Raw genomic sequence first — 57671 nt, 5'->3', positions numbered from 1 at the left:
ATAGCGGGTCGAGCATTTTTTTGGTTGCGATAGTACCCGTTACTGGCGCTTTGAATACTTCAGAGTCAATCTTACCAAATTTATTCCACTCAATTTGATTGGTTTCTAAATTGACCAGATGAATCGAGTAATCTTTGCCAGGCGCTCTATTGATCATCGCACCTGCTAGTGGCGATGTAGAGGCCGCAGCAAGTTTTAGACCAAATGACTGTTTGTTAGCCGCGGCTAAAACGACGAATACTTTGTTTGTACCTTCAGTTTTGCGGATAGCATTTAAGCTGGCGGCGTCTAGATTAAGCGGTGTATATGAACCTGTTTTCATATTGCTTGCGCCGGCTTTACTAGCATTAACTAGCGCCATATATAGGTTTAAATACGCTTGATTGGTGACACCATCAAAGGTATTACTGGAGCTGAGTACAGGGTAACTAGTATTCAATACATCTTTGGCATCTTCACTAGCCAAAATGTCCATTTGTGCCAACTCTTTCTGTGTCAAAGCGCCACAAATAAAAGGGGAGGAGATATTTTTTACAGTCACTCCTTTGTCAGTGAGTCTCTCCTTTAGCGTATTGGCAATAGCAACAGAGAGGGCGTCAGAGTTTTGATACATAATATCGTCTTTACCGACCTCAACTCGCAGTACACAACCGTCACTGATAATACCAACTGACTGAGACTTTAGGTTTTGCTGGGTTTTGTCATAAGCTGAGCGTGCTTCTGGATTTGTCGTCGTTGCACAGCCACTAAATACCGTGATAGCGGCAAGGGCTAAGGGTAGGGTAAGCGCTTTGGCTGAGGGGAGAGTGAACCGTGTGACCATGAATATCCTTGTAAACAGCATAAAAGTTAGAGGCGAAAGGAAGCAAAGCGAAGATCAATAATAAGGAGCAGGTTACGCAGCACAATAGTCTAGTAACTGGCGAATTATGCATGAGTTTTTAAGATTCTCCTACTATTATTTACGCAAAAAACTATTTATTTTTGGGCGCCTATTACTTCCTCTAAGATGATGTTAATGCTCGGGATATAACATAAAGCTATAAAAATAATCTTGTGCTCTGGTAGGCTTTATTGCATGCTGATTAGCTTCTATAGATCGCTGTAATTTTTTATCTAGTGGCTTACTCTCTATCACCCAACGACGTCATCTTATGAGCGAAAAAAAAGCCTTTTATCATCGCCCGCGTACCAATCAGTCTGCGAGTCCTGCTATGCGTTGGACTTTTTTGACGCTGGGCTGGGTGTTTTTTGTGTTGGGGATTATTGGTATAGTACTGCCGGTCATGCCGACTGCGCCTTTTATACTACTTGCCGCAGGGTGCTGGGCGCGTAGTTCACGGCGCTTTCATTTTTGGCTGATCAATCACAAATACTTTGGTAAGTTTGTGCGCGATTGGGAGCGTAATCATGCCGTACCGCGTTACGCTAAGTGGCTTGGGACTATCATGATGGCGCTATCGACGACGATGCTGTTTTTTAACCTGCCAGAGGATATGGTTTGGGTAGCTTGGGTCGTTGCGGCGATGTGTACGGGCGTTGCTATCTATTTATTTCGCTTGCCAAATGCTCAATAAGGGGGTCATCGTCCAACAAATCAAGCACTCAGTCCCAGTTACACAAAATACGAGATAAGGCTTGCGCTAGTATCTAGAGGGTCTTATAATACGCCCAAGCTTAAAAGCAGTTCTGCACCAAATCATTACCTCGTAGTATTAGTTATAATCCTTCGTTTTAATATTTATCGTACAGTAGCTATTTGCAAGCGTTACCGGTCATTTAGACCATTAATAAATTAAAAAGTAGGTTATTACTATGTCAGATACTCAAAAAGGTACAGTTAAGTGGTTCAACGAAGCTAAAGGCTTTGGTTTTATCGCTCCAGAAAACGGCGCAGACGTTTTTGCTCATTACAGCGAAATCACTGGTTCTGGTTTCAAAACTTTAGCTGAAGGTCAAGAAGTTGAGTTCACTGTAACTCAAGGTCAAAAAGGCCCACAAGCTCATAACATCGTTGCTATCTAATTTATCTTTTTATAGATAAATCATAGAGAACACTATGTTTAAAAAGCGAACCTTCGGGTTCGTTTTTTTTGGTCTAACATTTAAGGTTTAAGAGGTTGCGGTTGTCTTTGTAGAGTGTAGTTAGCGACGTAACCTGCCAATTAGTATAAATAAAGACGCCCTCTACCTTATAGCTAACAATAGAGTAGAGGATTTACTCTGTAAGTATCAAAGAAAGCTAACCCCAATATTGATCAGCCCGCCGCCTAATATCAGCCAAGCAAACATTATCGCGCCTAGTAGCAACGGCTGGATACCTGCTTGTTTGATAGCGCCTAGATGCGTCGTCAGTCCTAGCGCAAACATCGCCATCGTCAGTAGCAGATCATCTACTCGCACTATCGTCCGCTCAAAGCTATCGGGCATAGGCACCCAAGTGTGCAAAATTACGATAAGAATAAAAACAAAGGCAAACCAAGGCACTTTGACTTGCCGTGTACGCTGTATCAGCGTGAGCTTATCGCCGCTTGCTTGATTGCCTTTGGTCAAAGCGAAAGAGAGTATCAGTAAAAAAGGCGCGAGCATCATGACTCGTATCATCTTAGTCACGACTGCCGTGTCTCCGACATCGCTATTGATAGCATTGCCCGCGACGACGACTTGCGCGACCTCGTGAACAGTTGAACCCGTATAAATACCGTATTGCTGCGCATTAAGCCACGGGGCAAGCCAGCCTAAATGATACAAAAACGGATAGAGCAGCATAGCAACTGTGCCAAAGACGACTACGGTTGCGACAGCGATAGTAACTTTGTGCGCGTCAGCTTTAATCACAGGCTGGGCTGCAATAACAGCGGCCGCCCCGCAAATGCTCGTCCCTGAGCCAATCAGCATTGTCGTTTGCTTATCGACTTTAAGCCATCTTGTACCGAGCCAATAGGTTAATAGAAATGTTGAAGTAAGTACTACAGCATCGCTGATGATGGCAGGCATGCCGACAGAGGCTACTTGCGTGAGGGTGAGCTTGAAGCCATAGAGCATAATCGCTAGACGCAAAATCTCACCTTTTGAGAAGTTTACGCCCGCGCTCAAGCTATCGGCAACACGCGGATAGATGGTATTGCCGAGTACGATACCGATTAAGATCGCGAGGGTGAGGGGCGAGAGGCCAACTATAGCGCCCTCTGACCAGATGGTGATACGACTATCAAGCCATAAACTAAATAGGCTACCAAGCAACACGACAACCAGTCCTAACCCTTGAGGTTTGCTGGGGACATAACTGCCAAGGGTCTGACTCATCGCCTTCATAATTTGCCTTACTTAGTATTTACTTGATCTAGTATTTACTTAACCTAGTATTTACCTTGCTTACTGTTGATTAAGCTGATATGACTATTAGCTTAATGGTAGCTTTTATAAGTCAACAGTATAGATAAAGGCTATATATAATAAAAACAGATTGATAAGATAGAACCTATTTGTTTTTTGGGTTAATATGCTAGTAGCTCTTGTAAACTGTAGGGTATAGAGACAAGTTGTGGGGTATAGAGACGATGAAAAAAGCGCCGCAGACCGTACCGAAGATTACGTTAAAGCAGCTAGCTGTGTTTGTGAGTATTTATCAGACAGGCAGCACCAGTTGTGCGGGTAAAGAGCTGCATCTATCACAATCAGCGGTCAGTAGTGCGCTCAGTACCTTGGAGACGCGCTTGCAGATGCCGCTGTTTGAGCGCGTAGGACGTAGGCTCACCCCTCATGCCAACGCTCAGCCTATCTATGTTCAAGCGCAAGCGTTACTTGGACAAGCCTTGACGCTTGAGCATTATCATAAGCATCAAGCAGGGCAGATGCATATTGGCGCGAGTACCACTATTGGCAATTATGTGTTGCCAAGCCTCTTGGCCCAGATGTATAAGACGCTGCCAGAAGCTAACATCGAGACCTATATCGCTAACACGCAAGAAGTCGTTAGCGAGATTGAGCAGCTTAATATCGATATTGCACTGGTGGAGGGTATGCCAAGGCCAAGCGATAGTAAAGTGATTGAGCAGCGCGCTTGGCGTACCGACAAGCTCATCATATTTGCTAAGCATGATAGTAAATGGCTGACAGATATTGCTAAGAGTGATGATGATAGTTATACGCTTACCCTTGGGCAATTAGCGACGCGGCCGTTGTTGGTACGAGAGGCGGGATCTGGCACGCGGCAAATAATCGATGAGCAGTTATTGCAGTATCTGCCAAATGCTGAGGTGATTCGCGCGGTAAGTCAGTCTGAGGCCATCAAAAATATGGTCAGCGCTGATATTGGACTAGGCTGTCTATCGCAGCATATCATTGAGACAGAACTTGCTACAAAGTCGCTGGTACAAGTTAAAGTTGCCAGTATCGATCTATCACGCACATGGTGGCTGGTATGGCATAAGGCTCGGCACCAAAGCCCTATCTGGCAAACCTTTATCGATATTATTGAGCAGCAGTGATTGCACTAGGATCAAAAAAAGCGCGACATCATTGATGATATCGCGCTTTTACTTTATCTATTAAAGCTAAATACTTATATCAAGTCATTACCTTGTCACAGGCTTATCAAGCCGAACCACGAAGCTGTCGCAAGGCACGTTTGGCAAGATATTATCAGCAGTCGCCCCGCTTATCCAAGCAGCAATCCCTGAGCGTTTATGACGACCGATAACCAGTAGATCGACGTCGTTTTTGTGACAGTAGCTCACAATACCTTCGCTACTTGAGATGGCAGTAGTCACTTGAGAGGTTTCTGCATTTAATTGATTACGCTCCAAAAACTGCGCTAATTTCGCTCGTGCTTCTTGACAGCGTTCATCATCGATCTCATCGTATAGGCTGGAGGCGGGTACTAGCTCGTAGCCAAAACCGACCATCGTGTCTTTGACGATATGGAGTACCGATAGCTTAGAGCCTGGGCGATTATCGACGATACGTTTGGCCTTTTGCGCGACGATATCGGCATCAGAGAGCAGGTCGGTAACTAGTAAAATATGCTCATATTTCATTATGTTGTCCTCATGGCAGATAGTATCTACTATAGCACCACTGCTAGCCGCTGTTAAGTAGAGCTCGTCTATCTTAGCTTCTACTTTAAGCTATTTATAATGGTCTAACTATTTAGGTACTGGCTGATCAAGCTTGACGACTAAGCTATCGCACGGCGCGTTGGGTAAGATGTTATCGGCGGTGGCACCTACTAGCCAAGCGGCGATACCGCGGCGCTCATGACGCCCAATGATGAGCAGATCAACCTCTTTTTCGTGGCAGTATTTGACAATCCCTTTGTCGTTAGAGATAGCGGCGGTGACCTCAGAGTTGACCGCCTCTAATTGATTACGCTCCAAAAACTGTGCCAATTTGGCTCGGGCGGCTTGCCAATGCGCGCCATCTTTTTCTCCTGATAAGCTCGACGCTGGAATGAGCTCATAACCGAAGCGTATCATGTCATCTTCGACGATATGCAGTACCGATAACCTAGTATCAGGCGAGCCTGCGATAATGCGTTTGGCGCGCTCGGCGACGATATCGGCATCTGATAATAAATCGGTAACCAGTAAAATATGCTGATAACTCATAACATGCTCCTTATTATTTATAAAATGGCTACCTTGATAGTAACAGCACCACTAAGCATTGTTAAGGATTAAATCCATAATTTAATTAGGGTTATAAAAGACGGCATTTTTACTTTTTTAAAGAGTGAAGAGAGGCGGCGAATATAACAATTGAGAGCTAAGGTCTGACTTGACTTATCACCGCGCAAGCCCCATCTCACAGCGACGATATTTATAAATGTATTTTGCCAATAAAAGCACAACGATAAACAATAAGGATAACTATGAGCGACACGATCACTGATATACATGCCCAAACACAAGCTGATATCGACTTGACCTTGCACCCAGCATTCGAGCTGATCGAGCATCGTCATATTGAGGCGCTCTCGATAGACGTTCTCATCAGCCAGCATGTCAAGACGGGCGCGATGCATTATCATTTGGCGCATCCTAGTGACGAAAATGCGTTTTTGGTCGGGTTTCGGACTCAGCCAATGGATTCAAAAGGCGAGGCGCATATCCTTGAGCACGTCGCATTATGCGGCTCCAAAAAGTTCCCCGTACGTGATCCGTTCTTTTCGATGATCAAGCGCTCTTTGAATACCTTTATGAATGCGATGACGGCGGCGGATTGGACAGCGTATCCCTATGCCACGCAAAACAAAAACGACTATTTTAACTTGTTAGATGTCTACCTGGATGCCGCCTTCTTTCCCAATATTCATCCGCTTGATTTTGCGCAAGAAGGTATTCGTGTTGAATTAAACGAAGAGGATAAGCCGCAATTTAAGGGTATTGTCTTCAATGAGATGAAAGGGGCGATGAGCGGCGAGATTGACCAGCTCTATCATACGGTCGCCCATCATCTGTTCCCAACGACCACCTACCATTACAACTCAGGCGGCGATCCTGCAGACATTCCTGATTTGACCCATACAGAGCTTGTTGAGTTTCACAAAAGTCACTATCATCCGTCAAACAGCGTGATTATGAGCTTTGGTAATATTCCAGTGCGTGAGACGCAAGCGAAAATACACCAAGACGCGTTGGCTGAATTTGAGACCGGTCAAAAGCATGTGTCGCGCCCAGAAGTGCGCTTGCCTGCGCCGATTAGTGCAACCGACACGTATACTGCTGACGAGGCAGGGCCCAATCAGACTCATCATGTGGTGGCTTGGTTGCTACCGTCGATTACTGATCCTAAGCAGCGCCTTGCACTGCGCCTATTAGAGGGCGTATTGATTGAGCATGCTGGCTCGCCACTGCGCGCCTATTTGGACAGTCATGCGCTAGGCCGCGCGCCAAGTCCGCTATTGGGACTCGATGATAGTCATTATGAGATGGTTTTTTATACTGGTCTTCGCGGCTCTGAGCCCGAGCACGCAGAAGCGGTCGAGCAGGGGATTATCGACCTGTTAACCGATGTGGCAAGCCGACCTGTTGATGATGAAACGATTGAAACCATCTTGCATCAGATTGAGATCGATCAGCGTCATATTGGCGGCGATAGCATGCCTTATGGTCTAAATTTATTGTTAGAAGGCTTTAGCACCGCCATTCATGACGGCAACCCTATCGATGTATGGGAAGTCGATGAGCACCTATTATGGCTGCGCGAGCAAGTCAAGGATAAGCAGTGGTTGCCAAACTTAATCAAGACCCATCTGCTGGATAACCCGCACCGCGTCCGTATCACTATGGCGCCTGATAGCGAGAAGTCGGCGCGCCTGATCGCAGCGGAGCAAGTACGCCTTGATACGATAGCGATGGATTTGAGTGCTGATGATAAGGATATTTTAAAAAAACAAGCACTGGATTTAGCCGCGCGTCAGGCTGCCCCTGATGATGTGAGCTTACTTCCCAAGGTTGGCTTAGAAGATGTACCAACCGATATCAGCTTTAAAGAAGGCACACAAAAACAGGTCACGCTAAGCGGACAACAGAGCACGCTGTTTGAATACGAAGCGGGCACCAATGGCTTGTACTATTATCAAGTCGTTGTGCCGCTCACGGATGCGATCAACGCAGCCAACGTGGATAATTTGCCTGCTAACGATGTCATCAATCATCCGCTACTACCGATTTATTTAAGCTTGCTATCAGAGCTGGGTACGGACTCGCTAGATGCTTATGAGATGCAAGCCAAACAAGCGGCGCATTCATCAGGCGTGACCGCACGTATTAGCCAGCGTACTAGCATCGATGATAGCCAAACGATTAGCAGCTACTTTGTGGTCGCAACGCGCGCGCTTAATCGTAAGCCTGAGGCGATCGATCTGCTCAAAGAAGTCATGGAACATAGTGTCTTTAGTGAGCACGACCGTATCAAAGAGATCTTGCAGCAGCGCGCGGCCAGTTGGCAGTCAAGACTTGCTGGCGCAGGTCACGCCTATGCGCTGCAAACGGCCAGTCGCGGCATGAGCCGTCAAGCGCAGCTTGAATACGTTCGTAGCGGCTTACCAGCATTAAACGCACTCAAGGACTTTTTGGGTCATGCCAGCGATGACGCGGCGCAATGGGACAAGCTTGCAATGAGTTTGATGGACTTACATCAGCGTCTAATCAGTCTACCTAAGCACGCCATTATCGTTTGTGAAGCTGAGCAAACTGAGCGTTTAAGTCAGCTTATCGTTGATAGTTGGAAGGACAGTGCGGCATCAAGTGTGAAGCCTGCGTTAACGGATGCTGATATTCCAAGTGAATTTAGTGCTTTGACTCTAGATGCTACGCTTAATGGCGAGGTGGACGCGGCGCATAGGCTTGAGCATAATCCTATCGTAGAGGATATTGCTTGGCTTGTCGCCACCAATGTCTATCATAACGCTAGCGCCTACACTGTCCCTGCCGCCGACCATCCAGATACTGCAGCTTTAATGGTATTAGCGCCTTATCTACGTAATGGCTATTTGCATAGCGCTATTCGTGAGCGCGGCGGCGCTTATGGCGGCGGGGCGGGTTATGATGCCAATGCCTGCGCCTTTAAATTCTTTAGTTACCGTGATCCGCATTGTGAGCAGACTTTCGCGCACTTTGATGCCAGCATCGAGTGGCTAATTAATGAGCCGCAAACGGATGAGCAGTTAGAGGAGGCGATACTAGGGATCATCTCTGGTATGGATAAGCCAGGCTCACCTGCAGGCGAGGCGATCAAAGCCTGTTTCACTAATCTACATCACCGCGGTCCTGAGTGGCAACGCAAAATGCGCGCGGCGATACTAGCGGTCACGACTCAAGACTTACAGCGCGTCGCTGGGCAGTATCTACAAGGCCAACAGCACGTGCGCTCAGTGCTTGCACCCTTTGATAAAGAAGAAGATGTAAAGGCGCTAGGCTTTAAAGTATGTAAAATTAAGAGCTAAAAGGTGGGTTTAGTCATAGATACGAGAAAACCGCCGTCTTTATTAGGATGGCGGTTTTTTAATTAGATAGAATCGCTTATTGTGTGCTCACCATAAACATTTTTAGTAACGCTTGATGCTCTTGTCTTTACCGACATAATCTTGATGAATAGGGAACTGCTTAACCTCATCAAACTGTTTGCGATCAGCAAAATAGCTGGTCAAAGTCCGGCGTACCGCTTCAAAAGCGATCTCATCCCAAGGAATATCTTCTTCTTTGAATAAAGCCGTATCGAGACTCTCAGAGCCAATGCCATAAGCGCCGTCTTTTAGATCACATAAGTAAATGACATATATTTGACCAATATCAGGGATATCATATAGACAATATAACTGAGGGTTGATGACGACGGCATCTGCCTCCTCAAAGCTCTCGCGAGCAGCGCCCTCCGCCATCGTCTCGCCATTTTCCATAAAGCCTGCTGGTATCGTCCACAGCCCATATTGCGGCTCAATCGCTCGGCGACACAGCAATACTCTATCCTCATGGATAACTAAAGAGCCGCAAATCACTTTTGGGTTCTCGTAGTGGATGTAGTGACAGTTGGGGCAAACCAAGCGCGGCATATTGTCAGTGGCAGGTATCTTGCGCTCAGCTTCATGGCCACAATTGAGACAAAATTGCATAGTTACAGCCTTTTTTGGTAAATTTTAGAGGTTGCGCTTTTATTAATCTAAGATAGCACAAATTGGCAGCAAACTGAGCGCTGCTAACAGGAATACACCATTTGTCATCTGCACTTAAACGGCGGTTGTAACACAAAAACTAAATTACCTTAAACCCAATATGGGGCAGAGCTACTAGTATAATTTAAGGCCTCTTAAGTGCAAAGCGCCAAGTCAGCAAGGAGAATTCATACCAGTAGCATGTATGTATCAGTATATTGATCTATTATATCGCTTGAGCCTTGATGTTATACGCAGCAAGCTTTTAAAAAAAGAGTAAGCAATGCGTAGTCACACAAAGCACATGCAGCAAGTGTCAAAGTCAGCTAGTCTGTACTGATGTGGTCTTTTAAATGCAGTTTTGAAGTTGTGAACCCTTACCAATATCTTGGATAGTGGCGGCCTCTACCAATATTATTATAAATTAGGGCGACTATCACTAAAGCGATTGCTCCTATCAACGTTGGCGTAATCAAAAAGTGCCATTTGACTCCGCCGAGCATCACGATTAATGGGTTTGAACCTGCTGGTGGGTGCGGTACTCGAAACAATAGCATAAGCGCGATAGCCGTACCGACAGCGAGAGCCAGGCTCCACCATTCAATACCAAACAAGGTCATAAAGGTTAAGCCAGTCAAGGTCGTAATAAAATGACCGCCGACGATATTTCTAGGCTGAGCAAAAGGGCTCTCTGGGTAAGCAAAGATAAGCAAGCAGCTGGCACCAAAAGATCCCAAAATCATAGCCACGTTTTGCCAGTCGCCTATTAGTGCAAGTGCTGCTGTAGCAAGCGTACCTCCAAGCCAAGCGAGTACGATAATAAATAGTGGCAATCTTTGAGGGCAGTCATCGAGCTTGCCTTGCATCTTGCTCAATGAAAAAATCTTATTCACAGGGGTATCCTAAATCGTCTAACAACAAATATCAAAGCGCGGCTATTCTACTACGCGCAGATATTTTATACATCAAGGATAGAGTCTTTTGATTCTCGTTGATAATAACGTTATGACATTTAGTACTCATTTTAAACTTATAGGGCAATAATAATGACCATACCGCAGCAGCTTATCCTCCCTGATGACTTGTCAGTGGCGCTGCCCGACTATATCCATCAGCCCGTGCTCAGGCAATTGGCCGAACGTATGCAATACGATATGCTTGGTCACATGACGCAAGCTTTGCGCCATGATACCGATCACGCTTCTCAAAGCGCGCGTATTTTAGAGCGTCTGTATCAGACGCCTATTGCAGATGCATCAATATTGGTCGCCATCACTAACGAGGCGCGTCCTAGACTACTCTTAACCCGCCGCGCCGCGCACATGAATAGCCACGCAGGTGAGGTGTCTTGCGCTGGCGGTAAGCATGAGCATTATGACGGCAACAATGTAATAACCGCGCTGCGTGAGGCTTGCGAGGAGACCGCGCTACCACCGAATAAGGTGCAACTGCTAGGTCAATTGCCCATCCAAACCTCAAAGAGTGGCATGAGCGTACGCCCAATTGTGGCTTTGATTGAGCCAAATTTAGAGTTAGTGCCTGAGATTGGGGAGATTTCACGGATATTTTGGGCAGACTTTGAGCGCTTAATAACTCAGCCGACTATCGAGTATGCCATCGAGTATACGATGATGGAGCAGACCGCGACTATCGTAACGCCCAGCTGGCAGATTGAAGGCGAGACTGTTTGGGGGCTTACTGGTAAAGTATTGGCAAGCTTACTTGAGACCGGCTTTGATAGGCAACTGGAATGGTACTACCGCATGCAAGAGTCTGGCCTAGATATTGGTCGTTAAATGCGACCCACCCTTATGCAGCTATTTATAATAGTTGTCATTCTTTTTGAGCCACCAGTTCATATTATCCTGACGCTTAGCGCGAAACGCTTCAAGCTTACGCGCGGCGGCAGCATTGTGCTGGCGCGCGGTATCTAAGGCAAACAAAATCGGCACAGAGGATAGCACGCCAAAGCGAATTTTTGATTTGGGCAGATCTAAACCATCGCCAATATCGTCACCAACGAGGGTACGCGTGACACTGGCATTGACCATCTCGACAAAGCGTCCGCGGCGATTGTCCTCGCCCATCAGCTGACGCGGCAAATCATGCAGCGCCTTAGCCAAAGGCTGTCCCATTTTAAAATCAAGCTGCTGAATAGACAGATAAGTATAGAGCCACTCCCAGCAGGCCGCCTCATCTTTTGGCAAGCGCTCCAAATCCACCCCCATCCAATAACTGGCAAGATTCCATAAGTGCAAAATGCCCTCGGCCTCCTCGTTACTCATGCGTGCACCAAGCAATCTAAGACCGCGCATAATCAGCAGTGAAAACTGCAAATGAGTGGCAATCATATCAGTCTGATTGATCGGAATGCCCCAATAATCGCTATTCCAACTCCCATCTGCATTATGGTGCTGAGCCTTGTGTGCGATCACATCATCTGATAGTTTAAGCTTGCCTTTAAGCAGGCTCTGACGTACCAAGGTATGTACTTGACGCACCTTGATGGACTGGCGCCAACCCTCCGAGCCAACAGCGAGCACATGTTCTATATTACGCGTGTCATCTGACAACTGCGGATGCTCAGATACGGCGAGGATATAAGCATACGTGCGCATCAGACGCGGCAGCGCATCATGCATCAGCGCGCCAGTTTGCAATAGCGGTAGTGATAGCGCTGGGATACTATAGCCTGCCATGAGTGCCACGTTACGCAGTAGCCAGATCAGCATTAAAGGATAGCGCCGATAAGCAATAGCGCCTATCTCAGCAAGTTTAGGATCAAACCAAGAGGGCTGCGCGCTGAACTGCTCAGTTAGTGCGACAAAAGAGGGGTGGTTGGCTGTACGGGTATCGGGTGTAGAGTTGCCCAAAATGGATTGCTCTAATGGCTTGGCAAACCGTATACCGTCACCTGCCAAGCTATCAGCAATAGGGTCGCCAATATCGTAGCCTGCGACGATCTCATCGAGCAGGCGCTGCGAGATGACAAAGTCTTTGGGCAATAAATAGCGCTTGATACGGCGCAGCACTTGTAAATCGCTATGGTCATCGATAGACGTTGTGCGTCCATGACGCCGATAATTGGCGCTAGTCGTCTTGGTGCTAGTAGTCTTGGACATTATAGTAGAGTCGTAGGAGTCATTGGGGTCTTTTGCAGTCATAATAGTAATGTACCATTATGCGTGACTTTAATAGTAAGCGTGTGTCATAAATTGGTAGCGTATTACCAGTTTTGCGTTGATTTCTGGACTGGTAATACGCCTGTTGTTTAGCGAAAAATCAATGGCGAGTCAAATCAACAGAAGTATTGCTAACCTCTTCTTTTAGCGTGTACTTGAGCATCAGATACCCTGCAACCCCCGAGACGATTGAACCCATAATGATACCTAAGCGCTCATCGAACATAGGCGTACCGCCGCCAAAAGCCAAACCACCGATAAACAAACTCATCGTAAAGCCTACGCCGCAAAGCAAGGCTGCGCCGTAGATTTGCTTAAAGTTCATCGCCTTTGGCATGGTTGAGAGACCCAGTTTGAATATCAACCAACACATCGCCATAACACCAACTTGCTTACCGATAAACAAGCCTGCGGCGATACCGAGCGGAACCGAGTGAAACAGCTCAGCGACGCCTGCGCCTTTAAGGGAGATACCTGAGTTGGCAAAAGCAAACAGCGGTAAAATAGCAAAGGCAACGGTGTTGTGTAGATCATGCTCAAGCTCCTCTAAGGGCGAGTGCTCAGGATCAGTGCGATCAAACATTGGGATAAACAAAGCCAAAACAACCCCTGCCAAAGTCGCATGGACGCCAGATTTGAGCACAGCAATCCACATAATAATGCCAAAGAAAATATAAGGCGTAATATTGGTCACGTTGCGGCGATTAAGGATGTATAAGAACGGCAAACAAGCGCCTGCAACCGCTAAAGAGAACAAAGATAGATCATTGGTATAAAATAGCGCAATGATTAAGATGGCGCCAATATCATCAAAGATAGCAATAGAGACCAAAAATATCTTGAGCGAGTTGGGGACGCGATTGCCCAGTAAACTTAAAATACCAAGCGCAAACGCAATATCGGTTGCAGCAGGAATCGCCCAGCCTTTGAGGTACTCAGGCTCATGGTAGTTAAACAGGATGTACACAATAGCAGGGGCAATCATACCGCCGACAGCCGCGCCTGCAGGCAAAATGATTTGTTTGAGATTGGATAATTCGCCAACCAAAACTTCGCGTTTGAGCTCAAGTCCTACCAAAAAAAAGAAAACCGCCATTAGACCATCATTGATCCAATGCCGTGCATCTTTTGCAATCTCAAAATCACCAAATTGGATAGCAACGGGCGCATGAATAAAGCCGTTATACCATTCGCTCAGTGGGGTATTGGCAATAATCATTGCAGCAATGGCAGCTAGGGCTAAAATGATACCGCCTGCCGCCTCAAATTCAAAAAATGCCTTGATCCGTCGTATTGCCATAAAATCCTCATCTGCAAAATATACACTACACTCAAATGACGACCTTTATACCATCTTATTTGATAATACTTATCAAAACCTTCGTATCAAAAATGATAATAGCGTGTTTAGATTGCCTATATATTTGAGTGTGATAGCTGAATTTTTAATATTCTTATGCTTATTTTCTTTTATAATAGCGTGCTGTTTGATCGCAAATCTTCAAAGTCTTTATCATAGAATATAACGCGTTGACATGATAGTGTGCGTAAGCGTTAGTGAGTCAGTTATACCAAATTTAACAGACTTTGCTTGATTTCACCATTTTTATAGTGCTATTGATTCGGCATTAATATCTCATTAGCGATACATCTGATGGTAATACTAAGGCAAGTTTTATGGATATATCGCTATCTTTAGAAGTGATTTTGATGCTAACGGCAGTCGCGGCGTTAGCAGGCTTTATCGACGCTATCGCAGGCGGCGGCGGTTTGCTGACCATACCTGCCATGCTCCTTGCCAATATTCCGCCTGTACTCACCCTTGGCACCAATAAATTGCAAGCAGCGTCAGGGGCGCTTGCGGCGTCCATCACTATGATAAAAAAGGGCGTGGTAAAGCCTGCCCGTATTAAAGTGGCGATTATCGCCGCGTTCATCGGCTCAGTCATAGGGACGATTGCCGTACAGTTGTCGCCGCCAGATCTGCTTGAGACGCTTATTCCCTTTTTGATTGCCGCTATCGGTATCTATACTTTGTTTGCGCCAAATCTAGGGGAGGTGGAAGCCGCGCCGCGTATCTCAGAGGGCAAATGGCAAAAAGTAGTCGCGCCACTCATCGGCTTTTATGATGGTTACATTGGCCCAGGCACAGGGATGTTCTTTGCACTAGGGAATGTGGCGCTGCGCGGTCGGCAGATTATTGAGGCCACAGGCGCGGCAAAGGTGCTAAATCTATCGACCAATATAGGCTCACTGATATTTTTTATTTTGGGCGGTAATGTGCTGTGGAAAGTGGGTCTTGCGATGATGGTCGGACAGATCATCGGCGCATATTTTGGCTCACATATGGTGGTCAAAGGCGGCAGCAAGCTGATTCGTCCAGTGATTGTCCTAGTATGTTTGGCGATGGTGACCAAATACGTTTTTGGTTAAAGGGCTGTCAATTGACAGCACAGAGCGATCAAAAATACCTCAGCCAATTTTGAACTGAGGTCTTTTTTTGGGTGAGTCTTTTGTTTTTGTGAGTCAATTAGCGACGTCGATCGACATCATCGTATTCGCTCCCCATGAGACCATCACTAAACACTTTGGAGAATTCGCGCTCGTTCTCTTCATCGATATGACCATCAAAGACGTCTTTGGCACCAGCAAAAGGATCGTTGTAGATTGCCACGTTCATCTTATTCTCAGACTTAGCGACGATCGTGGTCACTGCCGCATCACCGCCAACGTTCACCGCTGTCCGTAGCATATCGAGAATACGATCAACACCCAATATGAGACCGATACCTTCGATAGGAAGACCCACTTGCGAGAACACCATAGAGAGCATGATAAGCCCTACGCCTGGCACACCCGCCGTACCAATAGAGGCAAGTACGGACATCAAAATCACGGTCAGATATTCAGTCACCCCAAGATCAATACCGTAGACGTTGGCGATAAAGATAGTCGCCGTTCCCTGCATAATTGCCGTACCATCCATATTGATCGTTGCACCAAAGGGTACAGTAAAGGAGGCCACTGAGTTGTCCACGCCCATGCGCTTAGTTACGGTACGCAGAGTAATCGGAATCGTCGCATTCGAGCTTGAAGTACTAAATGCAAAAATCTGTACTTCGCGCATTTTTGCCAAAAAGGTTTTGATCGATAACCTTGAGAACAGCTTGAGGACGATCATCATAGTAATGAAAAAATGGAAGGCCAGTGAGCCCACTAGCACCGCAACATAACCGAGCAGTGACCAGATGAGATCTAAACCCAGCTCTGCCATCGCTTTGGTTAGTAGCGCAAAGACACCATAAGGCGCAAGATTCATAATGATAGTCACCATCTTTAAGATGACCTCATTGATAAGCTCTAAGCTTTGCACTAAGCCTTTGGCAGGTTTGCCTACCATCAAGATACTAATACCGATCAATACTGCAAAAAAGATGATCGATAGCATATCGCCATTCGCCATTGCGCTAATGGGGTTGGAGGGGATAATGTTAGAGAAGACATCAAGTAGAGGTGGCGCTGCTGCTGCCTCAAATTCAGCTTCGGTGGCTACATCCATGCCTTTACCGATACCAAAGAGGATACCCAAACCAATAGCAGTCGCAATGGCCAGCGCTGTGGTCATCATATAGATCATAAAGGTTTTGGTGCCGATACGACCGAGCAGGCGAATATCGCCGATACCACACACCCCGCAAATCAAGGAGATTAATACTAGCGGTACAACTAGCATCTTAAGCGAGTTGACAAATAACTTACCGATAATAGCCAAAAAGCCATTGGTAAAATAAGTATTAACAAAACTGCCTTCTGCATTTAATCCAAAATAGTTTATACCCAGACCCAGTATGATACCGAGCACCATGGCAACGATGATCTTGCCCGTCAGTCCCATATTTTTCCACATAAGATATATCCTTTAATTGTGTGCCTGACAGTAGTCAATTTAATGTTATCGTTATTAGCATCCTTGCTATGACATAAAAACAATGCATCAAAACAGCAACATCATATCCATTTATTAGACGATCGACGTATATACAAATGCGCCAGTCCGTTGACTATTGTTACACTTACGCCTTCAATATAAAAGAATTGTTTGGGGCAGTGCAAGAAATTTTTATCACTTATTGCAGTGCACTTTTGCATAAGCCGTTGCTATTGATGTTTATTGCTATTTATTATTCTAAAACTTAAAAGAGTGACTATAAGAAATTTTAATTTAGACATTAAAAAAGCAGGACTACCGATAAAGGGGAGTCCTGCTTAGTTTAAACGCTACGATATTGTCTATTTTTTACCACCAATCAAAATTTTGAAGTGTCACAGCTTCAATGTTTTATGGCTTTAAGAATGTTAAGCGTTGTCGCTTTCATCACGGCGTAAGCCATCTTGCCAATGGGTAGTATCTGACGTTTGCTGCTCTATAGCGTCATGATGGTCATTAGCATCGCTACTATCTATGTTATTTGTACTCTCCACATCACCGCGACTATGGTTGCTACTCATACGCGCGTTCAATATAGATTCAGCATCACGATAACGAGTAGAATCAACATCGCGGTGGCGATGGTCAAGCGCTTCTTTATCAGGATTTGCGTCGCTAAAGTCAGTCTGTACTTGACGCTCGTCTAGCGAGTCTTGCTCACGGGTCATCTCGATATCACCATCGCTCTCATAACCGTGATTGGGATTGGCGTCGCCTGTCGACTCATGAGTATGTGCGGCAGCCTCAATATTATCAGTGCTGGCGTCATGGCTTTGAGCAGTACCTTCGCTATGATTGTTATCAGTAGCGTCATTAGCCTGTGTTGTTGACTCAACGCTATGAGCCGCTTGTGCCTCACTCTTGAGCTGCGCGTAATCTGTAAGCTGATTGACTGCGTTTTCAAGCGTATGCGGGTTATAGCGCTCTTGCGCCTCTAAAAGATGCTCGTCAAACACATCGGTCAATAACGAATCAAAACGTAGCCCATTATAGTTGATGAGTTGCTCCGCCTCATCTTCGCTAATCTCCCCACTTTGGCTGGCATGAACCACGTGATCCTCAAAGGTTAAACCCTCAAACTCTCCGCTATGCTCTGCCTTTTTGAACTTTTGCCATAGGGGTTCTATGGATAATAGCGCTTGATAGGCATTCTCCATACGGCCTGTAACATCATCAGATTCAGTATTGTAATACACCATCGTTTTTAGATAATCCCGAAATGGATTGGACTCAAAATCATCCATAAAGGTATCACCAAGCTTGGTTTTGAGCGCGTCGCTTGGCGGGGTAAAGATGCGCCCATTCGGGAAGGTGACAAACCCAACGAGCGCCGCTGCCATACGATTCGGGAAATTTTCAAAGAAAGATTCAAAGGCTTCTTGAATAGTATATAAGCTATTTTGTAGAGCGACTTCTGCGTGCAAACGCTCCGCTTCTGACTTACTGCCATGCTCATAAAATTGCAAAATAGCTGTGGCAATAAACAGATGAGCATGAATATCTGCTAAGCGCCCTGAGAGCATCTCTTTGCGCTTGAGATCGCCTGCCAAAAGGCCAAGCGCCATATCAGCGGTCAAAGCAAAACTGGCACTTAGGCGATTGATATGTTTGTAGTAGGGACGAGTAAACTTGTCGGCAAAGCTTGGCGCTTTACCACTACCACCGAGATATCCTGCAACAAAGGCTCTAGCGCCGCGGTTAAAAGTATAGCCTAAATGCTTAAAGAATAGTCCATCAAACTCTTTGAGCGCGCTTTGTTTGTCCTCGCTTTGCAGTAGTTGTAACTCATCGAACAGGTAGGGATGACAGCGCATCGCCCCTTGACCAAATATCATCAAAGATCGGGTCAAAATATTTGCGCCCTCAACAGTGATAGAAACGGGTATCGCTTGATAAGGAATCGCCAAAAAATTGCGCGGACCCATTTGAATAGCGCGCCCACCGACCACGTCCATACCATCGTTAACCACGCCGCGCATAGTTTCGGTCGCATAATATTTTGCCATAGCAGTCATCACAGACGGCGTGCCGCCTTGATTAAGGCCACAAGTCACTAAGTGACGAAAGGCCTCTAACATATAAGTCTGGCTGGCAATACGGCTCGTCGCGTCTTGTACGCCTTCAAACTTACCGACTGAGATTTTGAACTGCTCACGCACTTTGGCAAAGGCGCCCACAGACAAATAGCTCATCTCGCTCGCTGATGTCGACAGCGCAGGCAAAGAGATGCCGCGTCCTACGCCTAGACACTCCATTAGCATACGCCAGCCGCGACCCGCGTTTTCAACGCCGCCGATAATATAATCTAAGGGAATAAATACATCGTTACCATCGACCGTACCATTCATAAAGGGCGAGCCGCTAGGGTAATGACGCGGTCCGATAACGACGCCTTCATGCTCAGCAGGCACGAGCGCGCAGGTAATGCCATAATCTGTCTTGTTCGGATCGCCAAGTAGCGCTTCTGGATCATGCATCTTAAAGGCGAGTCCAACGACCGTTGCGATAGGGGCAAGAGTAATCCAGCGTTTAGAGAAGTTCATACGCAGTCCAAGCACTTGCTCGCCGTCATGAGTGCCGTAGCAGACCACGCCTGTATCAGGAATAGCGCCCGCATCAGAACCTGCTTCTGGTCCTGTTAGACCAAAGCAGGGAATCTCTGTCCCATTAGCTAATCCTGGTAGCCAGCGCTGCTTTTGCTCGTCTGTACCGTAATGCATGAGTAGCTCGCCTGGGCCCAAGGAGTTTGGTACCATGCAGCTGACTGCAGCGGTCGGAGAGCGTGAGGCGATTTTGCTCATGACTCGGCTTTGGGCATAAGAGGTAAAATCCAAGCCGCCGTATTCTTCAGGAATAATCAGTCCCAAAAAGCCATTGTCTTTGATAAATTGCCAAGCCTGCGGTGATAAGTCTTTGTATTCAGTAGTGATCTGCCACTCATCGAGCATAGCGCACAAGGTTTCAACTTCATTATCAATAAAGCTTTGCTCTCTCTCAGACAGCGTAGGATAAGGATACTGAGCAAAGGTATCCCAGTTTGGTGCGCCCATAAACAGCTCTTTTTCCCACCAGCTGGTGCCCGCATCAAGGGCTTCGCGCTCGGTATCGCTCATGCTTGGCATTGCCCCAGCCAAAGTCTTGTAGACAGGCTTAGTGATAAGAGCCTTTCGAATAGGCGTAACAAGCAGTACAAGGCATAACAGCGCAATAGGCGCGCCCAATATCAATGACCAAGGGCTAATAAAAGCGGTGACAATCACTGTGACAATAGCGACAATGCTGCCAGTAACTCTAGATAAGGACAGTAAGAAGATAGCCAGAATCATGGCTAGCTGAATAAGTACTGCTAGAACAAATAAGCCAATCGCCATGACTGTCTCCTTTTTGATAGCAAGAATAGGTATAGTAAATAGTAAAGACTGTTAAGAAGGTATAGAGTCTACAAATTACTTACACAAATATAGCTTCTACTATGAAAGCCTTCTTGACAACTATCAATAGATAAAATGCAACGCTATGTCGAGGATATGTATCGATAAAGACGGATGCCAATAGCTGTAAGGCTTTTTAGTCAATATGATGCCCCATTAATTGCTATTTTGGGTGACATTAAAAATGTAAGTAAATTTTAATAAAACGGCGCCAGACTACTCTCTGCATAAGATAAGGTTTCATTGCGACCGACGATAATGTGATCTATTAGAGATAAATCTAGCAAATCACAAGCTTTTTTGAGCTCAGAAGTTAGTAGATTGTCCGCATTTGAGGGTGCAGCGCCGGTGTGTGGATGATTGTGAGCGATGATAAGCTGACTGGCAGCATGACTGAGCGCATGACGCAGTACATGCTTGATACATACAGAGCAAGACGAGATACCGCCTGTGAAGAGTATCTCAAAGTTGAGAAGGTTGAGCGCATTATCGAGACAAAGTACAGCAAACACTTCACGATGCTCGCCGCGCAGTTGGGTGCTGATATAGTCCTTGACCACTTGCGAGCGACCCAGCGCTTGACCCGTTTTGAGTTTACTATTTAAATAGCGCGTACCCATCTCTAAGGATGCTAGGATTTGCGCGTATTTAGCAGGTCCGATACCGTGACAGGCGAGTACCGTCTCTTTGGGTGCAGCCAAGAGTTCTGCTAGACTACCAAAGTGATCAATCAAGGAGCGTGCCAGCTCAATAGCGGACTGCGAGGGCGTGCCCGTACGCAAAAATATTGCTAATATTTCAGCATCTGATAAGTGCGCGGCACCAAATTTGAGCAGCTTCTCACGCGGCCTATCATCTTCATGCCAGTCTTTAATCGCCATTATGCTTCCTTGTTTGCTTTTTTGTCCTAAATAGAGGTTCGTCGTTTTAAGTACGCGAAACCTTATCTAATTTAGCGCATAATTGTTACTATATGAACCATTTTTGTCCTTTACACTCATTTACTTATTGATGACTTGCTTATGTCAAATATTGTCCTCGCCATTACTGGCGGTATTGCCGCTTACAAATCTGCCTTTTTCGCTCGTCTTTTAATCAAAGCGGGGTTTGAGGTGCGCGTCATTATGACAACTGGCGCGCAGGCCTTTATCACGCCATTAACCTTGCAGGCCTTGACGGGTAACGAGGTGCATACCTCATTACTTGATGAAGAGGCTGAGGCGGGTATGGGTCATATTGAACTGGCCAAATGGGCCGATCTGGTCATTATCGCTCCTGCGTCTGCCAATACGCTGGCACGCCTAGCGATGGGAATGGCAGATGATTTGCTCACGACGGTGTGCCTAGCGACAACAGCCTCTGTCATCATAGCGCCTGCGATGAATCAGCAGATGTGGGCGCATCCTGCGGTCAGTCTCAATATACAGACCCTACGCGATATGAATTATCATATCATCGATCCTGCGAGCGGCGAGCAAGCGTGCGGCGATGTGGGCGCTGGGCGATTGCCTGAGCCTGAGCAGCTGCTTAGCGAGGTGCTACTATTTAACGCCCAAAGACGTATTCCGCAACTGCTCACGGGTAAGCGCGTGGTCATCACCGCAGGCCCAACCGTTGAGGCGATAGATCCAGTACGTTATTTGTCCAATCACTCATCAGGCAAGATGGGTTTTGCTTTGGCGCAAGCATGTCAATACGCAGGTGCCAAGGTCGTTCTAATTGCAGGTGGCAAGGTAGCGCTACCGACGCCGCTGGGTGTTACGCGTATCGATGTGCTGTCGGCAAAAGACATGCTCGTCGCTGCGCAGCAGTGTGTTGAGGGGACGCATAGCGCGATAGCGACTATAAACAAGACATCAGATTTAGATCAGCAAGATCATGCCGCGCACGCTCATCTTCATGAGCACGGAGACTGCGACTGTGATGATGTAGAAATCGATAACAATACGCACGACAATAACGGTACACGTTTAGCTGATATTTTTATCGCCACCGCTGCTGTGGCTGATTATCGTACTGAGGAAGCCGCGCCGCAAAAGATCAAAAAAACCCAAGACGCCATGACGCTAAGCCTAGTCAAAAACCCTGATATTTTAGCGACGATTTCCTTGGCGCATCCTGAGCTATTCGTAGTGGGATTTGCTGCTGAGACGCAAGATGTCGAGCACTACGCGCGCGGCAAGCTAGTCGCCAAAGACTTAGATATCATCGCCTGTAATGATGTCTCACGCGCAGATATCGGTTTTGCGAGTGACGATAATGCTATGCAGGTGTTTTTTGCCAAAGACTATGAGCGCGAGGCGATAAGCTTAGATAAAGCCAGTAAAGATGATATTGCAAAGCAGCTCACTACCATCATCGGTGAGACCCTCTGGCAGCGCAGGCATGGCTAGTAATATTGTCACTACAGTCGCCTTCCTTTTAGCGCTATGACAGCCGCGGTCGATAGCGACAGCATGCAGATGCTATTGTTGCTGGCGATTTTTGCGCTGGCATCACTGCTACATGGCATAAGCGGTCTGGGCGTGACGCTAGTGACGACGACGGCTTTGGCTAGTCTATATCCGTTGCCGTATGCCATCGTCCTCGTGATTTTCCCCTCCTTATTACTCAATGCAATGACATGGCTGGCGGGTGGCGGGCGCACTGTTTGGCAAAACTTTATTTATTACGGCAAGCGCTATTGGCTGCTTGCGTTAACCAGTTTGTTTGGGAGTATCTTGGGCGCTCAGTTACTGCTTTGGATTGATAGCGCTTATATTTTACTGCTGCTAGCGGCGGTGATTGGCTATTACGTGATCAGCAGCTTACTTGGCAAGCAAATCACGCTACCTAATACCAAGCCTGTGCTGATTATCGTGGGATTTAGCGCAGGTATTATCGGCGGCTCGACCAATGCTATGTCGACTATATTGATGATGTATCTGTTGTCTGCCAGCGACGATAAAAACACCATCGCCAAAGTTGGCAACATGTGTTATCTATTAGGCAAAGTCGCGCAAATTATCGTCCTGCGTGAGCCTATCATGGCGCTAAGCCTCGCAGAGTGGCAATTGATTGCGCTACTTAGCGTTTTGTCCGTTGTCGCGCTATTGATCGGTATTCGTATGCGTCGTTACCTGCCACAAGCACGCTTTCGTCAGCTTATTTTAATCATTTTGACAGTACTTGGGTTGCGGGTAGGCTGGCAGGGCGTTATGGCGTTTTTGTAGTTAGCAGGTTTTTTAATTGTGTAAAGTGTGATCATTGTTCAACGATGCTTTTAACGATACCTTTAGCGATTAAATAAGTTTAAAACGATAGTCGCTACTATACTTATGATAATCATAGAGACAATCGGGAAGTACACGCGGGTATTGCCTGAGGTGTGCCTAATATCTCCTGGTATGTTACCAATCCAAGAAAACATACTTGGAAATAGCAGCCAAATAACGCCGATGATCACGAGTAAAATACCAATAAGAATGACTATTTTTGCCATAATAACGACTCCTTTTTTAGCCTTATTTTTTTCGCATTGTTCTTATGCCTCGTTGTGCTGAGTGGTTTTATCAAAGTAAATCTGCTGCGCGATACGAAAGGTATTGCAATGCGCCTCAACCACATCTTCAATATCTTCTGAATAGCCGCCGCCCATGACGATAGCCACTGGAATATTGGCGGCCTTTGCTTGACGCAAGACGTACTCGTCGCGCGCCATGCACCCTGCTTGGGTCAGTCCAAGTTTACCAAGTTTGTCCGTTGCCAATACATCTACCGCTGACTGATAAAAGATCATATCGGGTGCGACATTACGGATTAAACGCGGCAGGGTCTCATGCAGCACCTGTAGATAATCCTCATCGCCTGTATCGTTAGCAAATTCGATATCCAAATCAGAGACCTCTTTACGAAACGGATAGTTTTTGGCGCCATGCATACTAAAGACAAAAACGCGTGGCTCATCCGCCATGATACTGGCATTACCATTGCCTTGATGTACGTCCAAATCTACGATCAAGATCTTTTTTGCCTGTCCGCGATTAAGCAGTAAGTTGCTGGCGATACAGACATCGTTGAGCACACAAAAGCCCTCACCATGATCGGCAAAGGCATGATGCGTACCGCCTGCAACATTCATTGCCACACCATACTGCTGGGCAAACCGCGCACATTCATAAGTGGCATGAGCAATATGACGACCACGATCTACCAGTTCAGGCGTCATCTCAAACCCGATCGGACGCGCCTCTTTACGCGTTAAGGTTTGGGTCTTGAGTTTGTGCCAATACTCGGCTGTATGCGTAGTCAAAATCTCATCTTCACTCAAGCGCTTGGGTGCAAAGAAATTATCGGTGGTGATTGTACCCTCACGCAGCAGGCGCTCAGGAATCATAGTATATTTTTGCATAGGAAAGCGGTGCTTGTCAGGCACCGAGTAGCGAAAGATATCGGAGTAGGCAATTTTTAGCATAATGTTTAAGAATTTTCGGTTTTAAAAAAAGGATTTTGGCGCATTTAGAATAATAAAGGACGCTATTCATTTATAAATAACTACTGCACAAACTGCGTCGGTAAATAAAAGGTTCTAGCGTCTGATTGTTGCCGCAGCTCTAGCAGTAAAGTTTGCATGTCCTCGCTTGGATTCTCAAAGTTGAGTAAGTCATCAAAGATCTCAAAGGATACGGTCGTCATTGCCACGACGCTTTGCAGCAGTTGCTCAATAATAGTATCGTTTATGCCAACAGCCTCGACATCGATAGCACTCTTAAAGCGTATCTCGCCATCATTGACGTCCATCTCCAGATTACCTATGATCATGTCGTAGTTGATTTGGGTGATCAGTAGCATCGCCGCGCTTTGATGACTCTCAGGAATCACAAAGGGCAAAATGCCATAAACGGCGAGTAAAGCGTTTGTCTCTTGTATGCGAAATAGATATCCGCAGTCAAGACGTCCGTTACGCATACGCAAGGACAAATGATGCGACTGCTGAGTATCATCAGCCCTAGGACGATAATACGTATAATGCCACTGTTTGCTCTGCAAAAACTGTTTGATGGTATCGACGATAGGAGTAGTAGGGCGCGATTTCACTAAAGATATCTTCGGCTTTTTTTCACTGCTGTGTCCCGTTTCACGACCCAGTCCTGCCTCAGACGTTTGCGCCTCATCACTATAAATAGGCTGCGGCGCAGGCGAGGTCAATAACCGTTTGAGTTTTTGCCATAAGCTGAGTTTGTTGTCTTGGCTCATAATTACAGGTATGACTGGTTATAGTGAACAATAAATAAAAGGTACAGAGCAAGCGATTACTGATCTGAACTATCAGACCCAAGCCCATTCGCCAAACTACTCTTAATAGCATCTTGCGCATAAAAAGCTTGCAGCATCTGGCTGATATGCGCACTAAACCAAGGGCTGTCAATAGCATCATGAGCAAGGGGTAGTAGGGCTTGGCTACCTTGCGCTACTGCTTGCGCATCGATATGTAAGCTGCTCGCCAAAGTAGCAAAAGTATCCTCTTGATGATTGCTATACCACGTCTCTATGCTCGCGGCTATCAAACTGTGCAGATAGGGCGATATACGCAGGCGGTTATAGCTCTGCTGGAGGCTTGCTTCGATATGATCGATACTGCTGTGATTTGGCTCGTCGCTGAGATAAGTCTGTAGCTCGCTGACTGGCTTGTCTTTGATGCGCGCCCAGCCTGTTGTTAGCATACGCGTGACTTCTTCGTTTGATAAGTGCGCCTTAGCATTGCTCTCAGCGCGGCGAGTCAAATCTTTGATATTGCGATGCAAGTAAGTTTGCAGTTTTCCATCGAGATTGCTATTGGTGGCTTTTTCAAACGAGCTGCGGCCCATTTTCATAAGCTTACCCACGCCGCCCGCCTTATCAAGCGTCGTCTCCATAAAATCATTGATAGCATGATACAGTGTTTGCGTCAGCAGCTCAGCGAATGCTTCATTACCGATAAAGCTGTGAATCAAAGCATTACGCTGCTCATCGTGACTGCCGATATAAGTGGCAAGAGTCTCGATTTGGGTATCATCGACCAGCTCACGTAGCGGCATATTGTCATTGACGGGATGATACATCACCGTATGCATAATATCGCGAATGTCTTGACGCATCACATCACTAAGCGGATGGGTGAGAAGCCAGTGGTTGATTAAGCGCTGGATATCCTCACTATTGATATAGCGGCTCATGGGCTGCGCGGCGAGCCAGTGCCAGGCCTCAAGTGCTAGTGGCTCAGCCTGCCCGCGTAACCACTCTTGCATAAAGGTGACTTGTGCCTGTATCAAGCCGTCTATACTTGCAAGGTTTGCTAAGTCGTTTGTGGTAGACGAGGGTGTTTCGATAAAGGTGCTTTGCATATGTTTTAAGGCCTAGTAGTCAACAATTTGTTATAATGTTAGATTATGCCATGAACGGACGCACGGTTTGTGCTGATTATTGTTGTAATAGATGTATGCGCTTTAATCAATACGCGCTTATAACGGATAAATAATAAGAGATCTTGATGACCGCTTTGCCTGTGCATCCTTTAGCTGATTCTGATACCAATATGACTACATTAACGCTTGAGGATCTAACCGTCCAGCGCGGCGAGTTGCCGTTGTGCGTTGGGGTAAATCTTGAGCTGGCGGCGGGTAGTATTTGCCATCTGATAGGGGCTAATGGTACGGGAAAGACGACGCTACTAATGCAACTAGCGGGGCTGTTACCCGTGTTAACAGGTGCGGTGCATTACCAAGGTCAAGCAGGGCTGCCTGTGCAGCCGCTCTATGTCTCGCACCAATTAGGCATTCATCCAAGCCTCACTGTGGCACAGAATCTGACGTTTTTGCTTAATTTGTATGGCGTATCACCAACGCTCGCTGAGATTGATGAGGCATTAGAATGGGTCGGGTTGCAAGGGTTTGAGGCATTGAGCTCAAGTCATCTATCTGCAGGGCAGACGCGGCGCATTACCTTAGCTCGGCTGTATTTGTTAACGCCACAGATGACGCCGCTGTGGCTACTTGATGAACCCTTTACCGCATTAGATGTGGATATGGTGGCGCGAATGGAGCACAGATTATGCAAGTTTGCAGCGGCAGGAGGGTCGATACTCATGACCAGCCATCAATCGGTTGGCGTCGCCGATCACGTGCTCGACTTGTCAGAGTCCATGGTTTAAGTAAAGGGATGTATGATGTTAGAGAGTCAAGTACAACCTTTAGTGACTAATGCAGATACGCGGCGCATAAATAGCCAAGCAAATGGTATTGCTATGCGTCAAATCAGCTTTGGGCAGTTGTGGCGACGCGAATGGCAAGTCAAGCAACAAGGCGCAGTGCAGTGGCTTTATCCTTTGGTTTTATTCTTAGTCATCATTACTTTATTTCCTCTATCGGTCGGTACTGAGCCGCAGCTCTTGCAGCGCTTAGGCGTGCCTGCGGTGTGGATTGCCGCCTTGTTGTCTTTGGTTATGGGCGTTGATGGTTTATTTAAGCCCGCACTTGATAATGGTACGCTTGCGCAATTGGTCGTGGCAAAAGCCTCTTTGCCTTTATGGGTACTTATTCGCTTATCGATTCACTGGCTGTTTAGTAGTGGTATCGTCGCAGTATTAAGCCTGCTTTCTGTACCTTTATTTGGACTGAGCTGGTTTGATGCGGGTATTTTGCTGGCGTCCATTATTGCAGGTAGTCCGATGCTGCTGATGTTATCTGCTATCGCCAGTAGCTTGACGCTATCGCTCAAAAATGGCGCGGTACTCGTGCCGCTGATTGCGCTACCGATGCAGCTGCCCGTATTAATCTTTGCGACTGGCGCAGTCGATCTATTTGCAACTGGTCTTAATGGCTTGCCTGTATTAGCGCTGCTATTGGCAGGTAGTATCGTCTCGGTATTAGTGACGCCTTGGGTCATTGCTTTGACGCTTAAGATGTCTTGGTTAAACTGATGATTTGCCCTATCGGTAAACTAACCATATGGCGGCGACTGACAACTTTGCTATAATAGCGCTAAAAGAAGCGATACATTTTTATGTGAGTAGCCTTCTGATATCTCTTGTCAACACACCTCTTTTTATCACTACAAGACGTAATAGGTGTTCTACATGCCCAATTTAAATAACGTCTCATCTCCTAGCTTGTGGCAGCGCATCTGGCAAGGCTTTTTGACCACAGTAGGGACTAAGCAGTTCTTTCGCACCTTTGCGCCTTGGGTGAAGTGGTTGGGTGTTTTGGCCACTTTATTTTTGCTTATTGGCAGTGTTTGGGGCTTGGCTTTTGCGCCGCCTGATTACTTGCAAGGCAACAGCTATCGCATCATTTTTATTCATGTACCGGCAGCGAGTATCGCCATCTCCATCTACTTTGCCTTAGCGGTACTTGGGGTGATTTATTTGGTATGGAAAATAAAAACCGCTAATCTGGTTGCGCAAGCACTAGCGCCGATAGGGTTTTTATTATGTGTACTGAGTCTGCTGACAGGATCTATCTGGGCTAAGCCCACGTGGGGCACCTACTGGGTGTGGGATGCGCGTCTGACCTCTATGTTGATTTTGGCGTTTTTGTACGCAGGCGTGATGGCACTTTTTGCAGCATTTGAGCACACGGCCAATCGCGGTAAAGCTGCTGCGATCCTGTCCGTCGTCGGCGCAGTCAATCTACCGATCATCAAGTACTCGGTTGAGTGGTGGAATACCCTGCACCAAGGCGCGACCTTTACGTTGACCGAAGCACCAAAGATGTCCGCAGATATGTGGATGCCGCTACTACTTATGGTAGTCGGTAGCTATTTGCTCGTTGCTACGCTTGCTATATATCGTACTAATACGCTGATTTTGCAACGCGATCAAGGTAAAGCTTGGGTCAAAGAATACATACGTGGTCAACACAAATAGCCTGCGAGGGTAATGCATGCAGCCTTATTTTTATAGTTTTTCTGAGTTTATCGCTATGGGCGATCACGGCGTTTTTGTCTGGTCGTGCTGGGCGATTACGGTTGGCGCTATGCTGATATTTATCTGGTACAGTCGCCGCCAAAGACAAGCGCTTATCAAGCAGCTGGGTATTCAACAAGTCCGTCAGGCGCAGCGTAGTACTATGAGTAAAAGTACTACGAGTAAAAGTACTATAAGTAAAAGCACCACGAGCAAAACTAATGCGACATCAGGTAATAAGTCAAACGTCTTATAAGTTTTATGAATCACAGTAGCGCTCATTGATTATGAGATAAGACGCTCCCATATACTCACTAAGCAATAGCCATTAGACACGGTGCTATTTTACTGGTTAAAGAGTTAACTCGATGTTTAAAGATTCGTCAATGAGGTAGTGCTATGAATGCAACTCGACGCAAAAAACTAATGTGGGTCATGTTTACGCTAGCAGGTGCTGCCGTTGCGGTAGTGCTAGTGCTATACGCAATAGGCCAGCAGACAGATTACTACTTTGATGCGACAGCCATATCGCAAGGCGAGGCGCCGCAAGATAAACGCATTCGGGCAGGCGGTATGGTAGTCGCCGGTAGTGTACAGCGCGCGCCTGATGATCCTTTGAGTGTGCAGTTCGCCATTACCGATTTTGCGGCGACTGTCCCTGTCACTTATCAAGGTATCTTGCCCGACTTATTCGCTGAAAATTCAGGCGTGGTCGCTACGGGAAAAATGCAAGGTGAGACCTTTGTCGCAGGTGAAGTCTTGGCGAAGCATGATGAGAACTACATGCCGCCAGAGGTTGCTAAATCGATGAAAGAGAACAACCGCAATGGGGTAACGCCAACCTCTGAGCAATATAATCCTGCTCAGCCCATTCATGAAACGCAAACGCTGCAACAGTAAAGCTTATCTGTTCAAGGCGATAGCTAGCCTCAAACAAAAAGCCACTGATAGTGATATCAGTGGCTTTTTTGCGATCAACGTTTTACTTCAAAAGGGACTTAATTTCTAACATTAGTCATCCCATTTGGGCGAATAATCAGGATGCTTAATCTTGCGACCGTCACTAGTAGCTAGATTGCTAATCTGTTCTATGTCATCAGTACTGAGGTTGACGTTGATGGCGTCCAAGTTGCCTTGTAGATGATCTGGATTCGATGTCTTTGGAATAGCAATACGGTCTTTATCTGATAGTATCCAAGCCAATGATATCTGTGCTGGCGTCACGCCATGCTTGTCAGCAATGTCTTTTATAATGTCATTATCGAACACATCACCGCGTGCCAATGGCGAGTAAGCTTCTAGCAAGATATGATGATTGTTCAAAAAAGTCTGCAAAGTCTCTTGCTTAATGAAAGGATGAAACTCAACTTGGTTGACCACAATCGGTACGTCAGCGTACTTTTTAGCTTCAATAATATTGGCAATATTGAAGTTAGAGACGCCGATATTACGCGTTAAGCCTTGCTTTTGTAGCTCGCACAAGGCTGGAATGGTCTCAGTTAATGGCACACGATCATCAGGCCAGTGTAGTAATAATAGGTCCACATAATCGGTATCTAGATTTTTTAAAGAGCGTTTAGCCGCTGCCACCAGTTTCTCTGGTTCAAACTTCATATCATCAGGAAAGATCTTGGTGGTTAAAAAGAATTTATCACGCGCCACCCCTGATTGCTTGATACCTTGACCCACCTCGACCTCATTACCATAAGCTTGAGCAGTATCGATATGCTCATAGCCCATCTGTAGCGCTTGGCTAACGACATCGATACAGTCTTGTCCGGTTGACTGCCATGTACCTAGTCCAAGTACGGGGATATTAGCCTGTCCTGCTGTGCGAATGTTATAAGTTTTAGTACTCATATTATTATCCTTATAATTGTTAGCTTAATCATGAAAACTAAAAAACGACAACTTAACTAAAACATTAGCAAATTATCGCTTAGTCCATTCACTATAAGCGTAGTCCCAATCAGATGAAAGCGGGAGTGACGGTTTCCTACAAAGGACAAACAGGCTGTAACGTCACTTTGTAGTACATAAATTTAATCCATTACAAAACCTTACTTATATAAGGGTTTTAATAAATCCCTTATGGTATAGTTGAATTAGATAGTAAATAGATTGATTATTTATATTTATACGGACGTTTGAATTTTCTACGGATGGATATGTCATTAGAAGGGCATGCAATGACCTTTTGAAACCTTTAGTCAACTAGGAGAAGATGTGTCTAGTCTTTCAAAAGCTAATCAATCAAAAGACGAGCTATCAAAAAATAATAATGTCGGACAGAACCCTATTTCTTGGTTCATCTTTGGCCTTATGGCCAGTGTTACTTTTATCGGTATTCTCTCAGAGCTGATGCCTTCTGGTATTTTGCCGCAAATGACGGTAGGTCTTGGTATCGAACAGACCCAAGTCGGATTTTTGGTTGGTATCTATGCGCTCGCATCAGCGATTTTTGCTATTCCGCTCATCAGTATGACGCTGTGGGTGAATAGGAAGATTCTACTGCTAATGCTACTGGCAGGTTTTGCGGTCTCCAATATCGTCGTCGGGCTCACTTCATCTTATTCGCTTATTGTTGCCATGCGTATTCTGGGTGGTATTTGTGCCGGTATTATGTGGCCGATGATAGCTGCCTACGGTACCGCGCTTGTGCCAGAGAATATGCATGGTAAGGCAATCACTATCATCATGGCAGGTAATACCTTTGGTGTGAGTTTAGGTCTGCCGATTATGACCTTTATCGGGACGCAAGTGGGCTGGCGCACCTCCTTTATCGTACTCGGTGTACTAGGCGGGGTCATTGCGCTACTAGCGATGAAATTTTTACCATCTGTAAAAGGTGAAAAGCTGACGCAAAGCAATTCGCCAATAGCCGTGCTAAAAATACCTGGCGTTTGGATAGTATTGGCCCTCACTTTTTTGGCAGTCGTTGCTCATTACAGTACCTACACTTACATTACCTTATTGGTAGAAACTATCGCCTTTACTGGCGGCATCAGCTTAGCCCTGCTTATCTTCGGTATCGGTTCTGTCATCTCAGTCATACTATCCGCCAAGATTATCGATACGCATCTGCGCGGTTTGATCGTCAGTATGCTGGCTTGTGGTGTAATAGCTATGTTGCTATTCGTTTTCTTTAGAGGAATGAATGGTTTCTCGCATTTTGCCTTTTTATTATGGGGACTAGCATTCGGACCTTTGGTAACGATGTTCCAAACAGCAGTCAGTCACCAAGTCACCGAAGCAAAAGCCGTCGCGACTTCCGTACAATCAAGTGTGTTTAACTTCTCAATTATGATTGCCACTTGGCTTGCTGGCTTGATTTTGGTGCATATGCCAGAGACAGGCGTCTTAGGTATTGTATATCTATCCATTCTTTGTTTCGTTCCTGCCATCATCATTACCTTCATATCTAAGAAAACATTGGATGCGCCTACTGTCGGGTAGCGTTCAATGAAGTAGCGTTCAATGAAGTAGCTTTTAATAAAATAATGTTCGATCAGCAATTCAATCAATAATTATTTAATAATAATAGGAGTTTGTCATGATTAAGTTTACCAATGCCAATATCTATCGCAATAGCGATGCTACTGAGATTTTGGTTAAAGACGGTGTTATTCAGCAGATTGGTAAGGGCTTGCCTGCTGCCGAAGAAGAGATTGATCTCAAAGGTCGTTTGATCGTACCGCCTTATGTAGACTCGCATCTGCATCTTGATTATGTCTACACGGGCGGCGGCGATGATGCCAAGAACGCCACAGGTACCTTGTTCGAAGGTATTGCTCGCTGGCACGATGTCAAAAAGACGCAAACTTTTGAAGATGCTAAAGCGCGGATGCTTAAAGGTATTCAAGAAGAGGTGTCCAAAGGGGTGCAATACATTCGTATCCATATTGACGTCTGTGACCCTGATTTGACTGGACTTAAAGCCATGCTGGAGCTGCGCGAAGAGCTAAAAGACAACGTCACTATTCAGATTGTCGCTTTCCCACAAGAGGGCATGTACGCCTATAAAGGGGCTGTTGAGTTGATGGAAGAGGCGTTAAAGATGGGCGCGGACTGCGTCGGCGGCATTCCACATTTTGAATGGGCATACGAGTTCGGGCAAGATTCTGTGCGTAAGACGGTTGAACTTGCGCTTAAGTATGACAAGCTTATCGACGTGCATTGTGATGAAACTGACGATCCAATGAGTCGCCACGTGCAATTATTAAATGCTTTGGTAATGATTGAAGATATCGGTACGCGTACGGCGGCTAGCCATACCTGTTCATTTGGTTCAGCAGACGATGCTTATGCGTTTCGCATGATGGGACTGTTTGAGCAATCGCAGATGAACTTCATTGCGCTGCCTACTGAAAACGCTTATTTGCAAGGTCGCCAAGATACTTATCCCAAGCGTCGTGGCCTCACGCGAGTGAAGGAATTTTGGGAGAATGGGATCAACATCTCTTTTGGTCAAGATTCTATCAATGATCCTTGGTATCCAGCGGGCAACGGTAACATGATGAATATCTTAGATAATGGTATTCATTTGGCACAAACCATGTCATTACCGCAGCTTGACGTCTGTCTTGACTTCATTACCTTTAATGGTGCTAAAACCCTAAATATCGAAGATCAGTACGGTATAGAAGTTGGCAGAGCAGCAAACTTCCTAGTATTGGATGCGACAAGTCCATTTGAAGCGGTGCGCCAGCGCGCGGATGTACTGGCCTCTATTCGCAATGGTAAGTACCTGTTTAAAAAGCCTGAGCCTAGTTATGATATTGAGCTGGACTTGTTTAGAGATACGATGTAGTTATTCTCTAATAATGATAGTCTAGTAGGGTGTGGTTAGTGGTATTAAGTTCTGACAAAGAACTTTGCTATAACGTAACCCACCAATTATATAAGCATAGATAAGCGGTGGGTTACGCTGCGCTAACCACACCTTACACGGACTGAATTTGAGCAATAAAAAATGCCCATGACTTTAAGTCATGGGCATTTTTATTTTAAAATTTTTAAACACTTACATTCTAGAGCAAGCTACTGAACCGCCACTTCACCTGTAGCAGTCGCTGTACCAGCAGAGGCAGTCACGGTTGCTGTTTCAGGGCTCCAGATTTTGGGGTATTTGTATCCTGGGAATGTCTTGTTAGCATACATTTTAAACTCATCTGAGTTATAGGCATTGGTCACATCTTTAACCCATTTTTTATCAGCATCAGCCGTTTTAATCGCTGACCAATTGACATAGTTAAAGCTTGGCTCTTGGAACAAAGCACTCGTCAATTCAATACCCGCGTCAGTGGCGTAGTTGCCATTGATAACGGCAAAGTCGACTTCATCACGGGCACGTGGTAATTGCGCGGCCTCTAACTCAACGATTTTGATATCGTACTTGCTGTTGTCAGCGATGTCTGTTTTTGACGCCGTTAATGGGTCGATATTATCTTTTAACGTCAGCCAGCCTAGATCATTCATCATAACCAATGCGCGCGCAAAGTTACTTGGATCGTTAGGTGCTGAAACGCTCATACCTTTGTAGGCATCATCAAGGCTGGTCTTTTTGCCCGTATAGATACCAAGTGGCGCGGTAGGCACTTGGAATACTTCAACAAGGTCAAGATTGTTTTCAGCCTTAAACATATCGAGATAAGGTTTGTGCTGAAAGATATTGATATCCAAATCACCATCTGCCAGTGCCAAATTTGGACGAACATAATCAGTAAAAGTAATCAGCTCAACCTCATAGCCTTGCGCTTCTAGCGAGCTTTTAACTTGATTACGTACCATATCGGCAAAGTCACCTTCGGTTGTACCGATAATGATTTTGCTTTTTTGAGTATCACTGTCATTGCTGGCTTTAGCAGAGGTAGCAGGCGCTTCTTTAGTCGCTTCTGGCGCTGATGAATTGTTGCAGCCAACTAGTACCAAACCTGATACGCCAACGATGCCAAAACCAAGTGCCAATTGACGGCTAATATCGTTAAATTTCATAATTTATCCTTAGTAGTCATGAATTAAATACAGCATTTATACTATTGTTTTATCGCTTGTCTAAACGCGTCGCAAGCCAGTTACCAAAGGCTTGGATGGATATCACCATAATCGATAACATAATGACGATAAATACCATGACCTCAGTCTGATAGCGATAATAGCCATAACGAATGGCTAAATCACCCAGACCGCCGCCGCCAATCATACCTGCTGCTGCCGAATAAGACAGCAGACTGATACAGAGAATCGTCACTGACAAAACCAGCCCTGAGCGCGATTCATTAAGTAGTACCTTGATGATCGTAAAAGGGCGCGCGCCCATAGATTCGGTCGCTTCGATAATTCCGCGCGGTACTTCACGCAAGTTTTGCTCGACTAAGCGGGCAAAGTAGAACGAGCCTGCAATCGCCAGCACTAATGAGGCCGCTATAGGGCCAATGCCCGTACCGACAATAGCTTTGGTAAACGGGCTCATCGCAATCATCAAAATGACAAACGGAAAAGCGCGCATAAAGTTGGTAATACCGCCAAGCACACCGTATAGCGCCTTGTTTTGCAAAAACTGTCTATCGCTAGACAAAAACAAGAAAATGCCAAACAGACCACCGATAATGATAGCGGCAGTCGTTGAGATACCTAGCATGACAAAGGTATCAACGGAAGCTTGCCAAATCTCAGAACGCAGCGCCCAAAGCTTGTCAATTGAGGTCGATAATTCAGCGCCAGTCATCATGTCAATCTCTATTTATCTATCTATTTGAGCTTAAATTTAGTCTTCTTGAACCAGACCCTGACCAATTAGAGTGGCCGCTTGAATGCTACCGTCACGGACATCGGCCACTTCGAGCAGTTGTCCTTGATGAAGCAAGGCGGCGCGGTGGCAAAGTCTGCGAATCACGCTCATCTCATGGGTGACAATAACGATAGTCACGCCTAACTGTTCATTGATATCGCGCAAGCAGGTGAGCAAACTACGGGTGGTCGCAGGATCAAGCGCCGAGGTGGGCTCATCGGCGAGCAATACTTTAGGGCTTGGCGCGATAGCACGAGCGATACCGACGCGCTGCTTTTGACCGCCTGATAACTGCGCAGGGTAGTGACTGGCGCGATCAGTCAAATCAACAATGGCAAGGCACTCCATCACCCGTTTATGAATATCGCGGCTAGGGTAGCCTGACACCGTTAAATTGAACGCGACATTATCAAAGACAGTACGATTAGACATCAAGTTAAATTGCTGAAAAATCATGCCAATATTGTGCCGCGCTACGCGCAAATCGCTGGCAGACAGTGTCGTTAAGTCCGTACCATCGATAATAACCTGACCTGAATCTGGACGCTCAAGCATATTAATTAAGCGTAGCAAGGTTGATTTACCTGCGCCTGAGTACCCCATAAGGCCGAATATCTCGCCTTGCTGAATAGATAGTGAGGTCGGCTCAACCGCAGTAAACCAATGCGCCCTACCGTCTGCGCCTTTGATCGAGCGGTCGCTCATAAAGCTTTTGGTCACATCTTTTAGGGCAATCATGTCGCTCATGGCAGGCTCGATATCTGCTAGATTTTATTTTGCAAAGAAAACAATAGGTATTTATAAGGGGCGACAATATAGCATATTAGCAGGGAGCTTGGGTATAGCGAGTGTTGTCGCTAGTACAGACACTATCGTTGTATAAAAAACGCAAGGTCAAGTCTTAAAGGCGTGTGTCAATTGATGTCATGCTGATATGACAAAGCGAGCTAGGCTTATGCCAAATAGAGAAAGAGCGTTATATCAATCAAAAACGCGTTAGAGATGACTGTCATGATCATGAAAGTCGTAGTCTGGATTATGCTGCACAGGTAGTACGACCAAAAATCGCGTATGACCATTTATAGTATCGGTTTTGATATAGCCTTGATGGGCGGTGACAATTTGCGCCACAAGCGATAACCCCAGACCTGAGCCTTTTTGCTTTTGTTGCAGGCGCACAAAGGGACTAAAGATCTCTTTGCGCTTATCTTTAGGAATGCCTGACCCTTCATCGATAATAGCTAACACGGCATACTTAGCTACGGGTTCGGCAAGATCTGCTTTTGGTTTATTGAGGTGCTTTTTGAATAAGCCTTCTTTACGAGGTAGAGCTGCGTTCTCACCGTTTTCGATTTCTTTGTTTTCGCTCTTTTTAGGCATTAAAGATGCAAGTGCTGAGGCCGGTGGTCTGTCAGAGGCGCTAAGTTGTGCATCAGTGATACTTTCAAGATCGTCATTGATAGAAGGTTCAGGAGCGATGTTTTTCTTATCATCAAGAATGAGCGATTCACCGTTTTTGTAGATGATAGGCACAGGTAGATCTACGCTTTTTGTATCAAGCGTTTGTTCATCTGCATGAGTGGTATCCGCTACACTGCCTTCGATTGTCTCATCGCTTTTTAGTTCATCATAATAAGCCAGATCCGAGAGGTTATGATCAGCAAAGCTGCTATTCATAATGCCTTGCAATAGATAGTCAGGCACAGTGTCCGCTTGCTCAAGCGTCTGTACGCCATAGAGTAGGACCGTGATAGGCGGCGTGCCATGCAGCATCGCGTTGGTCAAAAGGTTACGGATAAGGTGAGTGAGCATTGAGGCTTGCCCATCAATAGTAATGTGCTTGCCGATGAGCGTAGCTTCAGGATAGTGTTGGCGCTCTTGATTGACCACGTCGTATAAATCAAGGCGCTCTATTTGCTGGACGGCGTGACCTGCATCTAAGCGACTGACCAAAAGGATACTCTCGACCAAGTCATTAAGACCAGACAAATCGCGGTTCACTGCTTGTGCGCGCTTATCAAACTTGGCTTTGGTATCAGGCGGCATACCGCTTGCAAGCATATCCATCATCTCAATTTGCAAGCGAATACGGGTGATAGGTGTACGCAGCTCATGAGAAGCGTGAGCGAGTAGTAGATTGTTAGCATCAATAAGGTGCTCAATCTTTTGCGCGGCTTGGTTAAATCCACGAGCAAGGGAGGTAATCTCATCATTGCCGCGCGCATTAACGCGAACACTAAAGTCGCCATCACCAAGCTGAGCCATCTGCTGACTCATCTGATTGAGGCGCCAAGTCATATTGCGAGCAATCCACCACAGTACCCCTGCCATAATGATGAGCAGCAGTAGCGTACCTGTAAATAAGTTTAATGCGGCAGAGAGCACAGGCTTTTTGGGTGGCAGGCGCGACTCATACAGTAGCGTATAGCCCGTACTGCTATAAACTTGTGCTTGTTGGGTGGGCGGGGAGTCGGCAAAGGAGGGAAAAGCGCGCATCAATAAAGACGGCGGCGCAGGCAGCTCTAGTGGCAGATCACTATTATCCGTCTGCATAAGCAGGCGACCGTCATTATCGTATAGTCCCATTTTTGCTTGCAAGGACTCATCAAAGATATCGAAGCTTTTTTTGACGACAGCAAGCATAAATCTCGCCTGCAATCGATTGTCATTGCTAATCGAGACATTGAGCTCATTTAAAAACGGGTCTATTTGTCCAAGTATTTGCGTAGCCAGTACTTTGGAGCGGATACTGGCGTCTTTGTCATGAACCAGCTGCGTGAGCAGTACCATAGCGACGGCAAAAAGCGTCAATGCCAGCATGACGCTGGCAAATAGTTTGGCAAATACGGAACGAAAGCCCAGCTGCTGCATCAACGAGTCTCTACTATCAAGCTATCATACCTGATCGGTGGCAAACTGATAACCCACGCCGCGTACCGTGATAATGCGTTTGGGCTGACGAGGATTGTCTTCAATCAATGCGCGCAGGCGTGAGATATGCACATCTATAGCACGATCGATATTGTCTGAGCTGTCGTCGTTGGGCATCGCTTGCCACAATTGCTCACGGTTGAGCACTTTGCCCGAATGCGTAGCAAAATAATGTAATAGCTGGAATTGATGAGTGGTTAAACGTACAGGCTTGTCATCGATAGTAACTTCATGACTATCTGGAAACACGCTGAGACGACCAAAGGTCAAGCTGTCTGACTGACTGTCTGCTTGATTGGGCTGCTCATGACGGCGGATGACCGAGCGAATACGTGCCAGTAGCTCACGCGGCTCAAAGGGTTTAGAGATATAATCATCAGCACCCATCTCAAGTCCAAGCACTCGATCTGTGGTATCGCCCTTTGCCGTAAGCATAATAATAGGGACTTTATTAGTCATGTTATTCTTATTACCACGAATCTTTTGGCAGACTTGCATACCGTCCATATCAGGCAGCATTAAGTCTAGCACTACCAAATCTATATCGCGCTCTTTGGTATCTAAAATATCGAGACCTTCTTGACCAAGACCTGCATGATGCACATCGTAATAGTTCATAGTGAGATAATCACTAATCAGTTCGGCCAAATCCGGATCGTCTTCAATCAATAAAATCTGCTTACTCATAGTCCATCCTCAAATTGTCGTTGTTATTTATTATGGCTTCTCAAAACTATTTTGCCTAATTCATCCCTTACTAAACAAGACATGCTTTGTTAATGTTTCTATACAATGTAACAGCAAATAAAGTTATGGAACAGACCTATCTATAACAAAGATATTAAGAAACGATGACCAGCTTACCAGCAGACTCGACGGGCAGATCAGCCAAACATATCAAACTATCATTACTCACACCTGCGATAAGGTACTGCTCGGTACTTGGATCATATTCAATGACCTCAACGGGCTGACGAGTCAGGCGCTGGTCTTGCTTGATGATCCAAATATTGGCATTCAATGGCGCAGCGGTTTGATAGGGCGGCTTTTGTAAGGCGCTCAAGTCCACATCATGAAGCGCACTTTTGGGCACGATAGTACCGACTTCTATTTGACCGTAATTGACACGACCCGTAGCACTCATCCCCGGTAATAACTGCGCGCGGCTGACCTCGTTGTCGATAACGCTGACATAGACTAAAAGTTGCTTGGTCGTATTATCAACAGTCAATTTGCTCACTTGACCTGTAAAAGTATCCGTTAATGCTTCAGCACTAAAATTGACCGTCTGCCCGACAGAGAGCTGAGGCTTGGCCTGAATCGGCAAGGTTGCAACAAAATGCAGATTGCTCTTTTCACCAAGTTCTAAGAGTAGCTTGCCTGTCTTTACCGTTTGCCCAGCTTCAATGAAGAGTGCGCTCACATAACCTGAGGTTTTGGCGATTACCGTAACTGGCGTAGATGCAGATTTATTTTTGTTAGAGGTTAAAGTAGCTGTCTTGGGTATGTTATTAGTATCTACGGCTTTAGCTTGGCTTTTAGTGTCCTGCAAGTTAGAGGCGATATCGCCTGATTCTTTATTATTTTTATTGGATATATTGCTTGTCGCTTGCTCGATAGATGCTTTATCTTCTGATTTATTATCTTCTGGTTCATTGCCTTTTGATACGTTATCCTTTAATGCCTTTGTAGCACTACTATCAGAGAGTGTTTGATCGCTAAGAGTATTCGCCTTTTTTGCTTCGCTATTAGTGTTGGTTGCCTGTCGATACACGACAAATAAGGGCGATCCTTTTTCTACCCAGTCGCCCTCTGCAACCAGTATCTTATCTATGATCAAGTCCTTTGCCGCAATCAGCTTTTGCTCCTCGGCAGGCTCAAGTGTGCCTTGTAGACCTAGGCTTGGCTGATAGCGAGACGACTTAATATTTAAAATATGCTCTGGACTCATCAAAACACTGTCAGCTTCAATGATAACGGGCGCTGCCTGCTCATTTGAGTTTAAAGCTGTGTCATCAGTTGCAGGCGGCGGCTGACAAGCAACAAGTAAACAGGCACTTAATACATAAGTGGCACTTATCTTGCATCTTTTTTTGAATAAACGTGAAGAAAAAGTCATACCAGCTACCTTGATAAACAGAAATTTATTATATAGTGAAAAAGGTAGGTTGTAGGCTAATAATTTGCGTATATATATGTTGGCAAGCGATAGATAAATTTTTTAACGTTGGACAATAGATTTTAAATAGCTGGAAAAGCCTAAATAACTATGCTAAAACAAGCGTTGATACATTTTCATTACAAACAAAAAGTATTTGGCAATATTTGAATATATACAAATGGTGATGACTTGCTTTATCTCATTATCACAATCAAGTAGCATAGACGACAAAAGAAGATAATGAGTACAAAATCAAATCATGCTTTAACCACTTAACTTGTGGTTTAACGATAATCAAATAACAAAGCGCTCGTTAAATAATGGCAACATGAATACAGTCGTTTATAGGATAAGAGTATATGGAAAATAATTTTGACGGGCTAAAAATAATGGTCATTGATGATTCAAAGACTATTCGCCGCACGGCAGAGACGCTACTGCAAAAGGCAGGATGTGAGGTTGTAACAGCTATCGACGGGTTCGATGCTTTAGCCAAGATCGTAGATAACAATCCAGATATTATTTTTGTAGATATTATGATGCCGCGCTTAGACGGTTATCAGACTTGTGCTTTGATTAAGAATAATCCTGATTACGCCAGCAAGCCTGTCATTATGCTGTCATCAAAGGACGGGTTGTTTGACAAAGCACGCGGACGTATTGTGGGTTCTGATGAGTACTTAACCAAACCCTTTAGTAAAGATGAGTTGTTTGAGGCTATTAACCAGTATCGCTGATAGCAGAGCAATCAAGCCAATATTTTAAAGTACACCACCGATAAACAAAGGATATACCCATGACTACTGTATTAGTCATCGACGATTCGCCCTCTGAGATGGCAAAATTTCGTGACATGCTGGCCAAGCACAACTTTCAGATACTAGAAGCTATCAATGGTGAGCAAGGCTGCCAAATGGCAACGGATCATCAGCCAGATGTCATCTTAATGGATGTGGTTATGCCTGAGATGAACGGTTTTCAGGCGACGCGAAAGATAACGCGCGGCGCGACAACCTCGCACATTCCTATTGTGATGATCAGTACCAAAAGTCAGGAAACTGATCGGGTATGGGGCAAGCGTCAGGGCGCCAAAGAGTATATCACTAAGCCTGTTGATGAGTCTGAGCTGCTTGATACTATTCGTAGAGTGATGGAGTAACTTGTGGCATCTAGAGGGTTCATTGAGCTTTTACGTCTAGCCGACTTAGCGCGTGCTCGCAAAAGCGGCCGCCGCGGCGGGCAGGAGTCTGATTGGCAAGGACTGGTTTTTGATATTGGCGGACAACGACTCATCGCCCCTATGGGCGAGGTGTCTGAGGTTTTGATGATGCCTGAGTATACAACCATGCCTCTGGTTAAGCCTTGGATGTTAGGGATTGCTAATATTCGTGGGCGCCTGCTGCCTTTGACTGATATGTCCAAATTTTTGCAGATACCAAGCATGCGCACGCAAATGAGCCAGCGCAAGGTACTTGTGATCGATCACGAGACCATGTTCTCAGGACTATTGGTCGATCAAGTGCTCGGTATTGAGCAGTTTAGTCAAGATCAGTACCGAGCAGAAGCCATTGATAGTCAGTCGCCTTTTGCGCCTTACAATCATGGCAAGTTTTATAAGGATGAGCAAGATTGGTTCATCTTTATGCCAAGCTTGCTAGCGCAAGATAAGCGCTATAGCGACGCTGCCATATAATAAGCTGTCATATAATAATAAATAAGATTATAGCGACTGATTGTGATACATCAGTACTCACGTAGACCTTTAGCTATCAAGCGCAATAATCTTGATGGGGACAAGGTCAGTCACGATAAGATTTTTGCGACTGTTTTAAAGGAATGAGCACGATGAGTAATATTACAAAAAGCCCAGCGATCGGGCCAAATAGATCTGTATCGGTACCTAAAGAGAGCGCCAACAAGTGGAAAGGGGTACTTGCGCTTTTGGCCTTGGTGAGCGTAGCCTGTTTATTTTGGCTTATAAGCTCGCTATCTTCGGTCAGTGAGTACGTGACTAACTTTAATCAATCAATAGTGATACCTGCGCTGATATTTGTGGTAGCGCTATTAGGTATTTTGTATGCTTTGTCGCAGATATTTGGACAGCGAGGCAGCTCTGAGCGTTTATTGATCGAAAAAGAGACACTGCGTAATCGTCAAGAAGCCGACGCGGAATCTGAGCGTGCCCGTCAAATCCAAGAAGAGAATGATCGTAACCAGATGGCCATTTTGCGCCTGCTTGATGAGTTAGGTGATTTGGCAGATGGTGACTTGACTGTGAATGCGACAGTATCAGAGGATTTTACTGGAGCGATTGCAGACTCTGTAAACTTTGCAATTGACCAACTTCGTCAGCTCGTCACAGCTATTAACAGCACCGCAGATCGGGTATCGCGCTCATCAGAGCAAACGCAGGTCAACGCCTTTGAGCTTGCCCGCGCCTCAGAAGATCAAGCACAAGAGATCGCAGGCGTATCAGCGTCGATTAGTGAGATGACGCTCTCTATTGATCAGGTATCTAATAACGCTGCTGAGTCAGCTGCCGTCGCCAAACGTTCTGTTGCTATTGCCTATAATGGTGCTGAGGTCGTACAGCGCTCTATCGATGGTATGAATGTCATTCGAGATCAGATTCAAGAGACCTCAAAGCGTATCAAACGCTTAGGCGAGTCCTCACAAGAGATTGGTGATATTGTCGGACTGATTAACGACATCGCTGATCAGACCAATGTGTTGGCATTGAACGCCGCTATTCAGGCTTCTATGGCTGGGGAAGCGGGGCGAGGCTTTGCGGTCGTCGCCGATGAGGTTCAGCGTCTCGCTGAGCGCTCAGCCAACGCCACCAAACAGATCGAAACTCTGGTTAAGACAATTCAGACAGATACTAGCGAAGCGGTTGTATCTATGGAATCAACGACATCAGAGGTGGTGCGCGGTGCGCGCCTAGCACAAGATGCTGGTGAGGCGCTTGAGGAAGTACAAAACGTATCTAGCACCTTGTCTGATCTTATTGAAAACATCTCAAATGCAGCGCAGCAGCAAGCAAGATCTGCGGGAAGTATCTCGCAAACTATGACGGTTATTCAAGACATCACCTCGCAAACCTCATCTGGTACGATGGCGACAGCGCGTTCAATCGGTGAGCTAAGCGAGATGGCATCAGCACTACAAGAGTCAGTTACTGGCTTTAAAATCTCAAATGACGATGAGCAAATAGACGACGCTCACTACAGTTTTTAATTAAAGCACAGAGCCTTTGATTAGAGCATAAAGTGTTTGATGAGAGCATAGAGTGTTTGATGAGAGCGTGCAGTTTTTGATAAAAGCGTAAGGGGGAGACCCTGCGTTATTTAGCATGTTGCGATTGACTTTATTTACAGTCAGTCTTTGGGCGTTTGGTAGTCCGCCAAAAAGACCAAAGCGCTCAATTTTGTGCCAGCAAACCAGTCGCTCCACCTATTGTAAAGTCACTAAATGACAATAATCAGTGCCCAAAAGAGTCAGGATTAACTTATGAAAAATAAGCCCAAGGATATGGTGACGCTTGAGTGGCTACTACCCTCTCTCAACCAGCAGCTCACACAAGTTGCTGAGGACTGGCAACTAGGTTCTGACAATACAAATCCTCAGCAGACCGTAGATCATTACCAAGAGATCATCGATGCGCTGACGATAGCAGACTTGCCTGTGTTGGTAGAGCTGGCTGACAAGCTTAGGTTGCTGATACAAGTAAGCGCTCATACATCACTGGCTGATAAAGACAGACGCACAGGAATGTTGTCGCATCAGTTATTGCAGCATGAGCTAATGGAGTATTTAGAAACAGGAAGCTATCACACCGAACTGCTGAGCGATACTGTAACCGAGCTGACGCGAATACTCGCTACTAATCAAACGACTCAAGACATCTCAGTTGCGAGCATGCAAGGCCTTGACTCTACTACCAATGATAGAGTTGCTATTAGTGACGCTGTGATCGATAACACTGCTACTGACAATATCGACGTTATGGACGCCACTAATGTTATGGACGCCACTAATGTTATGGACGTCACTGATATAGACAGCATTGACGCCTTATCCAAAGATCAATATCAGCAATTATTGTTCGCTTGGCGTCAGCAAGTACAGCAGCTACTTACTATCAATGAGAATCATCGGCCCATCCTAAAAATACTAAAAAAGGTTAGTCATTATTTAAAGCAAACTGCTACTAATGCTGAGCAAGAGCGTCTTTGGCACCTCACTACACTATGGCTCAGTGCTCTTGCACATAATCATATCCCTTTACCTGAACATTATGCCTCACTACTTGCATCATTAGAGCAAGTGATAGAGTCAATCCCAGCGCATAACAATGATGACACTTATCAAGACACTCAAGATACGCTTAAGACACTGACAAATACGATTTATACTGAGCTGTTGGCACTCAATGACATCGATGAGCAAACGCTTACGCTCAGTCACTCTTTGATGGATGAGTCATTTAACATCTTATCTCATACCCTAACTGAGCTTGAAACCGTTATATTTAATCTCGACAATCCTCAGACTGTGGCGTCTTCAATGCATCGTATCAGCATGCAGCTTGAGCATAGTGGACAGTCCGCTTACGCAGACCAAGCTCGCATTACCGCGCAGGATACCGAGCAAAGTATGTCATCAGAAGCAGGATTTGCATCGCAGCAGTGGCAGATTGAGCATCAGCTCCAGGAGCTATATAGTGATATCTATCGGACGCTAGACGATGATCAGGCAGCAGATGAGCAAATAGATAATGCTGCGCCAGAAACAACAGCACCTACCGATACAATAGAGTGGACAACGCTTGATCTAGACGATGATGACTTTGATGATACAGACAATACCTATGATGAGAGTAGCCCTGTTCATGCCCAAGCCTTAGATGACACTGATCATATTAGTTTGGATGATATTGATTTTGAAGACATTAATTTTGAAGGTATTGATTTTAAGAGCACTGATTTTGAAGGTATAGACAGTTTTGATAATCTGCCCAGCGATGATATAGATCTTGAGAAGCAGATGTCATTTGATGAGAACGAAGATGATCAAAAGCTTAATCTTAAAGCCAAAAGTTTTGATGTAGATAAAGACACGCACGATGCCTTTATTGAGAAATCAATGGAAGTCATCAGTGACCTGCAAGATTTTTTACCCGTTTGGGAACAAGATCCCCAAGACCCAACGGCTTTGACAGAGATTCATCGCGGCTTTTTTGTGTTAACGAGCTTAAGCCGTATGGTTGATGCTGTAAGCATTAGTGAGATGACAGCATCTATTGCGCACTTACTCAATGATCGCTTAGACAACGCTAAGCCTGTGCAAGAGGCAGTTGTGACTTTAGTGACTGAGGCGATAGCTCATTTGCCCGAAATGGTCAGTGATTTTAGTGACCCTCAAGATTCAAGCTTTGATGCCAGCGTTATAGTGGCTAATAGTCGTCACTTACTAGACAATACGACAGATGATTTGGACGCTAGTGCGACGAGCACTAACGCTATCGAAGTCGATAACGAGCTTTCAAATAGTGATGACATCAATGACCATTTTGATGTAGAAAACGTGCCTAGCAAACAACAGCCTGTTTTAGCAGTTGCAGATTTGCCTGCAGCGCTACTTCCCTTTATGCCAGACATTGGGCAATTACCCCTTGATGCCAACGATGCTGATCCAGACATCAAAGATATCTTTATAGAAGAGGCTGAAGAAGTCTTAGCTGAGATCTCGCCTTTGTTTGAAGAGTGGCAGCATAACTTGGACAATCTGACGCTTTTACAAGACATCCGCCGCGGCTTTCATACCCTAAAAGGCTCAGGGCGTATGGTTGGTGCCAACTATACCGCTGAGCTTGCTTGGTCTATAGAGAATATGCTTAATCGTATATTAGATGGCAATGTTGTGGCGTCAGCACCTATAAAGACGCTTATTAGCGACGTACTGACCGCGTATCCTGGCATGATGGATGTTTTTGCCGCAGGCACTCATAATTATCCAGCAGATGTGCCTTTGTGGATAGCGTGCGCCAATGCATACAGCCAGCAGCTTGGAGATGCGTTTGATTATAATTTGATAAGAGATAGCACTTCGATAAAAGACAGCTTTGATTTGGCTCAAGCTGAATCGATGACCTCTACCACTGGGTACAACGTAGACGTCGATAGTACGCTACAAACTATTTATTCTATTAATGAAGTAATGGCAGAAGCGCCAGTAGCAATGCCGCCGCAAAGCGAAGAAGAACAAGAGTTTTGTAAGATATTTATCGAAGAAGCAGAAGAGTTACTACAAGATATTAATGATTTTGTTATCTTGCACAAAGACGCCACTGAAGTTGACGTAAGTGACGATATTGTCCGCGCTTTTCATACCTTGCGAGCTGCCTCAGGATCTAGTGCTTTGACAGCTATTAGTGAAGTTGGTGCCACGATAGAAAAAAGCCTAGAGCAATTGCAGCAGCAAGACACGCCGATGAGTGCGCAGCATATTACAGCGCTAACCCAATCTGTGACTTTGATTGATGGGTATTTAAATAGTTATAAGCAGAGCATTAAGCCCCAAGCTTTGACGCCTGAGAATACCCAAAGCCAGCAAGATTTAGTCTCCTTGCAAGCAATGCTTGAAGAGGATACGGTCATAGCACCTGACAATCAGCTGAGCGTTGCCCAATTGTTAGAAGATGATATTGACTCTCTATTAGATGCCGAGTGGCAGCTCACTAAAGTGCTCAAAGCCGCAGATATAGAGCAGACTACAGCCTATATTACCAAGCAAAGAGCGCAAATTGAGCGCCTAAGTCAAAAGACTCAAGAGTCGCCAAAGTTCAGCGCGCTGCTTAGCGCTTTAGATAATGCCTACGCCTATCTGAGCGCTCATCCAGAGCAGGCCTTTGATACTGACAATCAAAGCATACTTCTAGACGGTCATGCCCAATTGGTCGATTTGTTTGATGCGTTAGCTGCTAGCATGTCTTTGAAGGTCGATGGTCAAGTTCTAGAGAACTTGAATAATCTGCTTGATGACAGTGCTGAGACGAGCAAGCTTATCAATAGACCCTTTGCAAATGAGCATGCTACAACCGACAGCTCTATGGACGATGATCATCGCCAGGCACAAAGCACTGATGTACAAAGCGACGATTCACGAAACGCTTATGCAGAAAGTATTGAGGCTCAAAGTGTTAAAACTCAAAGCGTTGAAGCTCAAAGTACTGATATGGCATCAGTCAAAAGCCGCCGTGATATAGAGACACAAAGCGAAGCTATCGATACCGACGCTGAACTATTAGAGATATTTTTGGAAGAAGCGCAACAGCTTGATGGCGCTATTGCGCAAGCCTTTGCTAAGTGGCGCATTGACATTGATGACTTTAGTGCCTTAAAAGAGTTGCAGCGCTACTTGCACACCATAAAAGGTGGCGCGCAGATGGCTGAGATCAAAAGTATTGCAGATCTGACGCACGAAATTGAGAGTATCTACGAAGGCTTTATAGAAGCAAAGATAGAGCCAACACTACAGTGGGTTGATATCATGCAAAGGGTGCAAGATGTCCTATCGCTACAGATCACCCATACTGTCAATTATCATGAGTCCTTTTTTGCCGCCTCTTTAACGACTCAGCTAAAGCAGCTGGCAACGTCAAAAGTCTTGCCAGAACAAGTTGAGCTGATACTACCTGTACCGAAACCACCTGCACCGAAACCACCTGCACCGACACCGATCACTACAGGGGTATCAGTAGAAGTACAGAATCCATCACAAGAGGATAAGCGTGTAAGTTTAGAGGACTTAATTAATAGCTCTTGGCCAAATGGCTTACCCGATAGCGATATCTTAGATGTATTCTTAGAAGAAGCTGAAGAGATTACCAATCGCAATCAGAATCTATTAGCACTGATAAGCGATGCTGATACAGTGGCTAATGTGCAAGTACTGCAGCGTGATTTGCATACGCTAAAAGGCGGCGCGCGTATGGTTGACGCCAGTGGTATCGCCGACCTTGCGCATGAAATGGAGACCGTCTATGAGTCCCTAGCAGACGGTCGTCGTCCCGCTACTGACACTATTAAAGCCCTGCTAGTCGCCTGTCATGATTGGTTAGCTGACGCTATAGCGATACTCAAGCAACAAGTCAATCCGTCAGCCCCCGTGTCTTTAATCAGCGCCTTACAGCAATTTATCAAAGATCCAAAGCAGCTAGTATCCATACCAAAAGAATCTTTGCAAGAACAGCGCCGCGCAATCATGGCAGCTCAAGCACCGCTACCATTACAAACAAAGCTGCAAACGTTAACCACTACAACTCTGCAAGAGGCATCGTCTACAGAGCTGCCTGCATATCAACCATCAGAGGCTTTAGCTCAAAGCTCAAATCAGCAGCAAATAACTCCTAATGGTCACGACATCAGTGTCATGCCTGATATGAGTGGTCAGTTCGCGCAGCAAGAGCAGCGAGCGGATAGCAATGAGATGATCCGAATATCAGGTGGCCTCATTGAGCACATGATTAACTTGTCGGGTGAGTCAGCGATTAACCGTGCTCGTATCGATATGGGTATGAGTAGCTTGACCGGTAGCATTGAGGAGATGGGAGTAACTGTACAGCGTCTCGCCGATCAGTTGCGCCGAATGGAGATTGAGCTTGAGGCGCAAATCCTATCACAGATTGATGAAGAGCTTATTAATCATGAAGGATTTGATCCGTTAGAGATGGACCAATATTCATCCTTAAATCAGTTGTCTAAGTCCTTAACGGAGTCTGCCTCTGATTTGATTGACATCAACAGCACCTTGCTTGAAAAGACGCGAGATAGCGAAAGTCTACTACTGCAGCTATCTCGGACACAAACAGAGCTACAAGATGGCTTGATGAACTCTAGAATGGTGCCGTTCACCCGTCTAAAACCTCGTCTTGAGCGTACAGTGCGTCAAACTGCCAATCAGCTTAACAAAAGAGTCGCTCTAACAATCAAAAACGCAGAAGGTGAAATAGACAGAACTATCCTCGAGCGTATCACCTCGCCTTTAGAGCATATGCTACGTAATGCTGTCGATCACGGTATTGAAGATGCCAAAATACGTGAGAACGCTGGCAAGAGTAGTGAGGGTAATATCTCACTAGAAGTTGTGCGAGAGGGTAGTGAGATCGTCATCATGCTAACAGATGATGGCAGCGGTATTGATGTTGAGGCGGTACGCAAAAAGGCAATCTCTCAAGGCTTGATTCAAGAGGGTGATACTAGCCTAACTGATGTCGATATTATGCAGTACATCTTTAATGCCGGCATCACTACCACCCAAAAAGTGACGCAAATATCAGGTCGCGGCGTGGGTATGGATGTCGTTATTAGTGAGATCCGACAGCTGGGCGGCTCGGTATCGGTGGCATCAGAGACTGGAGTAGGTTCACGCTTTACTATTCGCGTACCGCTGACGGTTGCGATATCCGATGCGCTGGTAGTTCGCGCCGCTGATCGCTACTACGCTATTCCTTTGGTACAGATTGAGCGTGTGGTCCGAGTCAATCCAGAAAAACTACAAGACTATTATCAGTCGGGCGCGGCAACGCTACAGATTGACGACACAGACTATAGGGTACGTTATCTCAATGAGATATTATCAGGTAACGCGCTCAATGATCTCACCGTTAGCACCAATGTCAGCTTACCGCTTATCATTATCAAAAACAGTAGCGGACAGAACATCGCGCTACAAGTTGATCAAATAGCAGGGTCTAGAATTGAAGTTGTGGTCAAGCCTCTAGGGCGTCAACTATCACACATACAAGGCGTGTCTGCGGCGACTATCATGGGTGATGGATCTGTTATGCTCATACTAGACCCCATCGCTTTGATGCGTAATGTATCGATGCTCGAGCCTACGCGCGTGCTACCTAAAGAGGTATCTAAACAGACACAAGTTCAACCGCACATCCTAATCGTAGATGATTCGGTGACCGTTCGTAAAGTCACTTCACGCTTTTTGGAGCGTCAAGAGTATACGGTCACCCTTGCTAAAGACGGCGTAGATGCGGTTGAGATATTACAAGAGACTTTGCCTGATCTAATCTTACTTGATATCGAGATGCCGCGTATGGATGGTTTTGAGGTTGCAACTCAAATCAGGCACAGCAAGCGCTTGCAACATATTCCAATCATTATGATCACCTCGCGTACTGGAGAAAAACATCGCACGCGTGCGCTTGAGATCGGCGTGAATGATTATATGGGTAAGCCTTTCCAAGAAAATGAGCTGCTTGGTAATATACAGCGCCTATTAGCTACCAAAAACAGTGTCACTTACGAAGGATAAATGTATCCTCAAATAATTTAACTATTGAGAGCGCTATATGAGCGAGATTGTAAAGCATTCTTTTGAAGCGGTCAGCTTACTGACGACCAGTAATGGCATGTTGGATGTGACTGTGATTGCAGCTGTTGATCAGCCTGATTGGATAGTGCCTACTAGCCTGATTTTGGACATAGAAGATAGCACTGAGCAAATAGGGACGCATGTCTGGCAACAACAGCAGCTTCCTGTTTTTCACCTATTCTTGCGCCCTCAGACGCCGAGCAAAATGATTGTAATAGAGGGCAATACCAGCGAGCAGCGCATTGCTCTACAAAGTGTAGATACGCCTCACGCCTTGCAAGTACGCATATCTGATGTCAAGGATGTTGATCTCCCTGAGCATTATGCAACCTCAATGTTTGATATTCAACAAAATGAATCTAATTCGATGCACAACATTGATGACGTGTCTGCTTTTTGGTATCAAGCAGTGATGATAGACAATATTGTTTATCTGATACCAGACGTAGATAAACTTGCTCATCATCTGATTGAAAGCTAAAAGTGCAGCCATAAAAAAGCCCTAAGTGTAATACTTAGGGCCTATTTATGGCTATCAAATCGTTATTTTTTGTGTTCAGGCAAACTGATATTCATCTCCAGTACATCAAGACTGTCTTCTGAGCGATGATTAATATTGACATCGTCAATCTGCACGCCATTGACGTACTTGTTGACTACCTCAAGTATTTCGCGTTTCATCTTTTCGATGCGATCAGCCGTCAAGCGGTTGTTTAGCCGATTTTCGCTGGCGACGATCACTTTTAGACGTTCAGTCGCCATATTCGCGCTGCCAGCATTGCTATCGTCAGTACCAAATAGGCTACTCCAAAATCCTTTTTTCTTACTCATTATTGACCTCCAAACCAGCGCTGTAATAGACTTTTCTTTTTCACATCAAGATGACGTATGGGACGCTCTTCACCTAAGAACCGAGCTACGATATCGTCATAACATTGACCCGCGACAGAGTCGGTATAATGGATAACAGGCTCACCGTGGTTGGACGCTTCTAGTACGGAGTGACTCTCAGGAATGACGCCGAGCAGTGGCACCTTTAAGATGTCGTTAGATATGGTATCAATGTCCATCATCTCATTAGCCGCTGCGCGCTCAGCATTGTAGCGCGTGATAATCAGATGCTCACGGATAGATCCATGACCCTCTTCAACCTTTTTGGTACGGCTTTGTAGGATACCGATAATGCGATCTGAGTCACGTACTGAGGAGATTTCAGGATTGGTCACGATGATAGCTTCATCAGCATGATACATCGCTAGCTGCGCGCCGCGTTCGATACCAGCAGGAGAGTCGCAAATAATATAATCAAATTGCTTTGAGAGCTCATCCATCACCTCGCTGACACCTTCATCTGTCAAAGCGTCTTTGTCACGCGTTTGACTGGCAGGCAAGATATATAAGTTCTCAAGTTTTTTGTCTTTGACGAGCGCTTGTGACAGGCGAGCATTACCACTAATCACATCAACAAAGTCATATACGATGCGGTTTTCACAGCCCATGATGAGATCTAGGTTACGCAGACCCACATCAAAGTCGATGACAACGGTCTTGTAACCGCGTAATGCCAAACCGGCAGCAAAAGAGGCACTGGTGGTGGTTTTGCCAACACCGCCTTTACCTGAAGTGATTACAACAATTTTTGCCACGATGGCACACTCCTATCTATCAATAAAATATTTATGAAATAAAATAACGCATTTGTGCTACATGTGCTATTTGCGAGGGCAAGCCTACCACACCTACCTATAAATTTATAGTTGACCTACAACAATCGACCTTTGATATTAGATAAGTATAAGACTCACATTAAACAGTTCTTAATCTATATAGATAGTGGCTGAGTTGTAGATATATAGTAGCGCAGTTTTGTTAAATAAACTTACTATATTATTAAGTGGTTTTTGCTAGCCTACTAGGTTCATGCTCAATACTCAAGTTTTAGAATATAGTCTAATATAAAAATTTAATATCGGCAGCTTATAAGTCAACGTTATGCTTTTTAGACCGTATCCATTAGCGTAAATACTAACCCCTGGTTTTCAACGAAGCGCACTTGTACCGGCTTGTCTATAAGATGCTCAGGTATGTTGTCACGTAAACAGTAAGTCCCTGCGACTGACACTAGAGAGGGGTTAAAGACCTGACAAAATATACGCGCGTCTTGATCACCCGTAGCACCAGCGACTAAGCGACCTTGGGCACGCGCGTAGACATGTAAGTTATTATCAGTAATCGCTTCAGCGCCGCTATTGACACTATTGGTTAAGATAAGATCGCCGCCGACGTGATTGAGACTCTGACCTGAGCGCAGTACTTGATCATAGATAAGACTAGCAATGTGCGCGTCACTTACCAAGGTTTGGGGCGCATCGGTAGATAACGTGGTTTGACTACTTTTATCCGTCCCCTCATTCACAGCTTCTTTAGGCTCTACAGCTGTTTCGCTGACCTGAGATGCCGCCTTTTTACTCGGTATAATGCGCTCGATACGCTTGCCATCTGCTGGGAATATAGCCATCTTTTGCGCGCGTGCTTGAGTCTCAAGAACGCCTTTTACTACCCCGATTGGCTGCAATCCCCAAGACCAGAGCATATCTACGAGCGCGGGCAAATCTTGTTCGATGTCACTATCGATAATCACAGGCGTATTGGTGTTTTTATTATCAATCGTCGCAGATAGCTGAGCATCAATAGCGCTTAGATCATTGGTATTGAGCTGAACGCGTGAAAAGGTGAGCATTTTGCCAAAAAAGGCCATAGCAGGGCTGTCGCTATCGGTGGCTAAAGGATTGCCGATGTCCGAGATTGTCATAATACTTATCCTCAAAATACTGCCATTACCATGCAGCTACTTAGAATCACTCTACAAATACTGCAGTATAACTATTTAGATAAAAGAGTGTGCCACTTTAGATAAAAGGACAGGCCACTTATCATCTAAGGTGTCCAAATCTGCTCATAAGTTTACCGTTTATCTTTTGATATTCATAGGGCGTGTTTACTATTTGGCACGCCTTTGACCCCATTACAGGTTTAACATATCTTTGTGCTTCCATTGCTGAACTTTTACTTGTGCCTCAAGCGCCGATAGACTGTCATTGATTATACTTGCGACCAAAACATCTAGCGCAGTATCATTGGCATCGATATGAGCGACGCTATGGGCGATAGTTGCCATCATATCATCGATACGCTGATCATCTAGCAGGCGCGCATTAAGTGCATAGACGACATTTTCACCGATACTCTGTCCGATATGTTGTAGCTGCGATTCAATCAGGCTACCGGCGATAGGTATCAGCCTAAGATAACGCCTGAGCTCTGGCGTATTGGCAAGCCCACTTTGAATGGCATCACCGACTTCATGAGCGATCAGCTCACCGCCCTCAGAGCCGCGTTTTAGCTTTTGTAACTGTGGCACCAGCTCGCGGCGCAGTAGCGATAAGATGACCGCTTCAATCTCTACGCGGTTACGGCTGATAGTCGAATCTATCATAGATTTTTGCGTTTTTGGATCAGTGAGCTGTTGACGATAATTGTCAATTGCGGTCAAGATGACTCGATCTGATAACTCCTCGAGTACTAAATCAATATAGAACTTGATACGTCTAAGCCAAGGCTGCGGTAGTACTTGATAGCCAAGCTGATGCAGGCGCCGACCGATCACGACTGCTCGGAACAAGCGCAGCGCACGCAGCTGCGGAAAACAGCCCAATACTTCATACCAATGTACAAAGGGGAAAAAAAACCAGCGGTAATAAACACGATCTTTGATCGCAATAGTCCAGCGCACGGTTAATTCAAAAATTAAAAACAGCGTAAAAAATCCACCTGCTGTACGCAGCGGATCATGTAGTACGTTTTGATACCAAGAAAGCGCCTCGCTAAGCATCAGCCAATTAGCAACATTGGCGCTAAAGTTACTCATCAATATCGCATCAATACTGATTAAGAACAAATCAATACCAATAGCAATAAGCATTAAAATGTCATAAGTCAGCTTTAAACGACTAGGCGCAGGACGTGTTGGCGGCTCAGGAGGAAGGGATCCGTCCTGCTTGGGGAGCGGTTTTGAGCGTTTGGGTAAATGAGTACTAGAGGCGGGCACAGTTATACCTTATATCAAGTAAAAAGCGCTTAGGATAGTCCAAAAGGCTTAAGCAATTATCTTAAAAACTATAGAGTGCTTTTGTCAGGCGTATTTTCAAATTCAGCTAACATCTCGCTGATAAGCTGATCCTTTTGTTGCCATATCTGCTCAACCCAATCAAACATTTGCACTTTGATAGCCTCATCCGTCTCGTAACGACCGTCTTTGATTGCAGTGGCTAGACCATCTGGTATATGAATATGGCGCACATCAACGCCTAAACGTTTAATATTCCCTTTCCACAAATCACTATAGGTCGGTATGCCGTCAGGATAGACGATAGTCATATCCAAAATACTGTCGATCTCATCACCCAGAGCACTAATAGCTAGTGCTAAGCCGCCAGCTCTTGGCTTTAGCAGATGAGTGTAAGGAGAGTTTTGGCTTTTATGTTTAGCAGAGGTAAAGCGCGTTCCCTCCAAATAATTGAGCAAAGTAAAGGGTTTGTCTTTTAGTAGAGCGCAGGCGCGTTTGGCCTCAATAATATCTTTACCTTTTAGTGCTGGGTTTTTTGCGATCTGCTCCTTTGAGTGACGACGCATCATCGGAAAGTCTAAAAAGTAAAAAGCCTGACCGATTACAGGGATATATATCAGCTCAAACTTAGTAAAAAATCGGGTGAGCGGTAAGCGCTTTTCACTGATGTACTGAACGATGCTCGTATCGACCCAAGATTGATGATTGCTGACGAGCAGATATTTGCCTTGAGTATTGACGTCATCAGGCAAGTTAATACGCCAGTCTTTACGCGGCAGAATATTATCAATTAGCGCATTATTACTATTGATCCAGTAGTTGGTGACTTTGATGACGGTATCATCTGCAATAGCTGAGCCTGTAATGGTTTTGGCAGCGCCCATGATCCACACTGGAGGACCTGCTGCTATACTGTTAGCCGTAATGACACCCGTCGCTGTGGCGAGAGAAACAACCTTACCAAGTTTAGGCGTACGCTTATGCACCTTTTGTATCAGTGATGACAGTTGCATGATTATGTCCTTGTAATCGCTATTTTAATTGTTGTTGCAATCGCTATTATAGGCGCTATAACAAAATATTTTAGCAGATAAATAAAAGCTTATGACCCAAAATAGTTGTGAATGACTCTAAGCTTAAGCTCAAAATTAAGATGATTATGACGTATAGTTCTGCATTTTGCATACATAGAGGTGACAAAATATTACACATAGATAGGTTGCGATTGCCATAATAATATCAAGTGTGAATAGCACCCAATAAGACAAAGGCAATTATTCTTGCCAAGAAAACAAATTTATTGAAAACTCCATTTGATTGAATAGAGGAAATTATTATGCGTAACCAATTAATGATTGTCGCCGTAGCATCTGGCCTAGCCCTTAGTGGTTGTACTACTGATCCTAACACAGGACAACAGCGTTTAAACAAAGCCGCTTTGGGTGGTTTGGTTGGTGCAGCTGGTGGTGCCACAATCTCAAAAGCAACTGGTGGCGACAAAACAGGTCGTGATGCCGCTATTGGTGCCGCTTTGGGTGCAGGCGTGGGCTACTACATGGAGCGTCAAGCGCGCCAGTTAGAGCAGCAAATGGCAGGTACAGGCGTAACGGTTGAGCAAAACCCAACGACAGGTAATATTGATTTGGTTATGCCAGGTAACATCACTTTTGCTTTTGATGATGCCAGCTTAGCCCCTTCGTTTAGACCTACTCTTGACAAACTAGCGTCAACGATGAGTCAGTATAACCAGACTACTGTGACTATTGCAGGTCATACTGATAGCCGTGGTGATGCGTCTTACAACACGCGTCTATCAAGAGATCGTGCTTACTCAGTAGCGAACTACTTGACTGCTCGCGGCGTAGCATCTAACCGTGTAAACGTTGTCGCTTATGGCGAGTCACGTCCTATCGCTGACAACAACACTGACTATGGTCGTCAGCAAAACCGCCGTGTTGAGCTAACCATCAACTCACCACAAAGCATTAACTAAGATTTAATATCTATAGTTTAAGCTAAAAAAAGCCAGCTCAATGAACTGACCCCCATAAGTTGGACACCACTTATGGGGGTTATTTTATGCGTTACGATCTAG

At 45.5% G+C, this 57671-nt stretch carries 48 protein-coding genes and 1 pseudogene (1 of these 49 running past the window's edge); 22 read left to right on the top strand and 27 right to left on the bottom strand.

Features of this window, described 5'->3' with window-relative positions; genetic code table 11:
- Positions 1-823, bottom strand: partial view of a hypothetical protein gene (locus tag ACTXGE_RS09060; protein WP_443543174.1) — the 5' portion only. Its footprint begins 11 nt before the window's first position; 823 of the gene's 834 nt are visible here — the first part of the coding sequence; the start codon lies at positions 821-823; its stop codon lies beyond the left edge, outside the window.
- 331 nt (positions 824-1154) lie between these two features.
- On the opposite strand from ACTXGE_RS09060, the gene ACTXGE_RS09055 reads away from it, so the two are divergent.
- Together ACTXGE_RS09055 and cspE are read left to right on the top strand one after the other, a co-directional pair.
- Entirely contained in the window at positions 1155-1577 is a 423-nt protein-coding gene (locus tag ACTXGE_RS09055; RefSeq protein WP_443543172.1) for a YbaN family protein, read from the top strand.
- A gap of 238 nt (positions 1578-1815) precedes the next feature.
- Positions 1816-2025: a transcription antiterminator/RNA stability regulator CspE gene (cspE, locus tag ACTXGE_RS09050; RefSeq protein WP_192524164.1), complete on the top strand. Its 210-nt coding sequence runs from the start codon at positions 1816-1818 to the stop codon at positions 2023-2025.
- 207 nt (positions 2026-2232) lie between these two features.
- Here cspE and ACTXGE_RS09045 read toward each other — a convergent pair whose 3' ends face one another.
- Positions 2233-3315 carry a YeiH family protein gene (locus tag ACTXGE_RS09045; protein WP_317199214.1) on the bottom strand — a complete coding sequence of 361 codons (1083 nt, stop codon included), beginning with the start codon at positions 3313-3315 and terminating at the stop codon, positions 2233-2235.
- A 245-nt stretch (positions 3316-3560) separates the two neighbouring features.
- Here ACTXGE_RS09045 and ACTXGE_RS09040 point away from each other — a divergent pair, with 245 nt between their 5' ends.
- Positions 3561-4490 carry a LysR substrate-binding domain-containing protein gene (locus tag ACTXGE_RS09040; protein WP_435949656.1) on the top strand — a complete coding sequence of 310 codons (930 nt, stop codon included), beginning with the start codon at positions 3561-3563 and terminating at the stop codon, positions 4488-4490.
- An 87-nt stretch (positions 4491-4577) separates the two neighbouring features.
- On the opposite strand, the gene ACTXGE_RS09035 is transcribed toward ACTXGE_RS09040, so the two are convergent.
- The gene (locus ACTXGE_RS09035) at positions 4578-5039 is read right to left on the bottom strand and encodes a universal stress protein (RefSeq protein ID WP_317199212.1); all 462 of its coding nucleotides are present in this window, start codon (positions 5037-5039) and stop codon (positions 4578-4580) included.
- Positions 5040-5147: 108 nt separating this feature from the next.
- Positions 5148-5609, bottom strand: coding sequence for a universal stress protein (locus tag ACTXGE_RS09030; RefSeq protein WP_435949655.1), 462 nt, complete (start codon positions 5607-5609; stop codon positions 5148-5150).
- A 263-nt stretch (positions 5610-5872) separates the two neighbouring features.
- On the opposite strand from ACTXGE_RS09030, the gene ACTXGE_RS09025 reads away from it, so the two are divergent.
- Complete coding sequence (locus ACTXGE_RS09025; protein WP_443543169.1) at positions 5873-8950, top strand: insulinase family protein; 3078 nt, start codon at positions 5873-5875, stop codon at positions 8948-8950.
- Between the two features lie 102 nt (positions 8951-9052).
- On the opposite strand, the gene ACTXGE_RS09020 is transcribed toward ACTXGE_RS09025, so the two are convergent.
- Together ACTXGE_RS09020 and ACTXGE_RS09015 are read right to left on the bottom strand one after the other, a co-directional pair.
- On the bottom strand, positions 9053-9616 hold the full coding sequence (locus ACTXGE_RS09020) for an NUDIX hydrolase (protein ID WP_443543167.1): 564 nt from the start codon (positions 9614-9616) through the stop codon (positions 9053-9055).
- Positions 9617-10032: 416 nt separating this feature from the next.
- A complete protein-coding gene (locus tag ACTXGE_RS09015; RefSeq protein ID WP_317199208.1) occupies positions 10033-10548 on the bottom strand; it encodes an HPP family protein in 516 nt (171 codons plus the stop codon).
- A 153-nt stretch (positions 10549-10701) separates the two neighbouring features.
- Between ACTXGE_RS09015 and ACTXGE_RS09010 the strand changes: the two genes are divergently transcribed.
- Entirely contained in the window at positions 10702-11451 is a 750-nt protein-coding gene (locus ACTXGE_RS09010) for an NUDIX hydrolase (protein WP_317199207.1), read from the top strand.
- A 21-nt stretch (positions 11452-11472) separates the two neighbouring features.
- Here ACTXGE_RS09010 and ACTXGE_RS09005 read toward each other — a convergent pair whose 3' ends face one another.
- Both ACTXGE_RS09005 and nhaA read right to left on the bottom strand, forming a co-directional pair.
- Positions 11473-12777 carry an oxygenase MpaB family protein gene (locus ACTXGE_RS09005; RefSeq protein ID WP_443543164.1) on the bottom strand — a complete coding sequence of 435 codons (1305 nt, stop codon included), beginning with the start codon at positions 12775-12777 and terminating at the stop codon, positions 11473-11475.
- 160 nt (positions 12778-12937) lie between these two features.
- Positions 12938-14137: a Na+/H+ antiporter NhaA gene (gene nhaA / locus ACTXGE_RS09000; RefSeq protein WP_443543162.1), complete on the bottom strand. Its 1200-nt coding sequence runs from the start codon at positions 14135-14137 to the stop codon at positions 12938-12940.
- Between the two features lie 377 nt (positions 14138-14514).
- Here nhaA and ACTXGE_RS08995 point away from each other — a divergent pair, with 377 nt between their 5' ends.
- Positions 14515-15270: a TSUP family transporter gene (locus ACTXGE_RS08995; protein ID WP_317199204.1), complete on the top strand. Its 756-nt coding sequence runs from the start codon at positions 14515-14517 to the stop codon at positions 15268-15270.
- A 97-nt stretch (positions 15271-15367) separates the two neighbouring features.
- Here ACTXGE_RS08995 and ACTXGE_RS08990 read toward each other — a convergent pair whose 3' ends face one another.
- The 3 genes from ACTXGE_RS08990 to radC all read right to left on the bottom strand — a co-directional run bounded on the left by ACTXGE_RS08990 (position 15368) and on the right by radC (position 21137).
- On the bottom strand, positions 15368-16744 hold the full coding sequence (locus ACTXGE_RS08990; protein ID WP_317199203.1) for a dicarboxylate/amino acid:cation symporter: 1377 nt from the start codon (positions 16742-16744) through the stop codon (positions 15368-15370).
- 449 nt (positions 16745-17193) lie between these two features.
- Entirely contained in the window at positions 17194-20196 is a 3003-nt protein-coding gene (locus ACTXGE_RS08985; RefSeq protein ID WP_443543160.1) for an acyl-CoA dehydrogenase, read from the bottom strand.
- 257 nt (positions 20197-20453) lie between these two features.
- Positions 20454-21137: a RadC family protein gene (gene radC / locus ACTXGE_RS08980; protein WP_443543158.1), complete on the bottom strand. Its 684-nt coding sequence runs from the start codon at positions 21135-21137 to the stop codon at positions 20454-20456.
- Positions 21138-21278: 141 nt separating this feature from the next.
- On the opposite strand from radC, the gene coaBC reads away from it, so the two are divergent.
- A complete protein-coding gene (coaBC, locus tag ACTXGE_RS08975; RefSeq protein WP_443543156.1) occupies positions 21279-22649 on the top strand; it encodes a bifunctional phosphopantothenoylcysteine decarboxylase/phosphopantothenate--cysteine ligase CoaBC in 1371 nt (456 codons plus the stop codon).
- A gap of 36 nt (positions 22650-22685) precedes the next feature.
- Positions 22686-23468, top strand: a complete 783-nt coding sequence (locus ACTXGE_RS08970) for a TSUP family transporter (RefSeq protein ID WP_443543154.1) — start codon at positions 22686-22688, stop codon at positions 23466-23468.
- A gap of 62 nt (positions 23469-23530) precedes the next feature.
- Here ACTXGE_RS08970 and ACTXGE_RS08965 read toward each other — a convergent pair whose 3' ends face one another.
- From ACTXGE_RS08965 to ACTXGE_RS08950, 4 genes are all read right to left on the bottom strand, one after another.
- Positions 23531-23737: a DUF2905 family protein gene (locus ACTXGE_RS08965; RefSeq protein ID WP_443543152.1), complete on the bottom strand. Its 207-nt coding sequence runs from the start codon at positions 23735-23737 to the stop codon at positions 23531-23533.
- Between the two features lie 42 nt (positions 23738-23779).
- A complete protein-coding gene (locus ACTXGE_RS08960; protein WP_443543150.1) occupies positions 23780-24709 on the bottom strand; it encodes a histone deacetylase family protein in 930 nt (309 codons plus the stop codon).
- Between the two features lie 80 nt (positions 24710-24789).
- The gene (locus ACTXGE_RS08955; RefSeq protein ID WP_435949636.1) at positions 24790-25491 is read right to left on the bottom strand and encodes a YbjN domain-containing protein; all 702 of its coding nucleotides are present in this window, start codon (positions 25489-25491) and stop codon (positions 24790-24792) included.
- A gap of 56 nt (positions 25492-25547) precedes the next feature.
- Positions 25548-26618: a hypothetical protein gene (locus ACTXGE_RS08950; RefSeq protein ID WP_443543148.1), complete on the bottom strand. Its 1071-nt coding sequence runs from the start codon at positions 26616-26618 to the stop codon at positions 25548-25550.
- Between the two features lie 146 nt (positions 26619-26764).
- Between ACTXGE_RS08950 and ccmA the strand changes: the two genes are divergently transcribed.
- The 5 genes from ccmA to ccmE all read left to right on the top strand — a co-directional run bounded on the left by ccmA (position 26765) and on the right by ccmE (position 30076).
- Entirely contained in the window at positions 26765-27424 is a 660-nt protein-coding gene (ccmA, locus tag ACTXGE_RS08945) for a heme ABC exporter ATP-binding protein CcmA (RefSeq protein WP_435949633.1), read from the top strand.
- A 93-nt stretch (positions 27425-27517) separates the two neighbouring features.
- Positions 27518-28192, top strand: a complete 675-nt coding sequence (locus ACTXGE_RS08940; protein WP_317199277.1) for a heme exporter protein CcmB — start codon at positions 27518-27520, stop codon at positions 28190-28192.
- A 156-nt stretch (positions 28193-28348) separates the two neighbouring features.
- The gene (gene ccmC / locus ACTXGE_RS08935; protein ID WP_317199193.1) at positions 28349-29137 is read left to right on the top strand and encodes a heme ABC transporter permease CcmC; all 789 of its coding nucleotides are present in this window, start codon (positions 28349-28351) and stop codon (positions 29135-29137) included.
- A gap of 16 nt (positions 29138-29153) precedes the next feature.
- Positions 29154-29432 (top strand): heme exporter protein CcmD, encoded by a 279-nt coding sequence (gene ccmD / locus ACTXGE_RS08930; RefSeq protein ID WP_435949632.1) that lies wholly within the window; start codon positions 29154-29156, stop codon positions 29430-29432.
- A gap of 143 nt (positions 29433-29575) precedes the next feature.
- Positions 29576-30076, top strand: coding sequence for a cytochrome c maturation protein CcmE (gene ccmE / locus ACTXGE_RS08925; RefSeq protein WP_317199192.1), 501 nt, complete (start codon positions 29576-29578; stop codon positions 30074-30076).
- Positions 30077-30187: 111 nt separating this feature from the next.
- On the opposite strand, the gene ACTXGE_RS08920 is transcribed toward ccmE, so the two are convergent.
- Positions 30188-31036, bottom strand: a complete 849-nt coding sequence (locus tag ACTXGE_RS08920) for an aldo/keto reductase (RefSeq protein WP_443543145.1) — start codon at positions 31034-31036, stop codon at positions 30188-30190.
- 366 nt (positions 31037-31402) lie between these two features.
- Between ACTXGE_RS08920 and ACTXGE_RS08915 the strand changes: the two genes are divergently transcribed.
- Both ACTXGE_RS08915 and ACTXGE_RS08910 read left to right on the top strand, forming a co-directional pair.
- Positions 31403-32632, top strand: coding sequence for an MFS transporter (locus ACTXGE_RS08915; protein ID WP_443543143.1), 1230 nt, complete (start codon positions 31403-31405; stop codon positions 32630-32632).
- Positions 32633-32729: 97 nt separating this feature from the next.
- Positions 32730-33986 (top strand): amidohydrolase family protein, encoded by a 1257-nt coding sequence (locus ACTXGE_RS08910; RefSeq protein ID WP_443543141.1) that lies wholly within the window; start codon positions 32730-32732, stop codon positions 33984-33986.
- 230 nt (positions 33987-34216) lie between these two features.
- On the opposite strand, the gene ACTXGE_RS08905 is transcribed toward ACTXGE_RS08910, so the two are convergent.
- From ACTXGE_RS08905 to ACTXGE_RS08880, 6 genes are all read right to left on the bottom strand, one after another.
- Positions 34217-35170, bottom strand: coding sequence for a MetQ/NlpA family ABC transporter substrate-binding protein (locus tag ACTXGE_RS08905; RefSeq protein WP_443543139.1), 954 nt, complete (start codon positions 35168-35170; stop codon positions 34217-34219).
- A gap of 49 nt (positions 35171-35219) precedes the next feature.
- On the bottom strand, positions 35220-35906 hold the full coding sequence (locus ACTXGE_RS08900; protein ID WP_443543137.1) for a methionine ABC transporter permease: 687 nt from the start codon (positions 35904-35906) through the stop codon (positions 35220-35222).
- 36 nt (positions 35907-35942) lie between these two features.
- Complete coding sequence (locus tag ACTXGE_RS08895; RefSeq protein WP_317199185.1) at positions 35943-36713, bottom strand: methionine ABC transporter ATP-binding protein; 771 nt, start codon at positions 36711-36713, stop codon at positions 35943-35945.
- Between the two features lie 249 nt (positions 36714-36962).
- Positions 36963-38837, bottom strand: coding sequence for an ATP-binding protein (locus tag ACTXGE_RS08890; protein ID WP_443543135.1), 1875 nt, complete (start codon positions 38835-38837; stop codon positions 36963-36965).
- A gap of 24 nt (positions 38838-38861) precedes the next feature.
- Positions 38862-39584, bottom strand: coding sequence for a response regulator transcription factor (locus ACTXGE_RS08885; protein ID WP_317199183.1), 723 nt, complete (start codon positions 39582-39584; stop codon positions 38862-38864).
- A gap of 154 nt (positions 39585-39738) precedes the next feature.
- Complete coding sequence (locus tag ACTXGE_RS08880) at positions 39739-41016, bottom strand: efflux RND transporter periplasmic adaptor subunit (protein ID WP_443543133.1); 1278 nt, start codon at positions 41014-41016, stop codon at positions 39739-39741.
- 401 nt (positions 41017-41417) lie between these two features.
- Between ACTXGE_RS08880 and pilG the strand changes: the two genes are divergently transcribed.
- The 6 genes and pseudogenes from pilG (at position 41418) to ACTXGE_RS08850 (ending at position 51931) form a co-directional block, all read left to right on the top strand.
- Positions 41418-41795 (top strand): twitching motility response regulator PilG, encoded by a 378-nt coding sequence (pilG, locus tag ACTXGE_RS08875; RefSeq protein WP_317199181.1) that lies wholly within the window; start codon positions 41418-41420, stop codon positions 41793-41795.
- A 59-nt stretch (positions 41796-41854) separates the two neighbouring features.
- On the top strand, positions 41855-42217 hold the full coding sequence (locus ACTXGE_RS08870) for a response regulator (RefSeq protein WP_317199180.1): 363 nt from the start codon (positions 41855-41857) through the stop codon (positions 42215-42217).
- Positions 42218-42220: 3 nt separating this feature from the next.
- Entirely contained in the window at positions 42221-42751 is a 531-nt protein-coding gene (locus ACTXGE_RS08865) for a chemotaxis protein CheW (RefSeq protein ID WP_435949622.1), read from the top strand.
- A gap of 500 nt (positions 42752-43251) precedes the next feature.
- A pseudogene (locus ACTXGE_RS08860) lies at positions 43252-44295 on the top strand (methyl-accepting chemotaxis protein); the annotation flags it as partial.
- 273 nt (positions 44296-44568) lie between these two features.
- Positions 44569-51390 carry an Hpt domain-containing protein gene (locus ACTXGE_RS08855; protein WP_443543130.1) on the top strand — a complete coding sequence of 2274 codons (6822 nt, stop codon included), beginning with the start codon at positions 44569-44571 and terminating at the stop codon, positions 51388-51390.
- 37 nt (positions 51391-51427) lie between these two features.
- Positions 51428-51931 (top strand): hypothetical protein, encoded by a 504-nt coding sequence (locus ACTXGE_RS08850; RefSeq protein WP_443543128.1) that lies wholly within the window; start codon positions 51428-51430, stop codon positions 51929-51931.
- A gap of 62 nt (positions 51932-51993) precedes the next feature.
- Here ACTXGE_RS08850 and minE read toward each other — a convergent pair whose 3' ends face one another.
- The 5 genes from minE to ACTXGE_RS08825 all read right to left on the bottom strand — a co-directional run bounded on the left by minE (position 51994) and on the right by ACTXGE_RS08825 (position 56589).
- A complete protein-coding gene (gene minE, locus ACTXGE_RS08845; RefSeq protein ID WP_317199176.1) occupies positions 51994-52281 on the bottom strand; it encodes a cell division topological specificity factor MinE in 288 nt (95 codons plus the stop codon).
- Complete coding sequence (gene minD, locus ACTXGE_RS08840) at positions 52281-53096, bottom strand: septum site-determining protein MinD (RefSeq protein ID WP_317199175.1); 816 nt, start codon at positions 53094-53096, stop codon at positions 52281-52283. Before minD ends, minE begins: the two co-directional genes overlap by 1 nt.
- Positions 53097-53449: 353 nt before the next feature.
- Entirely contained in the window at positions 53450-54262 is an 813-nt protein-coding gene (minC, locus tag ACTXGE_RS08835; protein WP_435949618.1) for a septum site-determining protein MinC, read from the bottom strand.
- A gap of 213 nt (positions 54263-54475) precedes the next feature.
- Complete coding sequence (locus tag ACTXGE_RS08830; RefSeq protein ID WP_443543125.1) at positions 54476-55558, bottom strand: hypothetical protein; 1083 nt, start codon at positions 55556-55558, stop codon at positions 54476-54478.
- A 68-nt stretch (positions 55559-55626) separates the two neighbouring features.
- Positions 55627-56589 (bottom strand): acyltransferase, encoded by a 963-nt coding sequence (locus tag ACTXGE_RS08825; protein ID WP_317199172.1) that lies wholly within the window; start codon positions 56587-56589, stop codon positions 55627-55629.
- Positions 56590-56912: 323 nt separating this feature from the next.
- On the opposite strand from ACTXGE_RS08825, the gene ACTXGE_RS08820 reads away from it, so the two are divergent.
- Positions 56913-57569, top strand: coding sequence for an OmpA family protein (locus tag ACTXGE_RS08820; protein ID WP_317199171.1), 657 nt, complete (start codon positions 56913-56915; stop codon positions 57567-57569).
- The last annotated feature ends 102 nt before the right edge of the window (positions 57570-57671 follow it).

Origin of the sequence: Psychrobacter sp. T6-4 (genome assembly GCF_052258425.1) — a bacterium.
Lineage (GTDB): Bacteria > Pseudomonadota > Gammaproteobacteria > Pseudomonadales > Moraxellaceae > Psychrobacter.
The sequence above is the reverse complement of the archived record's forward strand: the minus strand, read 5'-3'. Positions and strand labels throughout refer to the sequence as shown.

Excerpts from the sequence above, each read along its gene's own strand:
- ACTXGE_RS09055 (WP_443543172.1), top strand. The coding sequence starts at position 1,155 with ATGAGCGAAAAAAAAGCCTTTTATCATCGCCCGCGTACCAATCAGTCT.
- cspE (WP_192524164.1), top strand. The coding sequence starts at position 1,816 with ATGTCAGATACTCAAAAAGGTACAGTTAAGTGGTTCAACGAAGCTAAA.
- ACTXGE_RS09045 (WP_317199214.1), bottom strand. The coding sequence starts at position 3,315 with ATGAAGGCGATGAGTCAGACCCTTGGCAGTTATGTCCCCAGCAAACCT.
- ACTXGE_RS09040 (WP_435949656.1), top strand. The coding sequence starts at position 3,561 with ATGAAAAAAGCGCCGCAGACCGTACCGAAGATTACGTTAAAGCAGCTA.
- ACTXGE_RS09035 (WP_317199212.1), bottom strand. The coding sequence starts at position 5,039 with ATGAAATATGAGCATATTTTACTAGTTACCGACCTGCTCTCTGATGCC.
- ACTXGE_RS09030 (WP_435949655.1), bottom strand. The coding sequence starts at position 5,609 with ATGAGTTATCAGCATATTTTACTGGTTACCGATTTATTATCAGATGCC.
- ACTXGE_RS09025 (WP_443543169.1), top strand. The coding sequence starts at position 5,873 with ATGAGCGACACGATCACTGATATACATGCCCAAACACAAGCTGATATC.
- ACTXGE_RS09020 (WP_443543167.1), bottom strand. The coding sequence starts at position 9,616 with ATGCAATTTTGTCTCAATTGTGGCCATGAAGCTGAGCGCAAGATACCT.
- ACTXGE_RS09010 (WP_317199207.1), top strand. The coding sequence starts at position 10,702 with ATGACCATACCGCAGCAGCTTATCCTCCCTGATGACTTGTCAGTGGCG.
- ACTXGE_RS09005 (WP_443543164.1), bottom strand. The coding sequence starts at position 12,777 with ATGTCCAAGACTACTAGCACCAAGACGACTAGCGCCAATTATCGGCGT.
- nhaA (WP_443543162.1), bottom strand. The coding sequence starts at position 14,137 with ATGGCAATACGACGGATCAAGGCATTTTTTGAATTTGAGGCGGCAGGC.
- ACTXGE_RS08995 (WP_317199204.1), top strand. The coding sequence starts at position 14,515 with ATGGATATATCGCTATCTTTAGAAGTGATTTTGATGCTAACGGCAGTC.
- ACTXGE_RS08990 (WP_317199203.1), bottom strand. The coding sequence starts at position 16,744 with ATGTGGAAAAATATGGGACTGACGGGCAAGATCATCGTTGCCATGGTG.
- ACTXGE_RS08985 (WP_443543160.1), bottom strand. The coding sequence starts at position 20,196 with ATGGCGATTGGCTTATTTGTTCTAGCAGTACTTATTCAGCTAGCCATG.
- radC (WP_443543158.1), bottom strand. The coding sequence starts at position 21,137 with ATGGCGATTAAAGACTGGCATGAAGATGATAGGCCGCGTGAGAAGCTG.
- coaBC (WP_443543156.1), top strand. The coding sequence starts at position 21,279 with ATGTCAAATATTGTCCTCGCCATTACTGGCGGTATTGCCGCTTACAAA.
- ACTXGE_RS08970 (WP_443543154.1), top strand. The coding sequence starts at position 22,686 with ATGACAGCCGCGGTCGATAGCGACAGCATGCAGATGCTATTGTTGCTG.
- ACTXGE_RS08965 (WP_443543152.1), bottom strand. The coding sequence starts at position 23,737 with ATGGCAAAAATAGTCATTCTTATTGGTATTTTACTCGTGATCATCGGC.
- ACTXGE_RS08960 (WP_443543150.1), bottom strand. The coding sequence starts at position 24,709 with ATGCTAAAAATTGCCTACTCCGATATCTTTCGCTACTCGGTGCCTGAC.
- ACTXGE_RS08955 (WP_435949636.1), bottom strand. The coding sequence starts at position 25,491 with ATGAGCCAAGACAACAAACTCAGCTTATGGCAAAAACTCAAACGGTTA.
- ACTXGE_RS08950 (WP_443543148.1), bottom strand. The coding sequence starts at position 26,618 with ATGCAAAGCACCTTTATCGAAACACCCTCGTCTACCACAAACGACTTA.
- ccmA (WP_435949633.1), top strand. The coding sequence starts at position 26,765 with ATGACCGCTTTGCCTGTGCATCCTTTAGCTGATTCTGATACCAATATG.
- ACTXGE_RS08940 (WP_317199277.1), top strand. The coding sequence starts at position 27,518 with ATGCGTCAAATCAGCTTTGGGCAGTTGTGGCGACGCGAATGGCAAGTC.
- ccmC (WP_317199193.1), top strand. The coding sequence starts at position 28,349 with ATGCCCAATTTAAATAACGTCTCATCTCCTAGCTTGTGGCAGCGCATC.
- ccmD (WP_435949632.1), top strand. The coding sequence starts at position 29,154 with ATGCAGCCTTATTTTTATAGTTTTTCTGAGTTTATCGCTATGGGCGAT.
- ccmE (WP_317199192.1), top strand. The coding sequence starts at position 29,576 with ATGAATGCAACTCGACGCAAAAAACTAATGTGGGTCATGTTTACGCTA.
- ACTXGE_RS08920 (WP_443543145.1), bottom strand. The coding sequence starts at position 31,036 with ATGAGTACTAAAACTTATAACATTCGCACAGCAGGACAGGCTAATATC.
- ACTXGE_RS08910 (WP_443543141.1), top strand. The coding sequence starts at position 32,730 with ATGATTAAGTTTACCAATGCCAATATCTATCGCAATAGCGATGCTACT.
- ACTXGE_RS08905 (WP_443543139.1), bottom strand. The coding sequence starts at position 35,170 with ATGAAATTTAACGATATTAGCCGTCAATTGGCACTTGGTTTTGGCATC.
- ACTXGE_RS08900 (WP_443543137.1), bottom strand. The coding sequence starts at position 35,906 with ATGATGACTGGCGCTGAATTATCGACCTCAATTGACAAGCTTTGGGCG.
- ACTXGE_RS08895 (WP_317199185.1), bottom strand. The coding sequence starts at position 36,713 with ATGAGCGACATGATTGCCCTAAAAGATGTGACCAAAAGCTTTATGAGC.
- ACTXGE_RS08890 (WP_443543135.1), bottom strand. The coding sequence starts at position 38,837 with ATGCAGCAGCTGGGCTTTCGTTCCGTATTTGCCAAACTATTTGCCAGC.
- ACTXGE_RS08885 (WP_317199183.1), bottom strand. The coding sequence starts at position 39,584 with ATGAGTAAGCAGATTTTATTGATTGAAGACGATCCGGATTTGGCCGAA.
- ACTXGE_RS08880 (WP_443543133.1), bottom strand. The coding sequence starts at position 41,016 with ATGACTTTTTCTTCACGTTTATTCAAAAAAAGATGCAAGATAAGTGCC.
- pilG (WP_317199181.1), top strand. The coding sequence starts at position 41,418 with ATGGAAAATAATTTTGACGGGCTAAAAATAATGGTCATTGATGATTCA.
- ACTXGE_RS08870 (WP_317199180.1), top strand. The coding sequence starts at position 41,855 with ATGACTACTGTATTAGTCATCGACGATTCGCCCTCTGAGATGGCAAAA.
- ACTXGE_RS08855 (WP_443543130.1), top strand. The coding sequence starts at position 44,569 with ATGAAAAATAAGCCCAAGGATATGGTGACGCTTGAGTGGCTACTACCC.
- ACTXGE_RS08850 (WP_443543128.1), top strand. The coding sequence starts at position 51,428 with ATGAGCGAGATTGTAAAGCATTCTTTTGAAGCGGTCAGCTTACTGACG.
- minE (WP_317199176.1), bottom strand. The coding sequence starts at position 52,281 with ATGAGTAAGAAAAAAGGATTTTGGAGTAGCCTATTTGGTACTGACGAT.
- minC (WP_435949618.1), bottom strand. The coding sequence starts at position 54,262 with ATGACAATCTCGGACATCGGCAATCCTTTAGCCACCGATAGCGACAGC.
- ACTXGE_RS08825 (WP_317199172.1), bottom strand. The coding sequence starts at position 56,589 with ATGCAACTGTCATCACTGATACAAAAGGTGCATAAGCGTACGCCTAAA.
- ACTXGE_RS08820 (WP_317199171.1), top strand. The coding sequence starts at position 56,913 with ATGCGTAACCAATTAATGATTGTCGCCGTAGCATCTGGCCTAGCCCTT.